We start from the raw sequence: 56,579 nt of genomic DNA, 5'->3' as shown, positions 1-56,579 counted from the left end.
ATCACGGACGTCACCGTCTGACCCTGGTACCTCGAACCCGAGGTTCGTCGGACAGCTCGCGCGAGCCGCCCGACGAACCTCGGGTTCGGCCCGTCTCAGGACCCCGACGTGTGCGCGTCGGCCGCGTGCATCGCACGGCGGCCCGAGGGCACCAGCACCGCGATCGCGATCACGAGGAACATGAGCGCGCCGGACACGACCAGGAGCGACTCGACCGAGAAGCGGTCCGCGAGCGGGCCGAAGATCAGCATCCCGAGCGGCATCGCGAGCGCCATCACGATGCCGACGAACCCGAAGACCCTCCCCTGCCGGTCGGGTTCGACCGTCTCCTGCAGGATCGTCATCGAGGTCGTCGAGAAGAACGGCACCGCGAGGCCGACCAGGAACATGAAGGCGAAGAAGACCCACATGTTGGTCGAGAGCCCCAGGCCGATCGACAGACCGCCGAACACGAACGTGGACCCGATGATCATCGCGACCCGGTTCTTGAGGCCACCCCACGTCGCGAGCAGGACACCACCCAGGATCATGCCGACCGAGAACGCCAGCTCGTTGGCCGTGAGCTTCCAGACCTCCTCGCCGAACGTGCGCACGACCATGAGCGGCGTGAGGTAGGACGGTGCCACGATGAGCAGGAACACGACCGCGTACAGCCCCAGGACCCATCGGACGAACGCGTGGCCGCGCAGGTAGCGCAGGCCGCCCACGAGGTCGTCGAAGTACCCGACCTTCTCGCCCTCGACCACGTCGGTGCGGAGCACCTTGGTCACGGGGATCAGGGCCAGGAGCCCGATCCCGATCACGGCTGTGACGACGTCGACGAAGAAGATCGCGACGATCGAGGCACTCGCGTAGACGGCTGCCGCGACCGCCGGCGCCAGCAGCGTCATGGCCGACTGGATCGACCCGTTGATCCCGTTGACCCGCATGAGCTTGCTGACCGGGACGAGCTGGGGCAGGAGCGAGGACACCGCGGGCATCTGGATCCCGGCACCGACCGAACGGATCGCCAGCGCGGCGTAGATGAGCCACAGGTCGTCCGTGCCCGAGAGCATGAGCAGCGCGAGGGCGAGCGTCGTCACGGCGATCGAGGCGTCGGCCGCGATGATCAGGACCTTGCGGTTGAGCCGGTCGGCCCACACGCCGCCGAAGATCGACACGAGCGCCTGCGGCAGGAAGCCGAAGACCGAGGCGAGCGCCAGCACCGACCCGGACTTCGTCTCGAGGGTCAGGTGCCACATGATGGCGTACTGCACGAGCATCGACCCGAACAGCGAGACCGTCTGGCCGCCCAGGAAGATCGTCGCGTCGCGCCGCCAGCGCGGCTTGTCGGCGGTGTCGTCGAAGGTGTCGCCGGGGGTGGCATCCTCTGCGGTCGGGTCGGACACGGTGTGCTGCTCGGGATGACTCACCTGACAATGGTGCGGGCCGGGACGGCGCACGTCCAGGAGATTCGTGCGCCCTGTCGCACCTGCCCAGGCATCGGATCGCCATCGCCCCGCAGGTCAGCGATCCGTTGCGCCCGCACGGTCCACCCGATATGTTCTCCCACGCCGACCGTCGCTGCTTGGCGATGGTCCCGAGGGGGGACGCACGATGAAGAAGATTCTCAGGATGCTGGTCGCGGTCGCCGTAGCGGTGGGAGGGTTGCAGGTCGTCGCCCCTCCGGCCGGTGCCGTCTGGATGAGCATGAGCTACTGCGGGTTCGAAGCGAGCTACCCGTACCCACGCGCCAAGACCTCCTCCGTCCACTGCGACAAGGCGCAGCCGCGCATCGTGTACCGGACAGCAGGGGGCAGCATCGGCTACGCCGCAGGCACCCTCAAGTCCGGGGTCTCGACGTCACCGTCGGTGTCGTCTCCCCTCACCGTCGTCCGCGTGGAGGCTCGGGGATACTACGACGTACCCGGCTTCACCGAGACGAGCGGCTGGATGCGGTTCGCGTGAGCAGGCACGGCGACCGTCACGGCGTCGGCGTCCTCGTCTCGAGCGGGCTCTCCGCGCTGGTCCTCGTGCTCACGGGATGCGCTGCCGGCGAGGACGCGCCACGGAGCCCCTTCCAGGCCGACTTCGATCAGGCGATGACGAGGACGACCGAGTTTCAGCGCAGCGTCCTCGAGGACTACGAGATCACCGACGCCGAGTACTCCGAGGCTCGCACCAGGTTCAAGGCGTGCGTCGAGAACGAGGGATACACGCTCTTCCTCGAGGCCGACGGTACGCGGATGGAGGGCATCCAGGACGGGCAGGAGGCTGCGGCCGACGATGTCTTCCTGCGTTGCCAGGACGAGAACCTGGGCTACGTCGAGCCATTCTACCACGAGCTGCGGGAGAACCCGCAGAACGAGGACCGCATGGTTCTGCTGGTCGACTGTCTCCAGCGGGCCGACCTGCTCGACGAGAGCGTCGACGCGGACGACTTCCTCGCCGACCCCGGCGTCGTTCCTGCGGAGGATCCACGAGTCGCCGAGTGCGACGCGGATCCGAAGAACGCGTTCCGCGGATGAGCCGTCGATCGTCCCACCGGCCCGGTCCCGACGACGTCAGCGACGACGGCACCGGCCCGCTCTGCGTGGCGCGAGCAGGACGGAGGCGCTGTCCCGAGACTCCCCCGGATGGCAGGGTGGGACCGTGACGATCCCGACCGAGCCCACACCTCCCCACGACGTGACCGACACCCCGCGCGCGGCGCGCCACCTCCAGCCCGGGGACGGCTGGGTCGAGTGCACGTGCGGCAGGCGGCACTGGGGGCTGGCGGGCGCCGCAGGGCTGCTCGTCGCCCGGCGGGGCCAGGACGGCCGGGTGAGCCACGTGCTGCTCCAGCACCGCGCTCCCTGGAGCGACCAGGGCGGCACGTGGGGCGTGCCGGGCGGCGCGATCCATCCCGACGAGTCGCCCGAGCAGGGCGCGCTGCGCGAGGCGCACGAGGAGGCGGGCGTCGATCCCGCGCTCGTGACGATCGTGGGCGACCGGGTCCTGGACCACGGGCCGTGGCGGTACACGACCGTCCTCGCGGAGGTCCTGCCCGGTGCGCACCTCGAAGCCCGTGCGACCGATGCGGAGAGCCTGGAGATCGCGTGGGTCCCGGTCGTCAACGTCCTCTCGCTCCCGTTGCTGGACGCGTTCCGGGACGCGTGGCCCGAGCTCGTGGGGCGCTTCGCCGAGCGTGCCTGAGAGCCGCCCCTAGGGTGCCGTGGGGTCCTTGGGGGTGCTGTGCGGGACGAGCTTGAGCCCCACGACCGCGGCGATGATGCCCGCGATGAAGACGACCTTGCCGGCCGAGGCGGACTCGTCGCCGGTGAGGATCGCGTAGGACACGGTCAGGGCTGCGCCGACGCCGACCCACACCGCGTAGGCGGTGCCGATCGGGATGTGCTTGACGGCCCAGCCGAGCCCGCCCATGGAGACGGCGAGCGCGACGACGAAGACGATCGACGGGACGAGCTGTGAGAACCCGTCGGACTGGCCGAGGGCCGTGGCCCAGACGGCCTCGAAGACGGCGCTGACGAGCAGGACGATCCACGGCATGTCAGCTCACCACCTTGAGGCCGACCACGGATCCGACGAGGAGGACCAGGAGCAGCCCGCGCAGCCAGGTGAAGGTCTCGGAACCGGTGATGAAGCCCCAGACGACCGTGAGCGTGGCCCCGATGCCGACCCACACCGCGTACGCGGTACCGGTGGGCAGGGAGGTCATCGCCCAGGCGAGACCGACCATGCTCAGCGTCAGGGAGAGGACGAAGACGGCCGTCGGCCGCTTGCGCGTGAAGTTCTCCGAGGCGGACAGAGCCGTCGCCCAGACGGCTTCCAGCATCCCGGAGAGGACGAGGACGACCCAAGCCATGACAAGTAACCCCTCTGAGTCAGTCTTGTCCGTGCGGGTACTGCTCCCTCGTCCGCGCGTCCCTCGTCGGAGGAACTTGGTACGAGCGTACCAACATCACGGCGCACCGGCCAGGGGTCGCTACGTCGACGACCCAGTCTTCACACGATCCACCCCGCCGCTCCCGACCGACACCACCCTCGGGCGCGACGACCCCGCCAGGATCGTCGGATGCCGGAACTCTTCGAGCTCTCCCGTCCCGACGACTACCTGGTGCGCCTGGCGGCCTCCGATCTGGGCAGGGGCTACAAGACCCTCGCCACGACCGAGCTCGACCTGCACGAGGGCCACGCCGTGCTCGACCTGGGCTGCGGCCCTGGTGCCGACCTGCCCGCGTACGCCGCAGCCGTCGGGCCGTCCGGGAGCGTCCTCGGGCTCGACCACGACGCCGGGGCCGTGACCCGGGCCCGCGCGCTGGTGCACGACCTGGCCACCGTCCGGGTCGAGGAGGCGGACGTCCACCGACTGGACCTCTCCGACGGCAGCGTCGACCGCGCACACACGGACCGGGTGCTCCAGCACGTGGCCGACCCCGCGCTGGTCCTCGCGGAGACGTTCCGGGTCCTGCGTCCCGGAGGTCGGGCGGTGCTCGCGGAACCGGACTGGGGGACGCTCGTCGTCGACGGCCCCGACGCCGCGACGAGCGACGCCTACGGGCGCTTCGTCGTCGAGCAGGTCGTCCGCAACGGCAGGATCGGGCGCGGGCTCACCAGGCTCGCCGAATGGACCGGCTTCGTGGTCGAGCGCGTCATCCCCGTGACCGCCGTCTTCCGCGACGTCCGCGAGGCGGACCAGGTCCTGGGCCTGGCCCGAGTCGCCCGCCGAGCCGTCGAGGCGGGCTACCTGCGCGAGCGCGCGGAGGCACGCTGGACCGAGCACCTCGCGACGCAGCCGTTCTTCGCGTCTGTGACCCTCTTCCTCGTGGTGGCCGACCGGCCGCTGCCCTAGCAGCCACGCCGCGCGGCCCGTTCACTCGCGGACACGGCCGGCCTCCTGCACCGCCGGGCGGACCAGCTCGCCGTACGCCTGGAGCGTCTCGTCGTTCGCGTCGTGCTGGAGGTAGAGCGCGAACTGGTCGACGCCGAGCGCCTTGAGCTCGAGCAGCCGCTCGACGTGCCGCGCGGGCGGCCCGATCAGGCAGAACCGGTCCAGGATCTCGTCGCTCACGAACGCGGTGTGCGTGTTCCCCGCGCGCCCGTGCTCGTTGTAGTCGTAGTCGACGCGACCTGCGACGAAGTCGGTCAGGGCCCGGGGGATGCTCGGTCCCCCGTCGCCGTCCGTCCCCGTGCTGTCCCCCGCCCCGTAGCGCGCGACGATCTCCGCGACGTGGTTGCCGACCATGCCGCCGAACCAGCGGCACTGGTCGTAGGCGTGGGCGAGGGTACGCCCGCCCGTGCCCGACGACGCCTCGTCCGTCACGTACGCGGGCGCGGCCACGCAGATGGTCACCTCGGCCGGGTCGCGCCCCACGCGCTCGGCGGCACGGCGTACCGCGTCGATCGACCAGGCCACGATGTCGGGGTCGGCGAGCTGGAGGATGAAGCCGTCCCCGACCTCGCCCGCGAGCGCCAGCGCCCGCGGGCCGTAGGCCGCGACCCACACGGGGGTGCGGCTGTCGGGGGCCCAGGGCAGGTGGAGCGTCGAGCCGTGGTGCTCGACCGCCTGCCCGCCGGCGAGCCCTCGGATGGTCGTGACGGCCGTGCGCAGCTCGGCGAGGGTCACGGGCTTGCCGTTGGTCACCCGGACGGCGGAGTCTCCGCGACCGATCCCGCAGACCGTGCGGTTGCCGAACATGTCGTTGAGGGTCGCGAAGGTGGACGCGGTCACGGTGACGTCGCGTGTCGCGGGGTTGGTGACCATGGGCCCGACGGTCACGCGGTGGGTCGCGGACAGGATCTGGGAGTGGATGACGTACGGCTCCTGCCACAGCAGGTGCGAGTCGAACGTCCACACGTGGCTGAACCCGTGGAGCTCGGCGCGTCGTGCGAGGTCGACGACGCGCCACGCGGGCGGGTCGGTCTGCAGGACGACGCCGAGGTCGAGTCGCTCGGCCGTGCCGGTCGCGGTCATGGCCGGTCCCCTTCATCTCAGGTATGCCGAGTGGCTGCGGCGCAGGTAGCGGCCGTGCCCGGGGTGCCCGTGGTACTCGCCGCCGGAGACCAGGACCTTCCCGCGCGAGATCACGACGTCGACGTGCCCGTCGATCTCGAACCCCTCCCACGCGGAGTGGTCCATGTTCATGTGGTGGGTCTTGCCGTTGCCGTCGGTGGGGTAGCCGATCGAGGTGTGCCCGGCGGGGTCGTAGACCACGACGTCGGCGTCGGCGCCCGGGGTGAGCACGCCCTTGCGGTCGCCGAGGCCGAACATGCGCGCCGGCGTCGTGCAGCACAGCTCGACCCAGCGTTCGAGCGAGATCCGTCCGTCGACGACGCCCTGGTAGACGAGGTCGAGGCGGTGCTCGACGCCGCCGATCCCGTTGGGGATCTTGGAGAAGTCGCCGAGCCCCAGCTCCTTCTGCTCCTTGAAGCAGAACGGGCAGTGGTCGGTGCTCACGACCGACAGGTCGCCCGTGCGCAGGTAGCGCCACAGCTCGTCCTGGTGCTTCTCGGCCCGCGAGCGCAGCGGGGTCGAGCAGACCCACTTGGCGCCCTCGAAGCCGGGCGCACCGAGCTGTTCCTCGAGCGAGAGGTACAGGTACTGGGGGCAGGTCTCGCCGAACACGTTCCAGCCGTCGTCGCGGGCCCGGGCGAGCGTGGCCACGGCCTGCTTGGCCGACATGTGCACCACGTAGAGCGGTGCGCCCGCGAGTCGCGCGAGCATGATCGCGCGGTGCGTGGCCTCCTCCTCGGTCTCCCAGGGGCGCGTGGTGCCGTGGAAGGACGGGGCGGTCTCGCCGCGGTCGAGGGCCTGGCGCACGAGGACGTCGATCGCGATGCCGTTCTCGGCGTGCATCATGACGAGCGACCCGTTGGTCGCGGCCTTCTGCATGGCCCGCAGGATCTGCCCGTCGTCGCTGTAGAACACCCCGGGGTAGGCCATGAAGAGCTTGAAGCTCGTGATGCCCTCGGCCACGAGCTCGTCCATCGCTCTGAGCGAGTCGTCGTCGACCCCGCCGAGGATCTGGTGGAACCCGTAGTCCACGGCGCAGTTCCCCTCGGCCTTGGCGAACCAGGCGGCGAGCGAGTCCTGGACGCGCTCGCCGGTGCGCTGGACCGCGAAGTCGACGATCGTCGTCGTGCCTCCCCAGGCCGCGGCACGCGTCCCGGTCTCGAACGTGTCCGACGCGGCCGTGCCGCCGAACGGCAGCTCCATGTGGGTGTGGGGGTCCACGCCGCCCGGGATGACGTACTTGCCGGTCGCGTCGATCACGGTCTGCGCGACCGAGGCGAGGTCCACGCCGAGCGACGTGTCGCCCGGGCGCAGCAGCGCGGCGACCTGCTCGCCGTCGAGCAGGACGTCGGCGCGCGAGCGCCCGGTGGGCCCGACGACGGTGCCACCCGTGATGAGGGTCAGTGCCATGGTGTGCGTCCTCTCGTCTCGTCGGTCTCAGGGCGCGGTCAGCGGGCCGTACGCGTCAGGTCGGCGGTCGCGGTAGAACTGCCACCGGGTGCGGACCTCGGTCAGCAGGTCGAGGTCGAGGTCGCGCACCACGAGCTCCTCCTCGTAGGCGTCGGCCGTCTCGCCGACGAACGCACCCTCGGGGTTCACGAAGTAGCTCGTGCCGTAGAAGTCGTTCGAGCCCAGCTCCTCGAACCCGACCCGGTTGATGGCACCGACGTAGTACTCGTTGGCCACGGCCGCTGCGGGCTGCTCGAGCCGCCACAGGTAGTTGGACAGGCCGCGGCTCGTGGCGCTCGGGTTGAAGACGATGGTCGCTCCGGCGAGACCCAGGGCCCGCCACCCCTCGGGGAAGTGCCGGTCGTAGCAGATGTAGACCCCGATGCGCCCGACCGCGGTGTCGAAGACCGGGTAGCCCAGGTTGCCGGGGCGGAAGTAGAACTTCTCCCAGAACCCGGGCAGGTGCGGGATGTGGGTCTTGCGGTACTTGCCGAGGTAGCTGCCGTCGGCGTCGATCACGGCCGCGGTGTTGTAGAGGATCCCGGGCTGCTCGAGCTCGTACACGGGCAGCACGACCACGATGCCCAGCTCCCGGGCGAGGGCCGCGAAGCGCTCGGTCGTCGGTCCCGGGACGGACTCGGCGTAGGAGTAGAACGCGGCGTCCTCGACCTGGGGGAAGTAGGGCGCGTTGAACACCTCCTGGAAGCAGATGACCCGGGCCCCCTGGTCGGCGGCCTGGCGGGTGTACCGCTCGTGGGCCGCGACCATGGACTCCTGGTCGCCGGTCCAGCGGACCTGGGTGAGGGCGGCGCGCACGATCATGGGGTCTCCTCGGGTGGTGCGGTGGGACGGGGGCGGTGGCCGTTGTGCTCGGCCGACGGCGGGTGCACCGACGGCGCCGAGGGTCCCGACGGCGGCCCCGGTGCTGCGCCTCGCCCGTGAGGAGCGGGCTCGACGACGTACCGGTCGGCGACGTCGAGGGCCGCGTCGACGACGTCGAGGCCGTGCTCGAGGTCCTCGACCGACGTGACGAGCGGCGGGGCGAGGTGCAGCCGGTTGACCTGCGGGAAGGGCCAGACGCCGCCCGCGGTGACCGCCGCGACGACCTCGGCCATGGGGGCGTTCTGCTCGGGCGTGCCCTGGAACGGCACGAGGCGTTCGCGCGTGAGGGGGTCGCGGACGAGCTCGATCGCCCAGAGGAAACCGAGCCCGCGGACCTCGCCCACGCTGGGGTGCCGGGCGGCCATGTCGCGCAGTCGTTCGCCGAGGACCCGCTCGCCCAGCGACCGGACCCGGTCGAGGATGCCCTGCTCCTCGAGCACGTGGATGCTCGCGACGCCGGGCGCGCACGCGAGCGGGTGACCCGAGTAGGTGAGCCCGCCGGGGAACGGGGTGCGGTCGAAGCTCGCGGCGACACGCTCGGACACGATCACCCCGCCGAGCGGGACGTATCCCGAGTTGACGCCCTTGGCGAAGACCACGAGGTCCGGCACGACGCCCCAGTGGTCGACGGCGAACCACTCGCCGACGCGACCGAAGCCGACCATGACCTCGTCCGCGACGTACAGGATGCCGTGCTCGTCGCACAGCTCGCGCACCCCTGCGAGGTAGCCGTCGGGGGGCACGAGCACGCCGTTGGTCCCGACCACGGTCTCGAGCAGGATCGCGGCGATCGTCGCGGGCCCTTCGAGCTCGACGACCTCGCGCAGGTGGCGCAGCGCCGCGACGCACTCGTCGGCGTCGGTCCTGGCCCCGAACGACGACCGGTAGGTGTAGGGCCCGAAGAAGTGCCGCACGCCCGGGTCCACCTCGTTGGGCCAGCGCCGCGGGTCGCCCGTGGCCGTCACGGCCGTGCCCGTGTTGCCGTGGTAGGACCGGTAGGCGGCCAGGACCTTCTGCCGGCCCGTGTGGCGCCGGGCGAGCCGCACGGCGTTCTCCACGGCGTCGGCGCCCCCGTTGGTGAAGAACACACGGTTCAGCCCGCCGTCGGCTCCGCCGGGCGCGCGCTCGACGATCAGGCGCGCAAGCTCGCTGCGCACCGGGTTCGCGAACGACGGCGCCACGGTCGCGAGGCGTCCGGCCTGCGCCTGGATCGCGCCCACGAGCGCGGGGTGCTGGTGCCCCAGGTTGAGGTTGATGAGCTGCGAGGCGAAGTCCAGGTAGCGCGTGCCCTTCTCGTCCCAGAACCAGGCGCCCTGCCCGCCCGCGATCGTCACGGGCCGGATCAGCTCCTGCGCCGACCACGAGTAGAAGACGTGGGCGTCGTCGCGCCCGGCCCGGGCCGTGCCCTGCACTGCGTCCGTCATCGGATCGCCGTCCCTTCGTCCGTCGGCTCGTCCGCCTCGTCACCGGGTCCGGGGGAACCCCAGGTCGATGCTGCTGGTCGCGGGGTCCGGCCACCGCGACGTCACGACCTTGGTCCGGGTCGCGAAGTGGATGCCCTCGGGGCCGTACATGTGCGAGTCCCCGAACAGCGACCCCTTCCACCCGCCGAACGAGTAGTAGCCGACGGGCACCGGGATGGGGACGTTGACGCCGACCATGCCTGCCTGCACCTCGACCTCGAAGCGTCGGGCCGCTCCCCCGTCGCGCGTGAAGATCGCGGCGCCGTTGCCGTACGGGTTCTCGTCGACGAGCCGCAGGGCGTCGTCGAACGTCTCGACCCGCACGACCGAGAGCACGGGCCCGAAGATCTCCTCGCGGTACACCGTGTGCTCGGGCCGCACGTGGTCCACGAGGCTCGGTCGCAGGAAGAACCCGCCGCTCGTGTCCTGCCCGTCCGCCCCTGGCCCGACGGGCGGCCCGTCGCGCCCGTCCAGGACCAGGACCGCTCCCTCGTCGACGGCGCTGCCCACGCGCGCCGCGACCCGGTCGCGGTGCTCGGCCGTGATGAGCGGCCCCATCTGGGAGGCGGGGTCGTTCCCCGGCCCGACGACGAGCCCCGCCACGCGGGTGCGGATCGCCTCGACGAGGGCGTCGGCGACGTCGCCCACCGCGACCACGACCGAGATCGCCATGCACCGCTCCCCCGCGGACCCGTACCCCGCCGAGACCGCCGCGTCCGCCGCGGCGTCGAGCTCGGCGTCGGGCAGGACGACCAGATGGTTCTTCGCCCCGCCCAGCGCCTGGACCCGCTTGCCGTGGCGCGTGCCCGTCTCGTAGACATGACGGGCGACGGGGGTCGAGCCGACGAAGCTGATCGCGGCGACGTCGGGGTGCTCCAGGAGCCGGTCGACCGCGACCCGGTCGCCCTGCACCACGTTGACGACGCCGTCGGGCAGCCCGGCCTCGGCCAGGAGCCGGGCGACCAGCAACGACGCCGACGGGTCGCGCTCGCTCGGCTTGAGGACGAACGTGTTGCCGCACGCGATCGCCGTCGGGATCATCCACAGCGGCACCATGGCCGGGAAGTTGAAGGGCGTGATGCCGACCATGACGCCCAGCGGCTGCTTGACCTCGTGGACGTCCACCCCGGTCGAGACCTGCTGGCTGAAGCCCCCCTTGAGCAGGTGCGGGATCCCGGTCGCGAACTCGACGTTCTCGAGGGCCCGCGCGACCTCCCCCTCGGCGTCGGACACGACCTTGCCGTGCTCGGCCGAGACGAGACGGGCGATCTCGTCCCGGTGCCCGCGCAGCAGCTCGTGGAACGCGAAGAGGATCTCGACGCGCCGCGACAGGCCCGTCCGGGACCATCCCGGGAAGGCCGCGAGCGCCGCCGCGACGGCCGCGTCCACGTCGGCCGCGGAGGCGAGGGCCACTCGGCCCGTGACCCGTCCGGTGGCCGGGTCGTGGACGGCTCCGTAGCGTTGCGCCTCCTCCACGCGGCGACCACCGACGACGTGTCCGATCACCCGTGGGGTCCGCTCGGGGGTGCTGCTCGTCATGCTGGCCTCCCTCCCGGGCGCGGCACGCGGGGCGGCGGCCGGGGTCGTCGACGACTGAGTCTCAGTGTGGCACGAGGACGCCCGTCATGTGATGTCGATCACACCGACCGGAGCTTGCAGGGGTGAAGCGAGGTCGAGCGCCCGCCCACCGTGCGTGCCGCTGTCGTCGCGCCACCGGGCCCGGGTACGGTCGGGCCGTGACCGACGAGCACCGCACGAGCAGCCACGCCCCGGGCGACCGGCGCACCCCGGCAGGCCCACCTCCTCCCGGACCGGACCCCGCTCCCGCACGGCCGATGACCCGCGCCGAGCGACGTGCCGCCGAGCAGGCCGCCCTGGAGCGCCAGGCGGACACCGCGTGGCACTCGTCCCCCGCCACCGGCGCGCTGCCGACCGCACGCCCCCGGACCTCCGCCCTGCCCACCACGGCAGGCGGCCCGACGGCGCCGCACCCCTCGCCCGCACCGGTGGCACCGGTCGGGGACCCGGCAGCAGGACCCTCCACGACCGCGGCCCGCGACACGTCGGCCGCAGCATCGGGACCGACCACCTTCGGCGCCTCCGCCTGGGAGCGCGTCGCGGTCTCGGCCGAGACCCCGCCGGCACCGACGGCACCGACGGCACCGACGGCATGGCGCGAGCGCGCAGCCCGCTTCGCCCCGCACCTCTCCCAGGCGCCCGGCGCACCCGGCGCACCCGGCGCACCCACCACGGTCGAGCCGGCCACTGCCGACGCTGCCGACACCACCGACGCTGCCGAGGATCACCTCGGCCGCGACGGCTCCGACACTGCCGACGCTGCCGACACCCTGGTCGTCGACCCCCGGGACTCGTCCGGTTCGTCGACCCCGTTCCCGACCCGTCGACAGCTCTCCCACGCGGCCCGGCACGTGACACGGCTCGGCCGCGGCAACGCCGCCCGCCTGCTCCTGCTGACCGTCGTCACGGCGCTCGCAGTCGAGATGATCCGGGCGAGCGGACCCCTGCTCGACCGTGCCTTCGCCGCGAGCGTGACCGTCGCCGCCGGCACGGCCCTGATCACGTACGCGGCTCCCGCGCTGGCCGTGACCATCATCGCCGCGCGGCTGCCGATCTCGGGGCGGGTCACGCTCGGTGCGGTGCTCGCCCTCGTCGCGTGGCGACTCGGTCTGCAGGGCCTCGGGATCGCCGCCGGCTCGGACGGCGCGCTCGGGTCGGCCCGCTACGGGCTGGGGCTCGGGGGTGCCGCGCTCGCGGTGGCCACGCTCGTCATCGTGGTCGCGTTCGTGAGCGGTGTCCGGCCGTCACCCGCTGACGACTCCCCTGAGCGGGTAGGAGACACCTGGACGCCTCTCGCGAACGGGCGCATGGTCGCGCTCGGCATCTCCCTGGGTGTCCTGGGTGCCGCGGGCGTGAGCCTGCTCCACGGGACGTGGGACGCGTACTGGCGCACCGGCCTGCTCTCCTGGGTGGCTCCGCTCGTGCTCGGCGGGCTGGCCGCGGTCTCGGCCTGGCTGCTGCGCGGTGACCCCGCCGCCCCCGGCGCCCGCGGGCTCTGGGTGCTCGGCCCGTACCTCGCGCTGGGCGTCATGGTCTTCGGCAACCCGGCCTTCATCGCGTCGCAGACGGGCCTCCCGTTGACCGCCGCGGCGGGAGCCGTCGCGTTCATGGCCCTGATGGTCGGGCTCACGACCGTCCGGGGCACCGCACGGTCGAGCCGTCCCGGGGGCAACGTCGTCCTGTCGGTCCTGGGTCGGTGGGCCGACCTCGTGGCGCTCGTCGCTCTCGCCCTGGTCGTCTTCGTGGTGCCCGGCCGGACCGAGGTGCTCGACGACCTCCTCGCCTGGGCCCTCCTCGTCTGCGTCGTCGGCCTCGCCGTCGCCTCGACCGACGCCGTCGTGCACGCCCTGACCCGGCCTGCCCGTGAGATCGGCTGGCTGCGCCTGGCCGGGGCGAGCACCGCCGTCGGACTGGGGCTCATCCTGCCGCTCCTGGTCTACCAGCTCGACTACGACGTGCCCCTGCCCGTGCCCAACGCGTCCGTGCCGGTCCTGGTCGCCCTCGTGATCGGGGTCGCGGGACTGCGTCGCACCCGCCCCCTGCCGCAGGCCGCCGCGGGCACCGCGGCAGCCGCCCGCGTCGCCCCGCCGAGCGTGCGCGTCGCGCTGCCCGTCGTGGCCGCGGTCGCCGCCCTGGCTGCAGGCGGCGCCGCAGTGCAGCTCGTCGACCTGCCGGCCGGGGACCGGACGGCGAGCGGTGCGGCGACCGCCGACGAGCAGGGCCTCGTCGTCCTCGACTGGAACCTGCACTACGGGGTCAGCGCGACGCCGTCGGTCGAGCTCGACGACGTCGCCGCGACGATCCGCGACGCGGGCGCCCAGGTCGTGACGCTCCAGGAGGTCTCGCGCGGCTGGGTGCTGGGCGGTGGCATCGACATGGCGAGCTACCTCGCACGCGCCACCGACATGGAGGTCGCGTTCGTCGGGGCGGCCGACCGCCAGTTCGGGAACGCGATCCTCTGGGACCCGGACACCGTCACGGTCTCCGACGTGTCGCGGACGTCGCTGCCCTTCGGAGCGGGCCCGCAGCACCGGTCCGCGATCTCCGCGACCGTCACGCCTGCGGACGGGGCCGACCTGCGCGCCGCCTGGGCCGACGGGCTGCGCGTCACCTCCGTGCACCTGCAGCACCGCCGCGAGAACACCCCGACCCGTCTCGACCAGCTCGACACGCTCTTCACGGCCGAGCCGGTCGAGGGGACCTACCTGCTCGCGGGTGACTTCAACGCCGAGCCCGACTGGGACGAGATCACCCTCGTCGAGTCCCAGGGGCTCGTGAGCGGGCAGGACCAGGCGGGGGACGCGGACGACCTCACGTCCCCCGCGGACGCACCACGCCACCGCATCGACTGGATGTTCGGCGCGGGCCTCGGCTTCGAGCGCTTCCGGGTCCTGGACGACGTCTCGTCCGACCACCGTCCGCTCGTGACCGTGGTGCGCCCCGCGCAGGAGCAGGAGCCCGCACCGGCCGGGTAGGCGCGGGCCCGCCTGCGCCTCAGTCCTCGCGGTGGTGGAGCATGCGCGCGACCTCGGCGATCGACCCGGACAGCGACGGGTAGACCGTGAAGGCCTCCGCGACGTCGTCGACCGTGAGGCGGTGCGCGACCGCGAGCGTGATGGGGAAGATGAGCTCGCTCGCGCGCGGGGCCACGACGACACCGCCCAGGACGACGCTCGCCTCGGGGTGCGCGAACAGCTTCACGAACCCGTCGCGCATGCCGAGCATCTTGGCGCGCGGGTTGCGGGCCAGCGGGAGCGTCGTGGTCACGTACTTGGAGCCCTGCTCCTTGAGCTTCTCCTCGCTGTACCCGACGGTCGCGATCTCGGGGGCCGTGAAGATGTTCGCGGCGACCGTGCGCAGCTTGATGGGGCTCACGGCGTCGCCCAGGGCGTGCGACATGGCCACGCGGCCCTGCATCGCCGCGACCGAGGCGAGCGGCAGGATGCCCGTGCAGTCGCCGGCCGCGTAGATGCCGCGCACCGAGGTGCGCGAGACCTTGTCGACCTGCACGTGACCGCTCGCCGTCAGGCGCACACCGGCCTCCTCGAGGCCGATGCCCGCGGTCGAGGGGATGGACCCGACGGCCAGCAGCACGTGCGAGCCCTTGACCACACGCCCGTCGGCGAGCGTGACCTCGACGCCCTCGTCGGTGCGCACGGCCGCCTCGGCGCGCGTGCGGGACATGACCGTCATGCCGCGCGAGCGGAAGACCCCCTCGATGAGCTCGGCGGCGTCGGCGTCCTCGCCGGGCAGCACGCGGTCGCGGCTCGAGACGAGCACGACGTCCGAGCCCAGCGCGTTGTAGGCCCCCGCGAACTCGGCTCCCGTGACGCCCGAGCCCACGACGATCAGGCGCTCGGGGAGCTCCTTGAGGTTGTAGAGCTGGGTCCAGGTGAGGATGCGCTCGCCATCGGGGATCGCGGTCGGCAGGACGCGGGGCGTCGCACCGAGCGCGAGGAGGATCACGTCGGCGTCGACCGTGACCTCGGCCGCGTCCTCCTGGAGCGTGACGTGCACGCGCGACGGGCCGTCGAGGCGTCCCTCGCCGATCAGGACGCGCACGCCCTCGCGCTCGAGACGTGCGTGGATGTCGGCGGACTGCGCGGCCGCGAGCGCCATGACACGGGTGTTGACGGCGTCGAGGTCGACCATGTGACGGCGCATCGCGGGGTGCGCGGCCTTGGCCGTGTCGACGGGCAGGCGGATGCCGAGGTCGGCGGCGCGGTCGGCGATGGTCATCCAGTCGGCCGTCGCGATGAGGGTCTTGGACGGCACCACGTCGGTGAGGACGGCGGCTCCGCCGAGCCCCTGGCGTTCGACGACGGTCACGTCGGCGCCGAGCCGACGGGCGACGAGAGCCGCCTCGTAGCCTCCGGGTCCACCGCCCAGGATCACGATGCGGCTGGCCTGCAGGTCGGGGTTCTCGTTCGTCACAGGTGCCATTCTGTCAGCATCCGAGGGGCATTCGTGTCAGCATGCGGACAGGACGACGCGCTGGGGCGACGACGGGCGTTCCGCGGGGCGCGTGGCGTGAGAACGGATAGCCTCGTCCTATGACGACGACCTTGTCTCTCGACGACCCCACGACCGACCCGTTCCTCGTGGCCCGCGCCGCTGCGGACCACATCGCCGAAGCCACCGGAATCGAGGGGCACGACGTCGCCCTCGTGCTCGGGTCGGGCTGGGGCGGGGCGGCCGAGCTCCTGGGCGACGTCGTCGCGGAGATCCCCACGAACGAGATCCCCGGGTTCTCGAAGCCCGCCGTCGCCGGCCACGTCGCCACGACGCGCTCGATCCGGATCGAGCGCGTCGACGGCTCGGTCCGTCACGCGCTCGTGCTCGGCTCGCGCACCCACCTGTACGAGGGCAAGGGCGTGCGCCACGTCGTGCACGGCGTGCGGACCGCGGCGGCGACGGGCGCGCAGACCGTGATCCTCACCAACGGGTGCGGCGGGTTGAACCTCGACCACGGACCGGGGACCCCGGTGCTCATCAGCGACCACATCAACCTCACCGCCACCTCGCCCCTGGAGGGTGCGACGTTCGTCGACCTCACGGACCTGTACTCCTCGCGCCTGCGGGACCTGGCCCGGTCGGTCGACGGCTCGCTCGGCGAGGGTGTGTACGCCCAGTTCCCCGGGCCGCACTACGAGACCCCTGCCGAGGTGCGCATGGCGGGCGTCCTGGGTGCGGACCTCGTCGGCATGTCGACCACCCTCGAGGCCATCGCCGCGCGGCATGCGGGTCTCGAGGTGCTGGGCATCTCGTTGGTCACGAACCTCGCCGCGGGCATCAGCCCCACGCCGCTCTCGCACGGCGAGGTCATCGAGGCCGGCCAGGCGGCCGGCCCCCGGATCAGCTCTCTGCTCGCCGAGATCGCGAAGCTGGTGTGACATGACGGACCCACAGGACCACCTCGACGTGGACGACCCCGGCTACGAGGCCGGGCGCAGCCACGCGTCCTTCCTGGCGGAGGTCGAGGCCTGGATCGCGGCGGACCCCGAGCCCGCCGACCAGGCCGAGCTGCGCACGCTCCTCGCGGAGGCCGACTCGCCCGACCCGCGCGACCACGCGGTGCGCGCCCGGGCTCGGGCCGAGCTGCGCGACCGCTTCGTCGGCACGCTCCAGTTCGGCACCGCGGGCCTGCGCGGCGCGATGGCGGCGGGCCCCCACCGCATGAACCGGGCGGTCGTGATCCGGGCCGCGGCGGGCCTCGCGTCGTTCCTGCGCGACGCCCTGCCGGGGCGCACGCCGCGCGTCGTCATCGGGTACGACGCCCGGCACCGTTCGCACACGTTCGCGCTCGACAGCGCCGCGGTGTTCACGGCTGCGGGCGTCGAGGCGTCGATCCTGCCGTCCGCGCTCCCGACGCCCGTGCTCGCCTACGCGGTGCGCCACCTGGGTGCCGACGCGGGCGTCATGGTCACCGCGAGCCACAACCCCCCGGCGGACAACGGCTACAAGGTGTACCTCGGCGGCCGTGTGGTCACGGACTCGGGCCAGGGGGCGCAGATCGTGCCGCCGTACGACGCCGAGATCGCGGCCGCGATCGACCGCTCGCCCGTGGCTGCGCAGGTCCCGCGCGCGACCGACGGCTGGACGGTCCTGGGTCGCGACGTCGCGCTCGGTTACGTCGAGTCCGTGGGCCGGCTGTCCGACGGCGCCGCGCGCGACCTGCGCATCGTCGCCACCCCGCTGCACGGCGTGGGAGGTGAGGTGCTCGCCCGGGTCCTGGCGGACGCGGGCTTCACCGACGTCATCAGCGTCGCCGAGCAGTTCGAGGCGGACCCGCTGTTCCCGACCGTGGCGTTCCCCAACCCGGAGGAGCCCGGCGCGATCGACCTCGCGCTCGCGTACGCGCAGGACGCCACGGCGGACCTGGTGATCGCGAACGACCCCGACGCGGACCGGTGCGCCCTCGCCGTGTACGACCCGCGCGTCGGGACGTACCAGGGGGCCGAGACGGCCCGGTCGAACGGGTGGCGCATGCTGCACGGGGACGAGGTGGGCTCGCTGCTCGGCGAGGAGATCGGCCGACGTGCGGACGCGACGGGACGCGCGGACGGGACCCCGTTCTTCGCGAGCTCGATCGTGTCCTCGCGGCTGCTGCGCAAGATCGCCGACAGCCACGGGCTGGGCTACTCCGCGACGCTCACGGGTTTCAAGTGGATCTCGCGTGTCGACGGGTTGGTGTACGGCTACGAGGAGGCGCTCGGCTACTGCGTCGACCCGCAGGTCGTGCGCGACAAGGACGGCATCAGTGCGGCCCTGCTCCTGGCGCAGCTCGCGAACCGGCTCAAGGCCGAGGGGCGGACTCTCGTCGATGCGCTCGACGACCTTGCCCGTGCTCACGGCCTGCACGTGACCGACCAGCTCTCGGCCCGGTTCACCGACCTCGACCAGATCCCGGCGGCCATGTCCCGGCTGCGGGCGGCGCCCCCGCGCACGCTCGCAGGCTCGGGGGTGAGCGACGTCGTCGACCTGTCCGAGGGGCTCGACGGGCTGCCGCCGACCGACGGCGTGCGGCTGCTGTCTGCGGACGGCACCCGGGTCATCGTGCGTCCGAGCGGCACCGAGCCCAAGGTCAAGTGCTACCTCGAGGTGATCGTCCCGGTCGCGCCCGACGCGAGCCACGACGACCTCACCGCGGCCCGTGCCTTCGCCCGGACCCGCCTCGACCACGTGCGCCAGGACGTCGCGGCCGCGCTCGGTATCTGAGGGCGGGCGGACCAGCTGGCCGGTCCGGCGCCACACGACGAAGGCCGTCGCCTGCTCCACCTGGAGCGGGCGACGGCCTTCGTCGTCCGTACGGCACGCGCTCCCGGCTGCATCACCACACCCTGGATCGAGACGCCGGGGTCGAGCGCGTCTCCGCGCCCGCTGAGCAGGCCCACCGAGGGGCCCGGGCCCGTCAGGATCGCAGCGCAGGCTCCTCGTCGCGCGCGACGGCGGCCTTCCAGTCGGACTTCTCGGCGCGCCAGCCCTCCTCGGTCCGCCCGCGGCGCCAGTAGCCGGACGCGGAGAGCGCGGTCACGGGCACGTTCCGGTCGAGGCGCACGTGGCGGCGCAGCGTGCGCACGAACCCGGCGTCGCCGTGCAGGAACACCTGGGGCTGCCCGGGCAGGAACGTGAGCGCCTCGACGGCCTCGACGAGGACGTCGCCGGGCGCCCGGCCGGGGTAGGCGTCGCGGTGGACCCAGCGCAGGTCGAGCGCCCCCGGCGACGTGAGGGCCTGCTCCTCCGCCGCGGAGGCGACCTCGACGACCGCGAGGACGGGCGCGCCGTCGGGCACTGCCTCAAGGGCTGCCGCGATGGCGGGCAGGGCGCTCTCGTCACCCACGAGCAGGTGCCAGTCATAGGCACCTGACGGCGCGTAGTCGCCGCCGGGGCCGAAGAAGGACATCGCGTCACCGGGCCGGGCGGCGGCCGCCCAGGGGCCCGCGAGGCCCTCGTCGCCGTGCGCCACGAAGTCGATCGCGAGCTCACGGGCGACGGGGTCCCACGAGCGGATCGTGTAGGTGCGCATCGGCACGCGTCCCTCGGGGCCGGCCGCGGCCGGGAAGAGCAGCTTGACGTAGCGGTCGGTGTACGGGCCGGCGTCGAAGCCCTCGAGCCCCTCTCCCCCGAGGACCACACGGATCATGTGCGGCGTGAGGTGCTCGGTGCGCACGACGACTGCGTGGGTCGCGACGCGCTCGGGCTTGCGGGGGGCAGGGTCGGTCATACGGTCCTCCAAGGTGCGCTCCGCCCGCGATGGCGAAGTGAGGCTAGCCTAACCCCGGATGCACCGAGGGGTGACCGCCCGTCCGGGCACGGCCACCCCTCGGTCCGTCGGGTGCGGGTCAGTAGCCCCCTGCGCCCCCCTCGGCCGGCTCGACGCCGTCGAAGCCCGCGAGCACCGCAGCGGTGCCGGACAGGCCCAGGCGCGTCGCGCCGTGCTCGATCATCGCGAGCGCGTCGGCGAGCGTTCGCACGCCCCCCGAGGCCTTGACCCCGAGGCGTCCGCCGACCGTCTCGGCCATGATCGACACCGCGTGCGTCGAGGCTCCGCCGGCCGGGTGGAAGCCCGTGGAGGTCTTGACGAAGTCGGCGCCCGCCGCCTCCGAGGCGCGGCACGCCTCGACGATCTCGTGGTCCGTCAGCGCGGCGGACTCGATGATGACCTTGAGGACCTTGGGCGCCGGGACCGCGGCACGGACGGCCGCGATGTCCGCCCGGACGTACTCCCAGTCCCCCGCCTTGGCGGCACCCAGGTCGATGACCATGTCGACCTCGTCGGCACCGTCGGCGACCGACCGCGCGGCCTCGGCGGCCTTGACGTCGCTGTGGTGCGTCCCGGACGGGAAGCCGCACACGGTCGCGATCTTCAGACCCTTGCCGTCGAGCGGCAGGACCGAAGGCGAGACGCACACCGAGTAGACGCCGAGCGCGACGCCCTCGTCGACGAGCGCCTCGAAGTCCGCACGGGTCGCCTCGGGCTTGAGCAGGGTGTGGTCGACGAACTGCGCGAGGGCCGCGCGGTCGAGCGAGGACGTGCCGGGGGTGCTCACAGCTGTGCTCCTTGGATCTCCTGGTAACCGGGAAGGATGACGTCGTCGACCAGCGCGCGGCGCTCGTCGTGGTGGATGAAGGCGCTCCACGCGGCCGTGGCCGTGACGTCGTAGAGGTCCTCGAGCGTCCAGCCGGCCTGCTCGACGAGCAGCGTCATCTCGCGGGTCATGGACGTGCCCGACATGAGGCGGTTGTCCGTGTTGAGCGTGACCGCGAAGTCGAGCTCCTTGAGGCGCGTGATGGGGTGCGCCGCGATCGAGGTCGCCGCCGCGCCGGTCTGCAGGTTGGAGACGGGGCACAGCTCGAGCGGGATCTGGTGGTCACGGACCCAGTGCGCGAGCCGGCCGAGCGCCGCGGTGCCGTGGTGCTCGTCGAACGAGATGTCCTCGATGAGACGCACGCCGTGCCCGACGCGCGAGGCCTGGCCCAGGTGGACGGCCTCCGCGATCGACGAGACGCCCGACGCCTCGCCCGCGTGGATCGTCACGGGGAAGTTCTGGTCGGCGAGGTACTGCCACACACCTGGGAAGCGCGAGGGCGGGAAGCCGTCCTCGGCGCCCGCGATGTCGAACCCGACGACGCCGTTGCCCCGGTTGGCCACGGCGAGCTCGGCGATCTCCTGCCAGCGGTCGGCGTGCCGCATCGCGGTCACGAGCTGGCCCACGCGGATCGTGCGCCCCTGCGCGGCGGCGAGGGCCACGCCCTCCTCCAGGCCCGCCTGGACGGCGTCCACGGTGTCCTGCAGGCTCAGCCCGCCGCGCAGGTGCTGCTCGGGGGCCCACCGCTGCTCGGCGTACACGACACCGTCGGCTGCGAGGTCCAGCACCGACTCGCGCGCGACGCGCACGAGCGCCTCGCGCGTCTGCATCACGGCGATCGTGTGGTCGAAGGTCTCGAGGTAACGGACGAGCGATCCCGAGTCGGCCGACTCGACGAACCAGGCGCCCAGCGCGTCGGGGTCGGTCGCGGGCAGGTCGTGCCCGATCTCGGCGGCGAGCTCGATGATCGTCCGAGGCCGTAGCCCACCGTCGAGGTGGTCGTGGAGGACGACCTTGGGGAGCGCGGCGATCGCCGCGACGGTCTCGCTCACGGAGGAGGGTGTGGAGGTCATGGGCTCACGCTACCGGGCGCGGGGCGGGCGCACGCGACGGCGGTGCGGGTCCCAGGTCACGGGAGCGTCACGGGTGCGCGACGCCCGCCACCGCCCGGCTCAGTCCCCGTCGGCGTCGGCGCCCTCGTCGAGCGGCACGACGGACGCCTGCTCGACGACGTCGGCCTCGTCCGCCTCGCCGTCGAGGTCGGGGCGCGGCGTCCGCGGGCTGTACTCCTCCACGTCGTCGGCGTCGGAGGGGACGTCCGGGGGCGCCAGCCCCTCCTCGACCAGGTTCTTCGGGGCGTCGTCGTCGGGCGCGACCAGGCCTGCGTCGCGCCAGGAGTCGGTGCCGGGGACCGTGCTCATGGTGAGCTCCTCTCGTCTCTCCCCATCGTCACCCGACGCGGCGCGACCCGCCAGCCCGTCCCGCGGGCAGGACCGCCCAGGTGACGTGCGGCCACCCGCCGAGCGCGCGCCGCACGCCCCTGCCGGGCTCGCCGTCGTCGCCGGTCCCGGCGAGGAGGTCGGCGACGCGCAGCCGGTGCATCGTCCCGGTCGACGGCTCGTACACCGAGCACCACCGGCCGCCGAACGGCACGGCGGCCTCCTTCTGCGGCTCCGCAGGAGCGCTCACGCCCGCGAGCAGCACGACGTGGCGCGGCACGGCCGTCGACCACCCCGTCCCGAGGTCCCCGCCCGCGTACAGCGGGACGGGGACGCCCGCGGCGGCCGAGCGCAGCGCGCTCGCGAGCACGCGGTCCGCGGTGCCGTGGCCCGCCACGATGCGGTGGGTGTACCGCACGTCGGCGTAGCGGGCGTCACGTGCGGCTGTCCAGGGCGGCGTGCCGAGCCCGGTGGGCCACGGAAGAGGGCCCAGCGCGGCGTGCGCCGTGCGCGCCTGGAGGAGGCGCTGGAGCGCCGCGAACCTGCCCGACGACGTCTCGAGCTCTCGGGCGGTCGCCTCGGCCTCTCCCGCGGTCACCACGTGCGCGCTCTCCCCCCGGGACACGTCGGTGCCCGCGACGAGCCACAGCCCGACCACGGGGTCGCCCGCCGCGGCGAGGACCGCGAGCACTGCCGAGCCGCACGTCGTGCCGTCGAGCTGGACCGCCCGGGCGCTGCCGAGCACGAGCGGCTCGCCGAAGCGCGCGTCAGGGCCCGCAGGGAACGAGACGTGTCCCGGCGCACCGTCCCCCTGCGACGGGCCGGACGCGGCCCGGTGCAGCGGGTCGAGCACGTGCGCCCGCTCCCACGGCCGGAGCGTCGCGAGGGCGTCGACCAGGCGGTCGGCGACCTGCTCGGGGTGCCCCGCGCGGCGGACGAGCCGACGAACCAGGGACGCGGCGCCGTCGGGCCCCGGGACGACGTAGCGGCCCGACGGCGGCACGGGCGGCAACGGCCCCCGCCCCGCTCCCACCGCACGCAGGACCCGGGTCAGCTGGAGGTCGGCGAGGATCATCCCGACAGCCTGCCATCCCCTCCCCCCGGACGACGACCCGCCCTCACAGCAGGCTCACGACCGCGCTCGCCGCACCGAGGAACCCGAGGGCTCCCACGAGCGACGCGACCCGCACGAGGAAGCCCCAGGAGTGCAGCCGGCCGTCGCGCGGGAGACCACCCGACGGCGGCCGCAGGACCGCCGGCACGAGGGTCGCGACCGCGAGCACCCCCGCGAGCACGCACAGGACGGGCTGCCCCACCCGCAGGTTCACGGCAGCGAGCAGGACCGACCCGATCACGACCCCCAGGACCGTGCGCTGCCACGCGAGCGCGGTGCGCTCGGGCTGCAGGCCAGGGTCGCGGGCCGGACGCGTCACGCCCGCCAGACCTCCGTGACCGCGTACCCGGCCACGAGCAGCGCGAGGACGAGCACGCCCGCGACGAGCACCGGCAGGCCCGTCGGTGCGGGCAACGGCTCGCCCCGCCGCATGGCCCGCTCGTTGCGCTGCCACGCGAGCAGTGCGTAGGCCGCGAAGCCCGCCCCCGCGAGGCACGCGACCGCGGCGATCACGTCGACGAAGCCGGACATGCTCGCGAGCGACGCGAACGACGTGAGGGCGACACCACCCGCCACCAGACCGAGCCCCGTCCGCACCCAGGCCAGCGCGGTGCGCTCGTTGGCCAGGCTGAAGCGGATGTCGGGCTCCTCGCCCACGCCGTACACCGAGCGCGGACGACGGTCGTCGGCCGGTGGCGCCCCGTGGCTGCGCGTCGCCGCGTCGTCCGAGGGCTCCCCCGCCTGCGCCGACATCTCAGCTCAGGCGGTCGAGGATCAGGGCCGGGGTCTCGACGACCGTGCCCGGGTCCGCGACGCCCCACGCCCCGTCGAGAGCCTCGACCGCGCGGTCGAAACGCTCGGGGGTGTCCGTGTGGAGGGTCAGCAGGTGCTGGCCCTTGGTCACGACGTCACCGGGCTTGGCGTGGATCTCGACGCCCGCGCCCGCCTGCACCGGGTCCTCCTTGCGGGCGCGGCCCGCCCCGAGGCGCCAGGCCGCGACGCCCACGCCGAACGCGTCGAGGTGCGAGAGCACGCCGTCGCGGTCCGCGACCACGTGCTCCTTCTCGCGCGCGACGGGCAGCGGCGCGCGGGCGTCGCCGCCCTGCTCCGCGATCATCTCGCGCCACTTGTCCATGGCCCGGCCGTTGGACAGCGCGTGCCGCACCTCGTCCTCGGGAACGGGCTTCCCCGCAGCGGAGAGCATCTCGACCGCGAGCGCGACCGTGAGGTCCACGACGTCGCGCGGGCCACCGCCCGAGAGCACCTCGAGGGTCTCGCGGACCTCGAGCGCGTTGCCCGCCGTGAGACCGAGCGGCGTCGACATGTCGGTCAGCAGCGCGACCGTGCGCACGCCCGCGTCGGTACCCAGGTCCACCATGGTGCGCGCGAGCTCGCGCGCCTGGTCGAGGTCCTTCATGAACGCCCCGGAGCCGACCTTGACGTCCAGGACCAGGGCACCCGTGCCCTCGGCGATCTTCTTGCTCATGATCGACGACGCGATGAGCGGGATCGCCTCGACCGTCGCCGTGACGTCGCGCAGCGCGTAGAGCTTGCGGTCCGCGGGCGCCAGGCCCGAGCCCGCCTGGCAGATGACCGCGCCCACGTGCTCGAGCTGGCGCATCATCTGCTCGTTGGTCAGCGCCGCACGCCAGCCCGGGATCGACTCGAGCTTGTCGAGCGTGCCGCCCGTGTGCCCCAGACCGCGCCCCGAGAGCTGCGGCACGGCCACGCCGAAGACCGCGACGAGCGGTGCGAGCGGCAGCGTGATCTTGTCGCCCACGCCACCGGTCGAGTGCTTGTCCGCGGTGGGCCGCGAGAGTGCCGAGAAGTTCATGCGCTCGCCCGACGCGATCATCGCGGCCGTCCAGCGGCCGATCTCCGTGCGGTCCATGCCGTTGAGCAGGATCGCCATGTTGAGCGCGGCCATCTGCTCCTCGGCCACGACGCCACGGGTGTAGGCGTCGATGACCCAGTCGATCTGCTCGGCCGACAACCGGCCCTTGTCCCGCTTGGTGCGGATGACGTCGACCGCGTCGAACGACTCGGTCGCCTTGTCGGGCAGCGCGCCCGAGGCGCCCGCCGGGATGCTCTTCGTGCTCATGCTCGCTCCACCAGATCCTCGGGCCCGAAAGCGTCGGGCAGCACTTCGCTCATGGGCTTGATGCCACGGGTCGTCTCGACGAGCAGCGTGGGACCGCCGTGCTCCCACAAGAGCTGGCGGCACCGACCGCACGGCATGAGCCTGTTGCCGTGACCGTCGACGCACGCGAACGCCACGAGGCGACCGCCCCCGCTCCCGATCAGGTCGCTCACGAGCGAGCACTCGGCGCACAGCGTGACGCCGTACGCCGCGTTCTCGATGTTCGCGCCCGTGACCAGGCGGCCGTCGTCGACGAACGCGGCCGCACCGACCTTGAAGGACGAGTACGGCGCGTAGGCCTTCTCCATGGCAGCCCGAGCGGCGACGCGCAGGGTCTCCCAGTCGAAGCGGTCCCCTGCGTCGACGTCCGTGGCGCTGTTCTCGCTCACGTCGTCATCCCTTCACGTACGGCTGGCCCGCGGCCGCAGGACCACGGACGCGGCCGACGAGTCCCGCCACCGCGAAGATCGTGACGACGTACGGCAGCATCAGCATGAACTGGTTGGGGATCGGCGTCTCGAGGACCCCGAGCACCTGCTGGAGCTTGTCGGCGAAGCCGAAGAGCAGCGCGGCACCGAGAGCGCCCCAGGGGCTCCATCGACCCAGGATCATCGCGGCGAGCGCGATGTACCCCTTGCCGGCCGTCATCTCCTGACCGAAGGCACCGACCGAGCCGATCGTGAAGAACGCGCCTCCCAGGCCCGCGACCATCGACCCGAGCAGGACGTTCCCCCAGCGCGTGCGGTTCACGTCGATGCCGACCGTGTCCGCGGCCTGCGGGTACTCGCCCACGGAACGGACCCGCAGGCCCCACCGGGTGCGGAACAGCGCGATGCTGATGACGATCACCGCGACGTACAGCAGGTAGACGATGATCGACTGGCGGAACAGCACCGGCCCGATGACCGGGATCTCGGACAGCAGCGGGATCGGGATCGTCGGCAGGCGCGGCGGGGAGTTGAGCGTGGCCGCGTCGTTCTTGAGCACCGAGCTGAACAGGAAGCTCGTCAGACCGACCGCGAACACGTTGAGCACCACACCGACGATGATCTGGTTCACGTGGTACTTCACGGTGAACAGCGCGAGCATCGCACCGATCAGCAGACCGGCGAGCGGGGCGGCCACGAGCCCGACGTAGGCGTTGCCCACGACCGAGGCGAGCACCGCTGCGCCGAAGGCGCCCGTCAGGAGCTGCCCCTCGATCGCGATGTTCACGACACCGGCCCGCTCGTTGAGCAGACCGCCGAGAGCACCGAACGCGAGCGGGACCGCGAGGAGCAGGGACCCCTGGAGGAGGCTCACGATCGACGTGCTCTTGTCCGCGACGGCCCAGACCAGGAACGTCAGGACCCACAGCACGCCGAAGACCGCGAGCACCCAGCGACCGACCGGGCGGTCCGCGCGGACCCGGACGTAGGCGTAGCCCGCGAGCAGGAGGCACAGGACCGAGAGCACGATCGCGGTCGCCCGGGTCGGCACGGCCACCGGGTCGAACTGGAGCAGGTCGGCGCCCGTCGAGACACCGAACGTCGTGACCGAACCCGCCGGCCCCAGGAGGCCGAAGAGGACGAACGAGAGGAGCCCGAAGACGCCCAGCGTGATGGGGAGCTTCCAGCTGCGGGCCGCGGTGACGGCGGCGACCTGGGTAGCGGGTGCAGCGACGGCGCTCATGCGCTGACTCCCTTCATGACGACGGGGTTCGGGGCGGGCAGACGGAAGATCGCCCGCACGAGCGGCGGCGCCGCGATGAAGAGCACGACGAGCGACTGGATGACCAGGACGATGTTGATCGAGGTCCCGGTCGAGGCCTCCATCGCACGCCCACCCACGTTGAGCCCTGCGTACAGCAGACCGGCGAAGAAGATGCCGAGCGGCTTGGACCGCCCCAGGAGCGCGACCGTGATCGCGTCGAACCCGATCGATCCCGCGATACCACCCGTGAGGGCCTTCTCGGTACCGAGGATCTGCACGGCACCCGCCAGCCCGGCCAGGGCACCGGAGACGACCATGACGAGGACGAACGACGACGCGACGCCCATGCCCGCGGTCCGCGCGGCCTGCTGGTTCGAGCCGACGGCACGGAAGCGGAAGCCCCAGGTCGAGCGCGTCATGAGCCACCACACGAAGACAGCGGCGAGGATAGCGACAAGGAAGCCCGCGTTGAGGCGGAACTGGTCACCGAGGAGCAGCGGGAGCTGCGCGGTGTCCTTGACCCCGGGGCTCTTGGGCTGGTTGGAACCAGGCCGCGTGAAGGCGTTGGTCGTGAGGAACCACGCCACGAGGTAGAGCGCGACGTAGTTCAGCATGATCGTCACGATCACCTCGTGCGCGCCGGTGCGCGCCTTGAGGAAGCCCGCGATGCCTGCCCAGAAGCCACCGGCGAGGACGCCGCCCAGGAGGGCGAGGAGCAGGTGCAGCACGGGCGGGAGGTTCCACGCGAAGCCGACGTAGCCGCCGATCGCGGCCCCCATGAGGACCTGGCCCTGGGCACCGATGTTGAACAGCCCGGCGCGGAACCCGACGGCCACGCCGAGCGCAGCGATGATGAGCGGGGTCGAGACCGTCATGGTCTCGGTGAGCGACCGGATGCCGCGCGCGAACGTCGGGGCGTCGTAGTTGTACACCGCTCCGCGGAACATGGCCGCGTAGGCCTCGCTCACGGCGGTCCAGGCCGCACTGAAGAAGTCGGCCGGCCTGGCGAAGAAGTAGCTCGCGGCGGCGGTCACGTCGGGGTCCGTGACGATGATCAGGAGCCCGCCGATGACCAGTGCCAGGACGAACGCCAGGACGGTCACGCCGAACGGGCCGGTCGTGATCTCGCGGAAGGTCGCGGCCCAGCGAGCGGAGTCGGAGCCCGCGGGCTGAGGCTTCGCCGCGCCGGCCTGCTCCGGCGCCGGCTCTCCCGTCGGTGGCGGGGCGGGCTGCTGGTCGGTCACTGGGTTGCTCCCGTCGTGTCGGTCTGGTCGTGCACCTGTGCGATGGCCTCGTCGTGCGGGACGCCGGCCATCATGAGTCCGAGCACCTCTCGCGACGTCGTCGGCGGCACCACGCCGACGATCCCTCCCCGGTACATCACGGCGATGCGGTCGGCGAGCTCGACGACCTCGTCGAGCTCGGTCGACACGATGATCACGGGCGTGCCGTTGTCGCGCTCCTGCACGATGCGCCGGTGCAGGAACTCGATCGAGCCCACGTCGACGCCTCGCGTCGGCTGGCTCGCGATGAACAGCTTGAGCGGCCTCGACAGCTCGCGCGCCAGCACGACCTTCTGCTGGTTGCCGCCCGAGAGCCGACCGACCTCCTGGCCAGGGCCCTGGGTACGGATGTCGAACTCCGTGATGCGCTGCTCGGCGTTGCGGCGGATCGCCCCCAGGTCGAGCCCGATGCCCTTGGCGTAGGGCGGCTTGTCGTAGAGGTCGAGCACGAGGTTCTCGGCGACCGAGAAGTCGAGCACGAGCCCGTCGACCTTGCGGTCCTCGGGGACGAAGCCGATCCCGGCCTCGAGCGTCGCGTCAGGTGTCAGGCCGCGCAGCTCCCGCCCGTCCAGGGAGATCGACCCCTCCGCGGAGGGCAGCAGCCCGAGGATGGCCTCCGTGAGCTCGGTCTGCCCGTTGCCCTGCACGCCGGCGACGGCGAGGATCTCGCCCTGCGCGACGGTGAACGACACACGGTCCACGACGGCCTGGCCGTTCGGCGCGAGGACCGTGAGGTCGGTGACGACGAACGTCTCCTCGCCGCGCTGGGGCGGGGCCTTGTCGAGGCCGAGGGAGACGGCACGTCCCACCATGAGCGAGGCGAGCTCGCTCTCGGAGGCGGTCGGCTCCGCGCTGCCGACGACGGCTCCCCGGCGGATGACCGTGATGATGTCGGCGACGGCCTTGACCTCGCGCAGCTTGTGCGTGATGAACACGATCGAGGTGCCGGACTCGCGCAGCTGGCGCATGATCTCGATCAGCTCGTCGGTCTCCTGCGGCGTGAGCACCGCGGTGGGCTCGTCGAGGATGAGGACCTTCGCCTCGCGGGCGAGCGCCTTGACGATCTCGACGCGCTACTGCACGCCGACGGGGAGGTCCTCGACGACGGCGTCCGGGTCGAGCCCGAACCCGAACCGGGCGGACAGCTCGCGCACGCGCTTGCGGGCCGCCTCCAGGTCCAGGAACCCTCCGGCCCTGGTGTCCTCGTGGCCCAGCATGACGTTCTCGGCGACGGTGAAGACGGGCACCAGCATGAAGTGCTGGTGCACCATCCCGATCCCGGCTGCCAGGGCGTCGCCCGGACCGCGGAAGGTGCGCTCGACGTCGTCGAGCAGGATCTCGCCCGAGTCGGCCTGGTAGAGGCCGAACAGCACGTTCATCAACGTGCTCTTGCCCGCGCCGTTCTCCCCGAGCAGGGCGTGGATCTGCCCCGGTTCGATGACGAGGTCGATGTGGTCGTTGGCGACGAGCGGTCCGAACGACTTGGTGATTCCGCGGAGCTCCAGCTTCACGTACGGTCTCCTTCGATGCACAGGCAGCCTTGCCTGCGACGGTAGCCCAAGACTGGTCGAGCCGGCCCGGCGAGGTGCCGGGCCGGCTCGACCACGATGTACTGCGTCAGGTCACGGCGAGCTCGGGGACTCCACGACGATCGTGCCGTCGATGATGTCCTGGCGGAGCTGGTCGATCTCGTCCTTGAGCTCCTGAGGAACCTGCGACTCGAAGTCGTGGTACGGCGCGATGTCCACGCCACCGTTCTCGAGCGTGCCCACGTAGGGCTCGTTGGAGAACTCGTCCTCGGAGGCTGCGGTGATGACGTCCTCGACGCCGGCACCGATCTCCTTGAGCACGGAGGTCAGGATCAGGTCTCCGCTGTCGGGGTTGGTCTCGAAGCCGTCGGCGTCGACCCAGATGACCGACACGCCGGTCGCGTCCTTGGCGGCGGCGAGCGTGCCGACGCCGACCGGGCCGGCGACGGGCATGATGATGTCCGCGCCCTGGTCGATGAAGGTCTGGCTCAGCTGCTGCCCCTGGGACTGGTCCTCGAAGCCGCCCGCGAACGAGCCGTCCTGGGTCTCCTTGTTCCAGCCGAGCGTCTTGACGTCGGTGCCGTGCGTCTCGTTGTAGTTCGCGACGCCGTCGACGAAGCCGTCCATGAAGATCGTCACGGACGGGACCTCGAGGCCGCCGTAGGTCGCGACGGTGCCGGTCTTGCTCATGCCCGCGGCGAGGTAGCCCGCGAGGAACGAGGCCTGGGCGGTGTCGAAGCTGATGGGCTTGACGTTGTCGAGCTCGATCGGGTTGCCGTCAGCGTCCTGCGCCGTCGAGTCGACGATCGCGAAGTCGACGTCCGGGTTGGCCTGGGCGGCGTCGCCCGTGGCCGTCGCGAGGAGGAAGCCGACCGTCACGATGACGTTGCAGCTCTCCGAGATCAGGTTGTCGATGTTCGGAGCGAAGTTCGACTCCTCCTTCGACTCGGCCGTGGCGGTCTGGATGCCCAGGTTCTCCTCGGCAGCCATGAGGCCGCTGAAGCCCGACTCGTTGAAGGACTTGTCGTCGAAGCCGCCCGCGTCGGACACCATGCACGCCTTGAAGCTCGACTTCGAGCCCCCGGCCGTGCCCGAGTCGCCGCCCTCCTCGGGTGCGCTCCCACATGCAGCCAGCGCCAGCGCGGCGACGGCCGCGAGCGCTGTCATCTGCGTTGCTCTCTTCACCTTGAGCTCCTGTCGATCTCGTCGATGGCCCCCGGGAGAAAACCGGGACCTGCCCGCGCGTCGTTGCACGGGTAGGTCACGGGGTCCGTCGGCCTGTATGGATCGAACACTAGCCACGTCCGGGGACGTCGGACGTTACTTGCGGGTAACGCGGACGCTTCGTTATGGAAGCGTCATCTGACGTCTCAGCCGTGACCGCTACCGTTCCAGCGATCGGACACTTGGTTGCACAGGGCAACAGTTCGCGGGTCCAGCCCAGGCAGGCTCGTCAGCCCAGCGCGACGCGCGCGAGCAGGCGGACGCCCGCCCCGATCGCGGTCTCGTCGACCCGCAGGTCCCCTTGATGGATGTCGTACGACCGACCGCCCGGAGTCCGGGTACCCAGCCGAGCCATCGCACCGGGCACCTTGGTCAGGTACCAGGCGAAGTCCTCGCCGCCGAGCGACTGCTCCGTGAGCAGCACCGAGGCCGGCCCCAGCACGTCGCGCGCCGCGGCCTCGAGCGAGGCCGTGCAGTCCTCGGCGTTCTCGACCGGCGGCACCCCGCGGGTGTGGTTGACCGTGACCTCGACCTCGTAGGGCGCGACGACCTGCTCGACCGCGTCGTGCAGCACCTGCCCCGCGAACTCCCACGCACGCACGTCGAGGCAGCGCAGCGTCCCACGGACCGTCCCGGTGCTCGGGATCGCGTTGTGCGCCGACCCGGCGTGCACCGCGCCCCACGTCAGGTTGACCCCTGAGCGCGGGTCGAGACGCCGTCCGAGCACCGCGGGGACCTGCGTGATGACCTGCCCGAGCGCGTACACCACGTCGCCCGTCAGGTGCGGGCGAGACGTGTGACCGCCCGGCGAGGTGATGGTCACGGAGACCTCGTCGGACGCCGAGGTGATGGGACCGATGCGCGTCCCGATCTGCCCCGCGTCGACCTTGGGGTCGCAGTGGACCGCGTAGATCTCCTCGATCCCGTCGAGCCCACCCGCCGCGATCACGTCGAGCGAGCCGCCGGGCTGGACCTCCTCCGCGGGCTGGAAGACGAGCCGGACCGGACGGGACAGCTCGCCTCTCTCGGCGAGCGCGGCCAGGACGAGCCCGGCGCCCAGCACGACCGTGGCGTGCACGTCGTGCCCGCACGCGTGCGCCACCCCCGGGGTCGTCGAGGCCCAGGGAAGCTCGCACCGGTCCTGGACCGGGAGCGCGTCGATGTCGGCGCGCAGCGCGACCCGCCCGGCCGCACCGCCGTCGGGCCCGTCGGCGCCGCCGATGTCGCACACGAGGCCGGTGCCGGGCAGGAGCCTGGGCTCGAGACCCGCCGCGCGCAGCCGGTCGGCGATCAGTGCCGTGGTGCGGGTCTCGGCGCGCGAGACCTCGGGGTGGGCGTGGATGTCACGCCGGATCGCGACGAGCTCGTCCGCGAAGGCCGCCGCCAGGTCGACGACCGTGTCACCGAGCGCCGTGCGCACCGGCACGTGCGCCGACGCAGGAGACCTGGCCCCCGTCCGGGCGCGGTCCGACGGGGTGCTGCTCTCGGTGCTCTCCTCAGGACTGCTCACCAGCCGAGACTATCCCCGGCCCCGTCGACGCGGGCGCTCGTGCCACGCACCGGGACGGCGCGAGACCTGCGGGCGTGAGCGGCGCCGTCGGGCCGTTGCCCTGCCCGACGGCGTCGCGCGCCACGGGCCTCCGCGGCGCCCCCGCGCGTCGCGCTAGAGGAGCTCGTCCAGACCGCGTTCGCGCACGAGGTCGACCATGGCCTTGACCTGCTGCGCGCGGGCACGCGTGGTGACCAGGAGCGCGTCGGGCGTGTCGACGACCACGACGTCGTCGAGCCCGAGGATCGTCACGACGCGGTCGCTCGCCGGGACGACGACCGACCCGGCGCTCTCGCGGCGCACGACGCGGTCGGTGTCGCCGAGCACCTTGGAGCCCGACTCGTCGGCCGAGGGCAGCAGCACGGCCAGCGAGTTGAAGTCGCCGATGTCGTCCCACCCGAAGTTCCCCGGGACGACCGCGACCCCGCCCACGGCCGCGACCGGCTCGGCGACCGCATGGTCGATCGCGATCTTCTCCAGCCCGGGCCAGACCTCCGCCAGGACCCGGTCACGGTCCGGCGTGTCCCACGCCGCGGCCACGGTGCGCAGCCCGTCGTGCAGCTCGGGGCGCTGGTCCGCGAGATGCCCGAGCAGCACCGACGTGCGCGTGATGAACATGCCCGCGTTCCAGCGGTACTCCCCCGACCGGACGTAGCGCTGGGCCGTCACCGCGTCCGGCTTCTCCGTGAACCCCTGCGCGTGCAGCGCCGTGGGCGCACCGGCCAGGTCCAGGGAGGCGCCGCTGCGGACGTAGCCGAAGGCCGTCGACGGGCGCGACGCCGCGATCCCGACCGTGACGACGTGGCCCGCCCGGGCCGCTTCGACACCCTCGCGGACCGCCTGCTCGAACGCGGCCTGCCCCGTGATGACCTGGTCCGCCGCGAACGAGCCGATCACCACGTCGCCGTGGCGGTGCTCGAGCACCGCCGCGGCCAGCCCGATCGCCGCCATCGAGTCGCGGGGCGAGGGCTCGGCGAGCACGGCGTCGTCGCGCAGGCCCGGGAGCTGGGTGCGCGCCGAGGCGACGTGCTGACGACCGGTCACGAGGACGATGCCGTCCTGGCCGGCGAGGGGCGCGAGCCGGTCGACCGTGGCCTGCAGCAGCGACCGCCCGGCACCCGTCAGGTCGAGCAGGAACTTCGGGTTGCCACGGCGCGAGAGCGGCCAGAGCCGCGTCCCCGCACCCCCTGCGGGGATCACGGCGTAGAAGCCGGGGATCACCGGGGTCGCCGGGGCGGACCCGTCCGGCGACGAGTCAGGGCTGGGCGCAGGAACGGGGAGCGTCGACATCCTCGAAGCATAATGACCGCCGCGTGGCCGTGGGCCCGCGAACGCCCGGAGGACGCCCCGTGGATGGGGGTCCACGAGGCCCCGGGAACAGTGTGGAATGGGTCACAAACAGGGGTGCCCGGGCCGCTGGGAACGTGCCACGGTCCGCACCACGATGCCGGTATCACTATGGTGGAACCCCAGAGACGGATATCGGCGGACTCCGGCGAGCCCTGGATCTGCCGCTCCCACCGACTCGCCAGAGCCTCGGCGCGGAGCGGTCGTGAACGGCCACCGGCGGACGACGTCGTCCAGCTCGATATCTCACCCCTGAACTCGCCACAGGAGGCCCCTAAGTGCCCAGTGCACCTGCTGGCACGCTGTACCGCGGCCGTGAAGGCATGTGGTCGTGGGTCGCGCATCGCGTGACCGGCGTGCTCATCTTCTTCTTCCTCCTCGTGCACGTGCTGGACACAGCGCTTGTACGAGTCTCGCCCGAGGCGTACGACGCCGTGATCGGCACCTACAAGACCGTGATCATGGGACTCGGAGAGGCCGGCCTCGTGGCCGCCATCGTGTTCCACGCCTTCAACGGTGTCCGGATCATCCTCGTCGACTTCTGGGCCAAGGGGCCCAAGTACCAGCGCACCATGCTCTGGGTCGTCGTCGGCCTGTTCGCGGTGACGATGGCGGGCTTCCTGCCCCGCCACCTCATGAACGTCTTCGGAGGTGGGCACTGATGAGCACCACGAGCACCAGCTCTCCCCTCGCGGCCCCCCGCGACCCGTACAAGCGGCAGAAGTCCACGCGCTCGAACTACGAGCTGTACAGCTGGATCTTCATGCGAGCCTCGGGCGTCGTGCTGATCGTCCTGATCTTCGCGCACCTGTTCGTCAACCTCATGGTCGGCGAAGGCGTCCACGCGATCGACTTCGGCTTCGTCGCCGGCAAGTGGGCCTCACCGTTCTGGCAGATCTGGGACCTGCTGATGCTGTGGCTCGCGATGCTCCACGGGACCAACGGCGTACGCACGATCATCAACGACTACGCGCAGCGCGACGGCACGCGCCTCGTGCTCAAGCTCGCGCTGTACCTCGCGTTCGTGGTCGTCACCGTGCTCGGCACCCTCGTGATCTTCACGTTCGACCCGTGCCCGCCGAACGCCCTGGACTACCAGCTCCCGTCGTTCTGCACCGCCTGACGGACTCGCCCGGCGGCGTTCCCCCAGCCGTCGCCTGACGCCCCGTCCCCCCTTCCCACTCGTCACAGGAGGCATCGACACCGATGCAAACCCATCAGTACGACGTCGTCATCGTCGGAGCAGGCGGCGCCGGCATGCGCGCGGCACTGGAGTCGTCCGGCAAGGTCCGCACGGCGGTCATCTCGAAGCTCTACCCCACCCGGTCCCACACCGGCGCGGCGCAGGGCGGCATGTGCGCCGCCCTCGCGAACGTCGAGGAGGACAACTGGGAGTGGCACACGTTCGACACGGTCAAGGGTGGCGACTACCTCGTCGACCAGGACGCCGCGGAGATCATGGCCAAGGAGGCCATCGACGCGGTCCTCGACCTCGAGCGCATGGGTCTGCCGTTCAACCGCACGCCCGAGGGCAGGATCGACCAGCGCCGCTTCGGCGGGCACACGCGCAACCACGGCGAGGCCGCGGTCCGCCGCTCGTGCTACGCCGCGGACCGTACGGGTCACATGATCCTCCAGACGCTCTACCAGAACTGCGTCAAGCAGAACGTCGAGTTCTTCAACGAGTTCTACGTCCTGGACCTCATCACCGACCACGACCTCGCGGCCGAGGACGTGCCCGACGGCGAGCAGGTCAACGCGACGGGCGTCGTCGCCTACGACCTCGCCACGGGCGAGATCCACGTCTTCCAGGCCAAGGCGATCATCTTCGCCACAGGCGGCGCGGGCAAGATCTTCAAGACGACGTCGAACGCGCACACCCTCACCGGTGACGGCATGGCGCTCGCCTACCGCCGCGGCCTGCCGCTCGAGGACATGGAGTTCTTCCAGTTCCACCCGACAGGCCTCGCGGGGCTCGGCATCCTCCTGTCGGAGGCTGCCCGCGGCGAGGGCGGCATCCTGCGCAACGGCGAGGGAGAGCGCTTCATGGAGCGCTACGCCCCCACCATCAAGGACCTCGCGCCGCGTGACATCGTCGCCCGCTCGATGGCGAACGAGGTCCGCGAGGGGCGCGGCGCCGGGCCGAACAAGGACTACGTCCTGCTCGACCTCACCCACCTCGAGCCCGCGCACATCGACGCCAAGCTGCCGGACATCACGGAGTTCGCGCGCACCTACCTCGGCATCGAGCCCTACACCGAGCCGGTCCCGGTGTACCCCACGGCGCACTACGCCATGGGCGGCATCCCGACCAACGTCGGCGGCGAGGTGCTGCGCGACGGCCACAACGTCGTCCGCGGGCTCTACGCGGCCGGCGAGGTCGCGTGCGTCTCGGTCCACGGGTCCAACCGCCTGGGCACCAACTCGCTCCTCGACATCAACGTGTTCGGCAAGCGCGCCGGCCGCGAGGCCGCGAAGTACGCCGCGACCGCCGAGTACCGCGAGCTCCCCGAGAACCCCGCGGCCGCGGTGATCGCGCAGCTCGACGAGATGCGCAACCGCCCCGACGGCGAGCGTGTGGCCGACGTCCGCAAGGCTCTCCAGGAGACCATGGACGCCAACGCCCAGGTGTTCCGCACGGGCGAGTCGCTCGACCAGGCGCTCTCGGACATCCGCACCCTCCAGGACCGCTACCGCAACGTCTCGGTCCAGGACAAGGGGCGCCTGTTCAACACGGACCTCCTCGAGGCCATCGAGCTGGGCTTCCTGCTCGACATCGCCGAGGTCACGGTCATCGCCGCGATCAACCGCAAGGAGTCGCGCGGCGGTCACTACCGTGAGGACTACCCGGACCGCGACGACGCCAACTACATGCTCCACACGATGGCCTACCGTCGCCCCACCTCCGCCGGCGACACCGCCGACGGTCACGTCGACGGCTACTTCGACCACGTCGAGGAGTTCGATTCCTACAAGATCGTGCTGGGTTCCAAGCCCGTCACCCAGACCCGGTACGAGCCCATGGAGCGTAAGTACTGATGACTGCCACACTCGAAGCCCCCGCCGGTTCTGAGAAGACCGAGGTCGGCGCCGTGCCCTCCTTCGAGGTCACGATCAAGCTCCGCCGCTACAACCCCGAGTCCGAGCACGGGGACGACGCGTACTGGGAGGAGTACACGGTCCTGGCCCACGGCACGGACCGCGTGCTCGATGCCCTGCACAAGATCAAGTGGGAGCACGACGGCTCGCTGACCTTCCGTCGCTCGTGCGCGCACGGGATCTGCGGCTCGGACGCGATGCGGATCAACGGCCGCAACCGCCTGGCCTGCAAGACGCTGCTCAAGGACGTCAACCCGGACAAGCCGATCACCGTCGAGCCCATCAAGGGTCTGCCGGTCATCAAGGACCTGGTCGTCGACATGGAGCCGTTCTTCGCCTCCTACCGTGAGATCATGCCGTTCCTCATCACCTCGGGGAACGAGCCCAGCAAGGAGCGCCTGCAGTCGGCCGAGCAGCGCGAGCGGTTCGACGACACGACCAAGTGCATCCTGTGCGCCGCGTGCACCTCGTCGTGCCCCGTGTTCTGGACCGACGGGCAGTACTTCGGCCCCGCGGCGATCGTCAACGCGCACCGCTTCATCTTCGACTCGCGTGACGAGGGAGCGACGCAGCGTCTGGAGATCCTCAACGACAAGGAGGGTGTGTGGCGCTGCCGCACGACCTTCAACTGCACCGAGGCGTGCCCTCGTGGCATCGAGGTCACCAAGGCGATCCAGGAGGTCAAGCGCGCGATGATCACCCGCGCGTTCTGACCCCCTTCCCGCACTGCCCGACGGCGGTCCCCGGCCTCGGCCGGTGGGCCGCCGTCGGCGTCTCGTGGCTCAGATCTTGACGGACACCCTGGGCTCGCGGCCCCGGCGGACACCGCGCACCACGGGGCTCCAGGGGTAGCCGTACCCGGCGCCTCGGCGGACGCGGGCCTCGAGCCGTGCGTCCTGCTCCGCCTCGGCCTGCTCGCGCAGCTCGTCCGCGGTCGGCTGCGCGGGCGGGTCCGCGATCCACGCCGCGACGATGAGCAGGATCCGGGTGACGAAGTTCGCCAGCAGGAGGATCGTCACGAACGTCGCGAACGAGCCCAGCAACGCGTTGCGCGACGAGCTCCCGACGATGATGCTCGTCCCGAGGTAGCGCAGCACGCCGAAGGCCGTGGCGGCCACCACGGCGCCGATGTACAGGTCCTTGCGTGGTGGCTGTACGCCCGCGACGAAGCGGATGATGAGCAGCACCACGATCGCGTCGAAGACGAGCCCGACGAGGAGGCCGACCACCGGCACCATGACTCCCGCCAGGACACCGTCGCCGAAGATCGTCGCCCCGAGGGTCTGGACGACGACGGTCGCGGCCGCGGAGATCACCACGCTGATCCCGAGCACGGCGAACCCGCCCAGCTCCCGCAGCTTGGACAGCACCGGGTTCTGACCGACGTTCGTGAGCGAGAACATCGCTCGGGTCGAGGTGCGCAGGGCCGCCATGAAGGAGATCGCGCTGAAGAGCAGCACGAACACCGCGATGATGCTCGACAGGTCGAAGCCACGCTCGAGGATCAGCTGGTCGGGCGAGATGATCCCGCCGCTGCCGTCCCCGGTGTCGATGAGCCCCGGGATCGCCTTGTCGATCTGCGCGAAGATCTCGTCGCGCAGCTCCTCCCGGTTGCCCAGGAAGGCCATGAAGGCCGTGTAGAAGATCGTCAGCCCGGCGAACAGGGAGAACAGCGCCGAGTAGGCCATGCCACCGCACAGGAGCGCCCCGCGCTGGACCCCGTACTGCGCGAGCGCACGAGCCGGTCGGGTCGTCTTCCACCAGGCCTGGATCGCCCTGGCGCGGCCGGTCAGGCGGGCGAGCAGGGTGTCGTGCGTGTCAGGGGCGTCGGGGGCGTCCGGGCCCCTGCCGCCGGGCATGGAGCCGGTCGCGGTGCGGGGCGTGCGGACGTGCGACGTGCTGGTCTTCTGTGCGTCGGAGGAGGGGCCGTCACGGCCCGGACGTGCGGTCCCGGCCCTGCGGACGGGCGCCGGGGTGGTTGCCTGGGTCATCGCCCGAGCCTAGAAGAGGACGGCCCGGCTCACCCGTCCGACGACGCGGTGAGCTCGAACCTGCGGGCCGGTCGCCACACACCGTCGTCGCCGTGCTCGTAGAGGTGGATACCCGTGACGTCGAACGCCGCTTCGAACCCCGCCATCTCGTCGAACGCGAGGTCCAGCGCCTCGTCGTCGACCTCGTGAGCGACGGTGACGTGCGGGTGGTAGTTGAAGCGCAGCTCCTGGTCGAGGATGCCCGTCCGTACCGCCCCCTCGAGCCCCTCGCACTCCGCGATGCCCTGCGCCACGATCACGAACACCACGGGCGAGACGGGACGGAACGTCCCCGACCCCCGCAGGATGACCCGGAAGGGGGCCGCCTGCGCAGCGACCCCTTCCAGGTGCGCGTACACCTCGCCGAGGTCGGACTCGTCCACGACGGTCGGCCCGAGCAGCGTGATGTGCGGAGGGATGTCTCCCGCGAACGGGTCGCCGAACGCAGCCCGCGCCTCCTGGAGCGCGGTGCCGTAGGGCTCGGGGATCTCGATCGCGATACCGATCCGCACCTGGTGCGGACCCCGCTCCGGGAGGTTCATCAGCGCGTCCGACGAGCGGGCAGCAGACCGACCCGGTCGTAGATCCGGTCGAGGGTGTCCTGGGCCAGGCCACGAGCGCGCTCGGCGCCGCGTGCCAGGACCGCGTCGAGCTCTGCCGGGTCCGACAGGTACTCGTTCGCCCGCGCCTGGAACGGGGTCAGGAAGTCGACCACGACCTCGGCCAGGTCCACCTTGAGGTGCCCGTAGCCCTTGCCGTCGTAGTCCGCCGCGATCTCGTCCACGGGCCGCGACGTGAGCGCGGAGAAGATCGTCAGGAGGTTCGAGACGCCGGGCTTGGCCACCGGGTCGTAGCGGATCTCGTTCCCCGAGTCCGTCGCTGCGGACTTCACGCGCTTGGCAGCGACCTTGGGGTCCTCGAGGAGCCAGATGACCCCCTTGCCTCCCGAGGAGGACTTGCTCATCTTGGCCGTGGGTTCCTGCAGGTCGTAGATCTTCGCGACGGCCTTGACGATGTGCGGCTCGGGGACGACCGCGGTGTCCTCGCCGAAGCGCGAGTTCAGGCGCTCGGCGAGGTTGCGGGCGAGCTCCAGGTGCTGGCGCTGGTCCTCGCCGACGGGCACGAGCGCCGCGTCGTACAGCAGGATGTCGGCGGCCATGAGCACCGGGTAGGTGAAGAGTCCGACCGTGGTGCCGTCGGTCCCCTGCTTGGCGGACTTGTCCTTGAACTGGGTCATGCGGCCGGCCTCGCCGAAGCCCGTCTGGCACGAGAGCACCCAGGCGAGCTCCGCGTGCTCCGGGACGTGCGACTGCACGAACAGCGTCGACCCCTCGGGATCCACGCCACCAGCCAGGTACTGGGCCGCGGTGCGACGCGTGCGCTCCCGCAGCTTCTCCGGCTCCGGGTTGACCGTCAGGGCGTGCATGTCGACGACGCAGTAGATCGCGTCGTACGACTCCTGCAGGGCCACCCACTGGCTCAGAGCCCCGATGTAGTTGCCCAGCTGGAGCGAATCTTCCGTGGGCTGCATCCCCGAGAAGATGCGTGGACGCCGTACACCGGGAACCTCGTTGACCATTGCCCCATTCTGACAGGTCACCGTGCCATGGCCGAATCCGGTGCCACCGTCCGGGCCGGACGGTCCGGACTCAGGTGGCTTCGTCGTCGAACGGTGCATGTCGCTCGGGCACGGGCACCTCGGTGGCACGGCCTCCGGTGGGCGGCGGCGGGGGTGGGACGGGGCCACCAGCACGCGGACGCGCCGACGTACCGAGCACGTCGTCGTCGAGCAGCGCCTCGCGGACGATGCGTCGGGGATCGTACTGGCGCGGGTCCAGCTTGGACCAGTCCACGTCACCGACCTGGTCGCCGAGCTCGTCGTCGACCCGCTCCTTGGCGTCCTTCAGGAAGCCGCGAGCCGTGCGGACGAACGCACCGAGCTGTTCGGCGTACCGGGGCAGCCTCTCCGGACCGATGACGATCACGGCGACCACCAGAATGATCCCGAATTCCCAGCCGTTGATTCCGAACACGCGGTCAGACTACTCGCTCGTGGCTTCGTCGAGCACGACACGGACGTCGCGCTCCTCGTCCCCCGTGCGCACACGCAACGTCACGGTGTCTCCGGGCGCCTTGGCCCGGATCGCCACGATGAGCTCGTCGCTCAGGCTCACGGGCCGTCCGTCGATCGACAGGATCACGTCACCGGCCTGGATCCCTGCCACGGCGGCAGGGCCGTCCGCCGTCACGGGGGCCTGCCCGCCCTGCGGCTCGGTCGTGACCTGGACGCCCTCGCCCTGGTAGCGCGAGTCGAGCAGGACACCGATCACCGGGTACGTGGCCGTACCGCTCGCCATGAGCTCCTGCGCGGTGCGCCGGGCCTGGTTCGAGGGGATCGCGAAGCCGAGCCCGATGCTCCCCGTCGCCCCACCCGTACCGGGCGGCTGCGCGATCGCCGAGTTCACCCCGACGACCTCCCCCGCACCGTTGACGAGCGGCCCTCCCGAGTTGCCGGGGTTGATCGCGGCATCCGTCTGGATGGCGTCGATGAACGCCGTCTCCGCCGAGTCGCCCGCCGCGACCGGCCGGTGCAGCGCGCTCACGATCCCCGTCGTGACGGTGCCGTTGAGCCCGAGCGGTGCACCGATCGCGACCACGGGGTCCCCGACGACGACCGCGTCGCTGTCCCCCAGCACGAGAGGCGTCAGTCCCGTCTCGTCGACCTTCACGACCGCGAGGTCGTAGTCGGCGGTACGTCCGACGATCTCGGCCGGTCGCTCGCTGCCGTCGGCGAAGAGCACCGTGACCTCACCACCGGACGCTCCACCCGCGACGACGTGGTTGTTCGTGAGGATGAAGCCGTCCTCACGGATCACGAAGCCCGACCCGGTCGAGACACCGTCCGCCCCCACGACCTGGAGCGAGACCACGCTCGGCAGGACGCTCGCCGCGACGGCCGCGACCGAACCCGCGGGGCGTTCCTCACCGGGCGCCGTGCCCGCGGCGGGGAGCGAGACGTCCACGGGCCGACGGTCCGAGCCGTCCACGATCCTGTCCGCAGCGACCCCTCCGACCGCTCCGGCGACCAGGGCGAGGGCCGCGATGCCGGCGACGGTCCCCACGCCGAAACGGCGCCGTCGCGACGGGGTCCGCGGCGCCTGGTGCTCTCCCCAGGGCTCGACGGGGAGCGATGGCTGCCCGCCCTGCGACTGCTGCGCAGCGTGGCCTGGCTGCTGGGGGTGCGGTTCCGGCGGGTACGACCCGGGCCGGGCGACCTGGTACGAGGGCGGCGGCGGTACCGGTGACTGCGGGCCGCCGGGAGCCCCGTGGGCCCCGTAGCCCGCGAGACCAGGGCGTGCGGGCGGCAGCGGGCCGAGCGGCGCACCGTACGGCCGAGTGTCGTGCTGCCCGGGCGCAGGGACAGGAGGCACGGTGGCGCTCCGCTCGACCGGTGCCGTCGGTGCGCCAGGGGCCGGCCGGTACGACGACGGTGGCGCGAACGGGTTCCTGGGCTCCTGCGGCTCCGCGGGTCCGGGCGGTGAGTCGTGTGCGGTCATGGGGTGCCCAAGGCTCCTGTCATGGTCGTCCATCCCCGGGATATGCGGGCCGGGACCCCCGCGTCGAAGTCGTGCGCCGGGAACGTCGCCACGAACGCGGCGAGGACCTCCTTGCGAGCCTCGGCCACCACGTCGATCACCGTGTCCCCAGCCTGCCACACGACGTGCCACGGCTCGTCGGACAGCACGTAGACGGCGCGCCCGTCGAACCCCTCGGACCGCGTCAGCGACGTGGTGTCCAACCGACCCACCTGCTCACGCACCACGACCGTCCCCTCGGGCCCCGCGAGATCGACCTGCAGGACGTCCCTGTCGTCGCCGACGAGGTGGACGCCCGTCACGTCGAACCCGTCGAGGATCCCCGAGGGGCTCGTCCAGCCGTGGTCGGCCATCCACGCGAGCGCCGCGGAGTCGGTCAGGTCCATCGAGTCGGTGGAGGCTGCGCCCGAGGCGCTTGTCCCCGACCCGCCGACCACGGGACGCACCGGGACCAGACCGGGGTCGGCGGCGTCCTGCGCGCTGTCGCCGGCCTGCGCGAGGAGCGTCAGCGGGGCCGCGACGTGCCGGTCGGGCACCACGACCGGGCGGTCGCCGAGCGTGAACAGCGCGACCGCGAGGACCGCGAGCCCGCTCGACGCCGCGACGAGCGTCCGACGCGAGCGCCGTCGTCGGGCGTGCGCCACGAAGTCCCCCGTGAGGGCGCCCCGGAGCGCACCGACCTCGGGCGACGCGGCCCACGGGTCGCGCGCGGGCGGTCCCTGTCGCAGGGGGTCCCCCTGCGCTGCCGGGATCTCCGACGAGAGCGCCAGCAGGCGCGAGGTCAGGTCCGTGGTGGGCAGCACGTCGCGCGCGCACGACAACCGCTTGCGCACCGCGCGCGCCACCGCGAGCTCCGCGGCGCACTGGTCGCAGCCCGCGACGTGCGTCAGCGCTCGCTCGCGCGTGGCCGGTGAGAGCTGGTCGTCGGCAAGGGCGCTGACGAGGGTCCCGAGGTGCGTCATGGTCCCCCCGGTGCCGTGTGCGCCGCGAGCACGGCGAGCTCGTCGACGGCCGAGTCCACCGAGGGCACGGGACCAGCACCGCTCCCGGGGCGCTCGGACGGGTCGCGATGAGGCAGCGCCGCGCGGAGCTGGGTGCGGGCACGGTGGATGCGCGAGCGTACCGTGCCCAGCTTGATCCCGAGCGTGACCGCGATCTCCTCGTAGCTCAGCCCCTCGATGTCGCACAGCACGACCGCCGCCCGGTACTCCGGGGACAGGGCGTCGAGAGCCCGCTGCACGTCGTGGTCCAGGTGGGTGTGCTCGTACCCGCGCTCCGGGTGGGTCATCTCGCCCGTGGCCGGGTACTGCGCCGAGTCGTCACCCATCGCCTCCATGCGGATGCGCTGCTTGCGCCGCACCTGATCGAGGAACAGGTTGGTCGTGATGCGGTGGAGCCAACCCTCGAACGTCCCGGGCGTGTAGCTCGACAACGAACGGAACACCCGGATGAACGTCTCCTGGGTCAGGTCCTCGGCGTCGTGCTGGTTCCCCGTCAGGCGGTACGCCAGCCTGTACACGCGCGCGGAGTGCTCCCGCACGATCTGGTCCCACGAGGGGGGCGTCCAGGGCTGGGCACTCACGTCACTGCTCACACGGTCCATTGTCCCCTCTCAACGTCGCGGGACCCGCATCCGTTCCCGCTCGCACGGGGACGTCGACACGACGTGCACGAAACCTCCCCGCGAACGCGCTCCAGCCAGCGCTTCGAGGCCCGTCGACCGGTACGATCGCATCACCTGCACCGCGCACGGCCGCCGCACCACGCCAGTCCGTCCGGGTCACCGGAGACACGCGGTGCCCAAGACCAGGAGGGCCCTATCACCACCGACATCGGCCGGACCAACGCCAAGGCGTCGAGCTGGACCTACTGCGAGGAGTTCGTGCCGGAGGACGACGTCCTCCTGCGCGCTCGTGAGCGCGCCGCCGAGCTGGGTTGCCCCGCCGTCCTGCCCGGCGTGGGCGCCGTCCTCCAGGCCCTCGCCGCAGCCCTCGCCGCCCGCGCCGTCGTCGAGATCGGCACGGGCACGGGGGTCGCCTCCCTCTGGCTGCTCCGGGGGATGCCCGAGGACGGTGTCCTGACCACGATCGACGTCGAGGTCGAGCACCAGCGGGCCGCCAAGGACGCGTTCGCCGAGGCCGGGATCCGCGCGACGCGCACCCGGACCATCCCCGGTCGGGCGAGCGACGTGCTGCCCCGGCTCACCGACGGCGCCTACGACCTCGTGCTCGTCGGGGCCGACCGGCACAGCTACCCCGAGTACGTCGAGCAGGCGCTGCGGCTCCTGCGACCGGGCGGGATCGTGGCCGTCGACGGTGCGCTCGTGGGTGACCGCGTCGCTGACCCGGCGCGTCGCGACGAGGTCACGGCCATCGTCCGCGAGGTCGGCCGCTCCCTGCGGGCCGACGAGCGGGTCCTGCCTGCCCTGATCCCCAGCGGCGACGGGCTCCTGCTGGGCGTCCGGCGGTAGCCGCGCACACGTCCGGCGGTAGCCACGCACACGTCCGGCGGTAGCCACGCACACGAGGAGGGCCTCCCACCGGGAACGGTGAGAGGCCCTCCTCGGCATGTCGGGGTCAGTCGAGGTCGCGCAGGAACTGCAGCAGGAGGCGCGCCCCGTAGCCGGTCGCACCTTCCGTGACCTCGTGACGCGACGCCGTGGCGCGCGCCGGTCCGGCGATGTCGAGGTGGACCCACGGCAGGCCGTCCGTGAACTCGCGCAGGAACAGTGCGGCGGTGATCGCCCCACCACCCCGCGCCTCGAGCGGCACGTGGCGCAGGTCCGCGACGTCCGAGCGCAGCGCGCTCGTGTAGTCCTCCACGAGCGGCATGTGCCAGACCCTCTCCCCCGTGACCGCTGCCGCCGCCTCGAAGCCGCTCACGAGCCCTGGGTTCGTGGCGAACAGGGCCGCGTGCCCCCGCCCGAGGCCGACGCCGGCCGCACCCGTGAGGGTCGCGACGTCGACCAGCAGGTCCGGTGCGAGCGTGGCGACCGCGTACCCGAGAGCGTCGGCGAGCACCAGGCGCCCCTCGGCGTCCGTGTTCGCGATCTCGACGGTCGTGCCCGAGTAGGTCCGCAGGACGTCGCCCGGGCGGTAGGAGTCGGCGCCGACGTGGTTCTCGGCGAGGGGCAGGACGGCCGTGACCTTGTGCCGCACGCCGGACTCCGCCGCCCCGAGCACGGCGGCCAGGGCCACGGCGGCCCCCGCCATGTCCGTCTTCATGGGCACCATGGCCTCACGGGGCTTGATCGAGAGCCCGCCCGTGTCGTACGTGATGCCCTTGCCGACGAGCACGACGTGGCGCTCGGCTGCCTCGGGCTCGTACGTGACGGTCACGAGGCGGGGTGGGCTGGCCGACGCGGCACCGACGGCCAGGAGGGCACCGAAGCCCTGGGCCGCGAGCTCCTTGGGGCCGAGCACCTCGACGGTCAGGCCGGCGGCTCCGGCCAGGGCCGAGGCCTGCTCGGCGACCCACTCGGGGTCCTTGACGTTGGAGGGCGTGTTGGCCAGGTCTCGCACGAGCCACGTCGCGGTGGCCGCGACACGGGCGGCCTCGAGCTGCGTCTCGTGGCTCTCGCCCAGCAGCACGAGCTGCTCGGCCTGGGAGTCCTGCACGGGCCCCTCGCCCGACCGCGCCGCGGCCGGGCGGCCGAAGCGTGGGATGCGGTAGGCCGCGAGGAGGTAGCCCTCGACGAAGGCCCGCACGCCTGCCTCGGTCGCGTCGGCGGTCGCGGCACTGACGACACGTTCGAGGCCGCGGGTGGCCCCGGCGAGCGCGGCGCCGGCCCGACGCAGCTCGACGTCCGTGCCGCTGCCGATCCCGAGCAGCACGATCGTGGACGGCAGCCCGGCCCACGGCAGGCGGTACGTGGAGCCCGTGTGGGTGCGCGGCAGGTCAACGGTGGCGACCTGCCCTGCCACGCCGCGGAAGGACGTGCCGCCGGAGCGGTCCGCGAGCTCGGCCAGGTCGATGCCGTAGCGCGCGGTCGCGTCCACGGTCCCGGCACGCGGCTGCAGGCCGTCCTCCTCCTCGAGCGGAGGAGCGACGGCCACCACGAGCGCGGCGACCGCGTCGTCGGTGAGGAACGGACAGTCCAGGACCGTGCCCGGCTCCTCGACGACCTCGGGGAGGTGTCGAGGAGCACCGCCGACGGGCGGGAGATCCGGGACTGGCTGGGCTGCCTGGGCTGCGCGCGCGGTCAAGGCGTCTCAGCCCACGACGGCCTGGAGAGCCTCGCCCAGCTCGCTGGCCTCAGTCGCGTTGAGCTCCACCACGAGTCGACCGCCACCCTCGAGCGGGACGCGCATGACGATGCCGCGACCTTCCTTGGTGACCTCGAGCGGGCCATCCCCCGTACGCGGCTTCATCGCAGCCATTGTGGGCTCTCCATTCCGTAGTCCAGTACTGCTGTGGTCGACGTCCCGGCAGGTCGGTGGCACGTCTCCGCGCCGACCGTCCAGAGGACGTCCAGGTACCATTCTAGTTCACCGATACGACACGCCGTGGCCGCATATGCCCAGATCGTGACCTGGGCCGTGCGGGACGCACCAGGACGCGGCAGGACGAGCCCGCCCTCGACTGCCTGGGCACCCGGGTTCGCTAGGGCGGCCAACCGCTCGGTGGTGTGAGCCGCCACAACGCCCAGACCCACCAGACCTGACCGGCCACCCCGGCGGCCAGGCACCCCCAGAACCACCATCGTGACCGGGTCCACCCGAGCGTGACGGCCCCGAGGGGGAACGCGAGCAGCAGGAACCTCACGATGCTCGTCCAGGGCTCGATCACGGCGACCAGGTATCCCAGGTAGGCGAGCGGCCAGGCCTGGAGCTCCGGGCCCAGCCGCCGCGCGACCGGGCTCAGCCCGAGAGCCGCCACCACCGCCAGGACGGCCGCCAGGACCCACGGCCCGGCGCCGCCGAACAGCGCGTGCGAGACGTCGAGCCAGGGGACGAACGGCACCACGGGACCGGTCCCCCGCCATGCACCCTGCGTCAGGAAGTACGCGTCCGAGCGCCCCGTCGCGATCCCGCAGACGAGCTGCCAGAGCAGCCCGCTGAGCACGGAGACGACGAGCAGGGCGGCGATCCGCACGGCATCCGGCCACGGGAAGGGCGACCGGTCACGGGCCCTGGTGCGCGCGGTGCCGGTGGGCGCAGCGCCAGCGGGAGCTCCGGTGCCGGTGGGGGCAGTACCCGCCAGGTGCGCACGCCGCCACTCCCGGTACCGCACGACGGCGTGCCACGCCACGACGAGCGCGAGCGGCAGCGCGACCGCACGCGTGAACCCGAGGAGCACGATCACGACCCCGGCCCACTCGTAGCGTCGCGACCAGAGCAGGTACAGGGCCGCGGCGACCAGCAGCAGCGCGAGCGCCTCGGTGTAGGCGACCTGGAGGACGACCGAGGACGGGAAGGCGCTCACGAGCGCGACCGTCGCGAGCGGCAGGCCGGGTCGTCGCGCGACCGCCCGGTGCCCGGCCCGCTCGACGAGGCGGTGGATGACGAGCATGGCCCCGGCACCGCAGAGCAGGGAGATCGCAGGCGCCACGACGTCCCAGCCGAGCCCCGTGACCTGCTGGACCGCGCGCACCAGGAACGGGAACAGGGGGTAGAAGGCCCAGACGTTCTGCTGCACGGCCCCGTCGGGCCCCACGGGCAGCTCGGCGGGGTAGCCGTTCTCGGCGATCTGCTGGTACCACGAGGCGTCCCACATCCGCCCCGTCCACGCGCTGTACGACGGCGCGGCCTCGGTCCAGAGGTTGGCCTCCTGCCAGCGCGAGACGACCAGGAGGATCACGGTGGTCACGAGCCGCGCCGCGACGTAGACCGCGAGGACGCGGCACCACCAGGGCCATCGCCCGGGGGCAAGCACCATGGGCAGGTGCCGAGGACCGGAGGTCGCTGACGGAACGGGTGCGTCCGTGCCGCTCGCGCCGCTCGTGCCGCCCGTGGCCACGTCCCGGTTCACGCCAGACCGCGCAGCGCGCGTGCCGGCGGTGCGTCACCGCGGATCGCCGCGACCGTCTCCAGGACGCGACGGGTCGCGGCGACGTCGTGCGCACGGAACACGCGGGCGCCGAGCCACGCGGCGACCGCGGTCGCCGCGAGCGTCCCCTCGAGCCGCTCGTCGGCGGGCAGGTCGAGCGTCTCGCCCACGAAGTCCTTGCGCGAGAGCGCCATGAGCAGCGGGTACCCGAGGCCCGCGAGCGCCTGCGTCCTGCGCACGAGGTGGAGTGAGTGCCAGGTGTTCTTGCCGAAGTCGTGCGTCGGGTCGACGAGGACGGACGCGGGCGGGACGCCGCACGCGACCGCACGCGCTGCGGCGGCCGTCAGTGTCGCCACGACGTCCTGCACGACGGCGTCGCGAGGGTCGTGCGGCCGGGTCGCCCCGTCCTGCTCCGCGGGCGGGAACGCGACGCGGAACGGGTCGGTCCGCGGCACGGCCCCGCCCGTGTGCGAGCACACGACGCCCACGCCGAGCTCGCCGGCGACCTCGACCAGGGCCGGGTCGTGCCCCGCCCAGGTGTCGTTGATCAGGTCGGCCCCGGCCAGGGCCGCCTCGCGGGCGACCTCGGCCCGCCAGGTGTCGACGCTCACGAGCAGGTCGGGGAACTCCGCACGCACCCGTTCGACGAACGGGACGACACGTCGGATCTCCTCGGCCGGGGTGACCTCGGGCCCCGTGCCGGCACGCACTCCTCCGACGTCGACGATCGCGGCCCCCTCGGACCACGCCCGCCCGACGGCCTCGAGCGCGGCGCCGTCGTCGAGCTGGCGTGCCGGGGCGTAGAACGAGTCGGTCGTGCGGTTGACGATCGCCATGACCACGGGACGCCCGGGGCGCCCGGGAGCCGATTCGTCGACACCGACCTCCCGCCCCCGCAGGACGAGCGGCGCGCTCTGCGGCGGGACCCCGGGCGCACCGGCTCGCTCCTCCGGGCGGCGTGCGTGCGTCACCGGTCGCCGGACGCCCGCTGCTGGGCGGCCGCGGCCTCCTCGACGGACTCCCGTTCCTCGGCGCGGAGCTCCGCGCCGCGTTCGCACACGTACTCGACGGCCTCTGCCGGGTCGTCGCACAGGTACAGCAGGTCGAGGTCGTGCGCGCTGATCATGCCGCGTCCCGCGACGGTCGTCCGTGCCCAGTCGAGCAGGCCCTGCCAGTACTCGGTGTCCACGAGCGCGATGGGGAACTCGGTGACCTTGTGCGTCTGGACCAGGGTCAGCGCCTCGAAGAGCTCGTCGAACGTGCCGAACCCGCCCGGCAGGACGACGAAGCCCTGCGCGTACTTCACGAACATCGTCTTGCGGGCGAAGAAGTACCGGAAGTTCACGCCGAGGTTGACGTACCTGTTCATGCCTTGCTCGAACGGCAGCTCGATGCCGAGGCCGATCGACAGGCCTCCTGCCTCGTTGGCGCCCTTGTTCGCGGCCTCCATGATCCCCGGGCCGCCACCCGTGATGACCGCGAGGTCACGCTCGGCGAGGAGACGGCCGACCTGCTCTGCCACGGCGTAGTCCGGGTGGTCGGGACTCGTGCGAGCCGACCCGAAGACCGACACGGCCGGGCCGACCTCGGCAAGGGCTCCGAAGCCCTCGACGAACTCGCTCTGGATCCTCATGACCCGCCACGGGTCGCTGTGCACCCAGTCCGCACTGCCCGCGGTGTCGAGCAAGCGCTGGTCGGTCGTCTGCCGGGGGATCTGCTCGCCCCGCAGCAGCACCGGTCCCTTGCGGTACCCGGTGCCTGCCTGGGGAACTCCGTCGTCGCTCATGCCATCGAGCCTAAGCCGTCCTGGCACCCGCGACGGGGACGATCAGCGGGTGAGCCACGCACGCAGCGCGTCGTGGCACAGCGCGAGGTGACCGACCGGGCAGCGCTCGTCGTCCTTGTGCGCGAGCACCGGGTCGCCGGGGCCGAAGTTCACGGCCGGGATCCCCATCTCGGCGAAGCGGGCGACGTCGGTCCAGCCGTACTTGGGGGCGGGCGCCCCACCCGTGAGCTCGAGCACCGTGGCAGCGAAGTCGGCGGCGAGCGGGTCGTCGAGCCCCGGCCGCGCACCAGGAGCGGCATCGGTGACGACCACCTCGAAACCGGAGAAGAGGTCGCGGACGTGCGCCTCGGCGTCGGGCAGCGAGCGTGAGGGTGCGAAACGGTAGTTGACCGTGACCACGCACTCGTCCGGGATGACGTTCCCCGCGATGCCGCCACGGATGCCGACCGCGTTCATGCCCTCGCGGTAGACGAGCCCCTCGACCTCGATCGACGCGGGCTCGTAGGCCGCGAGGCGGTCGAGCACGACCGACGCCGAGTGGATCGCGTTGGACCCCATCCACGCGCGCGCCGAGTGCGCCGTGATCCCGGGGACCCTGACCTCGACCCGCAGCGTGCCGTTGCAGCCTCCCTCGATGCCCGCGGCCGTGGGCTCGCCGAGGATCGCGAAGTCACCCTGCAGGAGCTCGGGGTGGTTGCGCGCGAGGCGACCCAGGCCGTTGAGGTCGGCGGCGACCTCCTCGAGGTCGTAGAAGACCCAGGTGACGTCCTGGGTGGGGGCCGTGAGCGAGGCCGCGAGCGCGAGCTGGATCGCGACACCACCCAGCATGTCGACCGTCCCGCGCCCCCAGATCTCGGCCTGGGCGCCCTCGCCGACCAGGCGGGTGGGCAGGTTCGGCGGGTCGGTGAGCGGCACGGTGTCGATGTGTCCCGCGATGACCACGCGGCGCGAGCGCCCGAGGTGCGTGCGGGCGACGATCGCGTTGCCGTCGCGCACGACGTCGAGGTGCGCGAGCGGTCGCAGCGCGGTCTCGATCGCGTCGGCCAGGGCCTTCTCGTCGCCGCTCACGGACGGCACGTCGCACACCGCGCGGAAGAGCGCGACGAGGTCGCCGTCGAGGTCGAGCTGGATCGCCGGGGCCGAGGGCACTGACGGCACAGGTGGCGCAGTCTGGCCCGTGGTCTGGTCTGCGGTCTGGTCGGGAGTCTCGTCGCTGGTCACACGCAGACCCTACCCGGACGGTTCACCGTCCGGCCGGGAGCGACGGATAGGGTGAAGGCATGACTTCAGCGACTCCCACCGGCGCCGCACCCGGCCCCCGCACCGCCTGGGCCTTCGGCCTCGCCACCGTGACCGACGAGGGCACCGTCCTCGACGTCTGGTACCCGTCCCCCGCGCTCGGGCAGGCCCCGGCGGACGAGACCGCACCTGCCTCTCTCGACGCCCTCGCGGAGCGCGACGACGCGCGCCGCGTGGACGTCGTGGTCGTGCGCACCGAGATCGACCTCGACGCGGCCCCCGTTGGCGCGGCGGACGCCTACCTGCGCCTGCACCTCCTCTCGCACCGCCTCGTCACCCCGCACGGCCTCAACCTGGACGGCGTCTTCGGGGCGCTGACCAACGTCGTGTGGACCAACCACGGACCGTGCGCGGTCGAGGGCTTCGAGGAGACCCGCCTGCGCCTGCGCGCCGCGACGGGCCAGCCGGTCCAGGTCCTCGGCGTCGACAAGTTCCCCCGCATGGTCGACTACGTCGTCCCCTCGGGCGTCCGCATCGCCGACGCCGACCGGGTCCGCCTCGGCGCGCACCTCGCCGCGGGCACGACCGTCATGCACGAGGGCTTCGTCAACTTCAACGCCGGGACGCTCGGCACCTCGATGGTCGAGGGCCGCATCTCGGCCGGAGTCGTCGTCGGCGACGGGTCCGACATCGGCGGCGGCGCGTCCATCATGGGCACCCTGTCCGGCGGCGGCCGCGAGGTCATCTCGATCGGCCAGCGCTCGCTGCTCGGCGCCAACGCCGGGCTCGGCATCCCGCTCGGGGACGACTGCGTCGTCGAGTCCGGCCTCTACGTGACCGCCGGGACCAAGGTGACGCTCGTCGGCCGCAGCGGCCCCGACGGCGCCCCGGTCGTCGTCAAGGCGCGCGAGCTCTCGGGACAGGCCAACCTGCTCTTCCGTCGCAACTCGCTCACGGGCGGGGTCGAGGCGGTCTCGCGCACGGGCGTCGGGATCGAGCTCAACGCCGCGCTGCACGCCAACTGACGTGTCCGCCACCAGGGGTTCCTCCGGTCCGCAGGGCACCACGCCCCTCTTCGGACCGGAGGGCCCGGGGCCGCGCACACCACGCGTCCGAGGGCGACGACGCCCGCTCCGTCTCGCCGTCACGGTCGTCGCCGTGCTCGCGGTCGCCACGACGGGGGTCGTCCTGGCCCTCAACCGGCTCGACGACCACAGCCCGGTCGCCGAACGGTGCGCCGCCACGGCAGACGGGCAGGCCTGGCACCTGTCCCCCGCACAGTCCGACAACGCCGCACTCATCGCCGTGACGACCGTGCGGCGCGGGATGCCCGCACGCGCCGCCACGATCGGCCTCGCGACCGCCCTGCAGGAGTCGAGACTGCTCAACATCGACTACGGCGACCGTGACTCGATCGGCCTGTTCCAGCAGCGCCCCTCGCAGGGCTGGGGCACGATCGAGCAGATCATGGACCCGGTGTACTCGACGACGGCGTTCTACGACGGGCTCGACAAGGTCGACGGCTACACCGAGCTGCCCGTCACCGTGGCGGCCCAGGCCGTGCAGCGATCAGGGTTCCCCGACGCGTACGCCCAGCACGAGTCCCGTTCCCGTGCCTGGGCCTCGGCCCTCACGGGCAACTCCCAGGGCACGCTGACGTGCGACCTGGCCCCCGTCGACCCCGCGACGCTCGTGAGCACCGAGGAGTCGGTCTCCGGTCTCGGGGCGCGGGTGCAGCGTGATCTCGGCGACCTGCCGGTCATCGCCGACGGAGCAGCGGTCACGGTCGACGCCCTGCCCCTCGCGGGGAACCCTCCAGAGGCGGACCGGGCCGGGTGGGCCGTCGCACAGTGGGCCGTGGCGAGCGCCGACGCGACCGACGTCGTGCAGGTCGACGTCGGAGACCGGACGTGGTCCCGCGAGTCACCCGAGTGGGCCGCCGCCGAGGCCACCGACGGTTCGCCGCACCCCGGCCCGGGCCAGGTCCGGATCACGGTCGCGACGACCGACGCGCCCTGACCCGACCGCACAGCGTCCTCGTCGAGGACCGGCCGCACGAGCCGAGAGACGCCGACTGTGCCCCGCACCGTGAGGTGCGAGGCGCCGTCGGGCGGATGGGTGGTGAGGTCAGCGACCGTCGACCGGCACGTACGGGCGCTCGGTCGCCCCCGTGTACACCTGGCGCGGGCGCCCGATCTTGGTCTGCGGGTCCTTCATCATCTCGCGCCACTGCGCGATCCAGCCGGGCATGCGGCCCAGCGCGAACAACGGCGTGAACATGGCCGGCGAGAAGCCCATGGCCTTGTAGATCAGGCCCGTGTAGAAGTCGACGTTCGGGTAGAGCTTGCGCTCGATGAAGTAGTCGTCGTTGAGCGCGATCTCCTCGAGACGCAGCGCGATGTCGAGCAGCTCGTCCTTCTTGCCGAGGGTCGAGAGGACCGCGTCGGCCTTGGCCTTGACGATCGCGGCGCGCGGGTCGTAGTTCTTGTAGACCCGGTGCCCGAAGCCCATGAGCCGGACGCCGTCCTCCTTGTCCTTGACCTTCCTCATGAAGGTGTCGACGTCGAAGTCGCTGTGCTGGATCTTGTCCAGCATCGACAGGACGGCCTCGTTCGCGCCACCGTGCAGCGGGCCCGAGAGGGCGTTGACCCCGGCCGCGACCGAGGCGTAGAGGTTCGCGTGGCTCGAACCCACGACGCGGACGGTCGAGGTCGAGCAGTTCTGCTCGTGGTCCGCGTGCAGGATGAGGAGCTTGTCGAGCGCGTCGACCACGGTCGGGTCGGACTCGTACTTCTCGTAGGGCGTCGCGAAGGTCATGCGCAGGAAGTCGTCGACGTAGCCGCGCGAGTAGTCCGGGTACAGCAGCGGCTCACCCACGGCCCGACGGTGCAGGTAGGACGTGATGGTCCGCGTCTTGGCCAGGAGCAGGACCGTCGCGAGCTCGACCGTGTCGTCGTCGAACGGGTCGAGCGAGTCGGGGTAGAACGTCGACAGCGCGTTGATCGCCGAGGAGAGCACGGCCATGGGGTGCGCGTTGCGGGGGAACGTCCCCATGAACGTGCGGAAGTCCTCGTGCACCAGGGTGTGGCGGTTGACGCGCTCGACGAACGCGTCGAGCGTGGGAGCGTCGGGGAGCTCGCCGTGGATCAGGAGGTAGGCGACCTCGAGGAACGTCGACTTCTCGGCGAGCTGGTCGATCGGGTAGCCGCGGTAGCGCAGGATGCCCGCGTCGCCGTCGATGTACGTGATCTCCGACTCGCACGAGGCGGTGTTCATGAACCCGGGGTCCACGGTGACGAGCCCGGTCGACTTCAGCAACGAGGAGACGACGATGCCGTCGTTGCCCTCGGACGCTGCGACCACGGGCAGGTCCTGGCTCGTTTCGTTCACGACGAGCCGGACGGTCGCCTGCTGGGTGGTGGTCATGTCTTCCTTCCTTGCGCGCTGCCGTACCCCCTGCGGGTGGCTGCACGTGTCTTTCGTGGTGTCGCTGCGAGATCGTCACCAGTTCGGCCAGGTACGGGACGGCCGAGAACGTCGGACAGCATTGGCCTGGGTCGACGGTACTCGCTTCACCCACACGTGACCAATCTGGAACGGTCACAAAACCGTCACGCGGGTGTGATGCGAGTCACAGGCGAGAACGTGCAGGGATTGCACCAACAATCTCTCCGTAGCCACGGGGTCGCCGTGCATCGCCGTGCGACGAGCGCACGGTCGCCGCAACGGTCGCGGTGCCGCTACCGGCCGGAGAGCCGGGCCGCAGCCTCGTGCACCCGCTCGTCGCTCGCGGTGAGAGCGACCCGCACGTGCCCCGCGGCCGCCGGGCCGTAGAACGCCCCCGGGCCCACGAGGATCCCGAGGTCGGCGAGGTCCCCCACGACCGACCAGCAGTCCCCCTGCTCGTCCACCGCGCCCGCGGGGCGCGACCACAGGTAGAGCCCGGCCTGGGAGCCGTCGACCTGCAGCCCGACCTCACCGAGCGCGGGCAGCAGCACGTCCCGACGACGCCGGTAGACCTCGCGCTGCGCCGCGACGTGCGCGTCGTCCGTCAGAGCCGCGACCATGGCCGCCTGGACCGGCGCGGGCACGATCAAGCCCAGGTGCTTGCGCGTCGTCAGCAGGTCCGCGACGACCGCCGGGTCGCCCGCGACGAACGCGGCCCGGTACCCCGCGAGGTTCGACTGCTTCGACAACGAGTACGCCGCGAGCAGGCCGTGCGGCGATCCCCCGCTCACACGCGGGTCGAGGATGCTCGGCACCCCCTGGCTCGCGAACGGCTCCTCCCACGCGAGCTCGGCGTAGCACTCGTCGCTCACGACGAGCGCCCCGATCTCGCGGGCCGCCGCGACGATCCGCGCGAGCTCCGCGACCCCCAGGACCTCGCCCGTCGGGTTCCCGGGCGAGTTGACCCAGACGAGCCGCACGTCGCTGCGCCCGGCCCAGTCCTCGACCCGGTCCGTCGCGAGCGGGGTCGCCCCGGCGAGGCGCGCGCCGACGTCGTACGTCGGGTAGGCCGTGGCCGGGTGCACGACGACGTCCCCCGGCCCCAGCCTCAGCAGCGAGGGCAGCAGTCCGACGAGCTCCTTGGAGCCCACCGTCGGCAGGACGGCCTCCGGGTCGAGCCCCGGCACACCGCGACGGCGGTCGAACCAGCCGACGACGGCCTCGCGCAGCGCAGGGGTCCCGTGCGTCGTCGGGTAGCCGTGGGCGTCACCGGCTGCTGCGAGCGCGTCACGGACGACGGCAGGGGTCGGGTCGACCGGCGTGCCGATCGACAGGTCGACGATGCCCCGCGGGTGTGCGCGCGCACGCTCGGCGAACGGTGTAAGCGAGTCCCACGGGTAGGCGAGGCCACCCAGGTCGGCGAATCCCATGCTCCGCGGCCCGCGCTCAGGCCTGCGGGCCCAGGGCCGCGATCATCGGGTCGTCCTTGTCGATCATGCCCATCTTCGCCGCACCACCCGGCGATCCCAGATCATCGAAGAACTCCACGTTCGCCCGGTAGTAGTCACTCCACTCCGACGGCACGTCGTCCTCGTAGTAGATCGCCTCCACCGGACACACCGGC

General features: G+C 72.2%; 53 protein-coding genes, 2 pseudogenes and 1 riboswitch (1 of these 56 running past the window's edge). Of the genes and pseudogenes, 15 read left to right on the top strand and 40 right to left on the bottom strand.

From position 1 onward, the window contains the following. Positions 1–21, top strand: partial view of an acetyl/propionyl/methylcrotonyl-CoA carboxylase subunit alpha gene (locus tag IE95_RS0110105; protein ID WP_240666161.1) — the 3' end only. Its footprint begins 1,806 nt before the window's first position; 21 of the gene's 1,827 nt are visible here — the last part of the coding sequence; its start codon lies off the left edge, out of view; it ends in the stop codon at positions 19–21. A gap of 74 nt (positions 22–95) precedes the next feature. On the opposite strand, the gene IE95_RS0110100 is transcribed toward IE95_RS0110105, so the two are convergent. Continuing rightward, positions 96–1,412, bottom strand: coding sequence for an MFS transporter (locus IE95_RS0110100; RefSeq protein ID WP_240666162.1), 1,317 nt, complete (start codon positions 1,410–1,412; stop codon positions 96–98). 184 nt (positions 1,413–1,596) lie between these two features. Between IE95_RS0110100 and IE95_RS0110095 the strand changes: the two genes are divergently transcribed. The 3 genes from IE95_RS0110095 (at position 1,597) to IE95_RS20855 (ending at position 3,174) form a co-directional block, all read left to right on the top strand. After that, positions 1,597–1,947, top strand: a complete 351-nt coding sequence (locus IE95_RS0110095) for a hypothetical protein (protein WP_129429479.1) — start codon at positions 1,597–1,599, stop codon at positions 1,945–1,947. After that, the gene (locus IE95_RS20860) at positions 1,944–2,507 is read left to right on the top strand and encodes a hypothetical protein (protein ID WP_030151504.1); all 564 of its coding nucleotides are present in this window, start codon (positions 1,944–1,946) and stop codon (positions 2,505–2,507) included. The genes IE95_RS0110095 and IE95_RS20860 overlap by 4 nt, the downstream gene beginning before the upstream one ends. Before the next feature lie 124 nt (positions 2,508–2,631). Beyond that, complete coding sequence (locus tag IE95_RS20855; RefSeq protein WP_420819381.1) at positions 2,632–3,174, top strand: NUDIX hydrolase; 543 nt, start codon at positions 2,632–2,634, stop codon at positions 3,172–3,174. Between the two features lie 9 nt (positions 3,175–3,183). Here the strand turns inward: IE95_RS20855 and IE95_RS0110080 are convergent, their stop codons facing one another. Both IE95_RS0110080 and IE95_RS0110075 read right to left on the bottom strand, forming a co-directional pair. Further along, positions 3,184–3,528, bottom strand: coding sequence for a DMT family transporter (locus IE95_RS0110080; protein ID WP_030151502.1), 345 nt, complete (start codon positions 3,526–3,528; stop codon positions 3,184–3,186). A 1-nt stretch (position 3,529) separates the two neighbouring features. Further along, complete coding sequence (locus IE95_RS0110075) at positions 3,530–3,844, bottom strand: DMT family transporter (protein WP_030151501.1); 315 nt, start codon at positions 3,842–3,844, stop codon at positions 3,530–3,532. 13 nt (positions 3,845–3,857) lie between these two features. Next, positions 3,858–3,925, bottom strand: a riboswitch (guanidine-III (ykkC-III) riboswitch). Between the two features lie 129 nt (positions 3,926–4,054). On the opposite strand from IE95_RS0110075, the gene IE95_RS0110070 reads away from it, so the two are divergent. Beyond that, a complete protein-coding gene (locus IE95_RS0110070) occupies positions 4,055–4,831 on the top strand; it encodes a methyltransferase domain-containing protein (protein ID WP_036571791.1) in 777 nt (258 codons plus the stop codon). A gap of 21 nt (positions 4,832–4,852) precedes the next feature. Here IE95_RS0110070 and IE95_RS0110065 read toward each other — a convergent pair whose 3' ends face one another. The 5 genes from IE95_RS0110065 to IE95_RS0110045 are packed head-to-tail and all read right to left on the bottom strand — an operon-like array spanning position 4,853 to position 11,325. Then, positions 4,853–5,953 (bottom strand): TIGR03842 family LLM class F420-dependent oxidoreductase, encoded by a 1,101-nt coding sequence (locus tag IE95_RS0110065; protein WP_030151499.1) that lies wholly within the window; start codon positions 5,951–5,953, stop codon positions 4,853–4,855. A 12-nt stretch (positions 5,954–5,965) separates the two neighbouring features. After that, positions 5,966–7,402, bottom strand: a complete 1,437-nt coding sequence (hydA, locus tag IE95_RS0110060; protein WP_030151498.1) for a dihydropyrimidinase — start codon at positions 7,400–7,402, stop codon at positions 5,966–5,968. A 27-nt stretch (positions 7,403–7,429) separates the two neighbouring features. Then, positions 7,430–8,263 carry a nitrilase-related carbon-nitrogen hydrolase gene (locus IE95_RS0110055; RefSeq protein ID WP_030151497.1) on the bottom strand — a complete coding sequence of 278 codons (834 nt, stop codon included), beginning with the start codon at positions 8,261–8,263 and terminating at the stop codon, positions 7,430–7,432. Continuing rightward, the gene (locus tag IE95_RS0110050; protein ID WP_084690090.1) at positions 8,260–9,747 is read right to left on the bottom strand and encodes an aspartate aminotransferase family protein; all 1,488 of its coding nucleotides are present in this window, start codon (positions 9,745–9,747) and stop codon (positions 8,260–8,262) included. Before IE95_RS0110050 ends, IE95_RS0110055 begins: the two co-directional genes overlap by 4 nt. 39 nt (positions 9,748–9,786) lie before the next feature. Continuing rightward, positions 9,787–11,325, bottom strand: a complete 1,539-nt coding sequence (locus tag IE95_RS0110045) for a CoA-acylating methylmalonate-semialdehyde dehydrogenase (RefSeq protein ID WP_030151495.1) — start codon at positions 11,323–11,325, stop codon at positions 9,787–9,789. Positions 11,326–11,522: 197 nt separating this feature from the next. On the opposite strand from IE95_RS0110045, the gene IE95_RS0110040 reads away from it, so the two are divergent. Further along, positions 11,523–14,339: an endonuclease/exonuclease/phosphatase family protein gene (locus tag IE95_RS0110040; RefSeq protein ID WP_129429480.1), complete on the top strand. Its 2,817-nt coding sequence runs from the start codon at positions 11,523–11,525 to the stop codon at positions 14,337–14,339. Between the two features lie 19 nt (positions 14,340–14,358). On the opposite strand, the gene IE95_RS0110035 is transcribed toward IE95_RS0110040, so the two are convergent. After that, entirely contained in the window at positions 14,359–15,798 is a 1,440-nt protein-coding gene (locus tag IE95_RS0110035; RefSeq protein WP_420819382.1) for an NAD(P)H-quinone dehydrogenase, read from the bottom strand. A gap of 119 nt (positions 15,799–15,917) precedes the next feature. Here IE95_RS0110035 and IE95_RS0110030 point away from each other — a divergent pair, with 119 nt between their 5' ends. Then, positions 15,918–16,757 carry a purine-nucleoside phosphorylase gene (locus tag IE95_RS0110030; protein ID WP_030151492.1) on the top strand — a complete coding sequence of 280 codons (840 nt, stop codon included), beginning with the start codon at positions 15,918–15,920 and terminating at the stop codon, positions 16,755–16,757. Between the two features lies 1 nt (position 16,758). Then, positions 16,759–18,582, top strand: coding sequence for a phospho-sugar mutase (locus IE95_RS0110025; protein WP_084690088.1), 1,824 nt, complete (start codon positions 16,759–16,761; stop codon positions 18,580–18,582). Between the two features lie 193 nt (positions 18,583–18,775). Here IE95_RS0110025 and IE95_RS0110020 read toward each other — a convergent pair whose 3' ends face one another. The 15 genes and pseudogenes from IE95_RS0110020 to IE95_RS0109950 all read right to left on the bottom strand — a co-directional run bounded on the left by IE95_RS0110020 (position 18,776) and on the right by IE95_RS0109950 (position 33,713). After that, positions 18,776–19,588, bottom strand: coding sequence for a siderophore-interacting protein (locus IE95_RS0110020; protein WP_030151490.1), 813 nt, complete (start codon positions 19,586–19,588; stop codon positions 18,776–18,778). A 118-nt stretch (positions 19,589–19,706) separates the two neighbouring features. Continuing rightward, positions 19,707–20,414, bottom strand: a complete 708-nt coding sequence (gene deoC, locus IE95_RS0110015; RefSeq protein ID WP_030151489.1) for a deoxyribose-phosphate aldolase — start codon at positions 20,412–20,414, stop codon at positions 19,707–19,709. Further along, complete coding sequence (locus IE95_RS0110010; protein ID WP_030151488.1) at positions 20,411–21,526, bottom strand: adenosine deaminase; 1,116 nt, start codon at positions 21,524–21,526, stop codon at positions 20,411–20,413. Before IE95_RS0110010 ends, deoC begins: the two co-directional genes overlap by 4 nt. Before the next feature lie 99 nt (positions 21,527–21,625). After that, the gene (locus tag IE95_RS0110005; protein WP_030151487.1) at positions 21,626–21,874 is read right to left on the bottom strand and encodes a hypothetical protein; all 249 of its coding nucleotides are present in this window, start codon (positions 21,872–21,874) and stop codon (positions 21,626–21,628) included. A gap of 28 nt (positions 21,875–21,902) precedes the next feature. After that, positions 21,903–22,967, bottom strand: coding sequence for a hypothetical protein (locus IE95_RS0110000; RefSeq protein ID WP_030151486.1), 1,065 nt, complete (start codon positions 22,965–22,967; stop codon positions 21,903–21,905). A gap of 43 nt (positions 22,968–23,010) precedes the next feature. Further along, the gene (locus IE95_RS20410; RefSeq protein ID WP_051702977.1) at positions 23,011–23,325 is read right to left on the bottom strand and encodes a DUF202 domain-containing protein; all 315 of its coding nucleotides are present in this window, start codon (positions 23,323–23,325) and stop codon (positions 23,011–23,013) included. Then, positions 23,322–23,759: a YidH family protein gene (locus tag IE95_RS18885; RefSeq protein WP_030151485.1), complete on the bottom strand. Its 438-nt coding sequence runs from the start codon at positions 23,757–23,759 to the stop codon at positions 23,322–23,324. The genes IE95_RS20410 and IE95_RS18885 overlap by 4 nt, the downstream gene beginning before the upstream one ends. Before the next feature lies 1 nt (position 23,760). Continuing rightward, positions 23,761–25,107, bottom strand: coding sequence for a thymidine phosphorylase (locus IE95_RS0109985; protein WP_051702976.1), 1,347 nt, complete (start codon positions 25,105–25,107; stop codon positions 23,761–23,763). Further along, the gene (locus tag IE95_RS0109980) at positions 25,104–25,535 is read right to left on the bottom strand and encodes a cytidine deaminase (protein ID WP_030151483.1); all 432 of its coding nucleotides are present in this window, start codon (positions 25,533–25,535) and stop codon (positions 25,104–25,106) included. The genes IE95_RS0109985 and IE95_RS0109980 overlap by 4 nt, the downstream gene beginning before the upstream one ends. 4 nt (positions 25,536–25,539) lie before the next feature. Continuing rightward, a complete protein-coding gene (locus IE95_RS0109975; RefSeq protein WP_030151482.1) occupies positions 25,540–26,817 on the bottom strand; it encodes an ABC transporter permease in 1,278 nt (425 codons plus the stop codon). Beyond that, positions 26,814–28,082 carry an ABC transporter permease gene (locus IE95_RS0109970; protein WP_084690086.1) on the bottom strand — a complete coding sequence of 423 codons (1,269 nt, stop codon included), beginning with the start codon at positions 28,080–28,082 and terminating at the stop codon, positions 26,814–26,816. The genes IE95_RS0109975 and IE95_RS0109970 overlap by 4 nt, the downstream gene beginning before the upstream one ends. After that, positions 28,079–29,632, bottom strand: a pseudogene (locus IE95_RS18880) (ABC transporter ATP-binding protein). The gene IE95_RS0109970 and the pseudogene IE95_RS18880 overlap by 4 nt, the downstream one beginning before the upstream one ends. A 111-nt stretch (positions 29,633–29,743) precedes the next feature. Beyond that, positions 29,744–30,835: a BMP family lipoprotein gene (locus tag IE95_RS0109960; protein WP_030151480.1), complete on the bottom strand. Its 1,092-nt coding sequence runs from the start codon at positions 30,833–30,835 to the stop codon at positions 29,744–29,746. Positions 30,836–31,103: 268 nt separating this feature from the next. Further along, positions 31,104–32,294: an amidohydrolase gene (locus IE95_RS0109955; RefSeq protein WP_030151479.1), complete on the bottom strand. Its 1,191-nt coding sequence runs from the start codon at positions 32,292–32,294 to the stop codon at positions 31,104–31,106. A gap of 243 nt (positions 32,295–32,537) precedes the next feature. After that, positions 32,538–33,713 carry a mannose-1-phosphate guanylyltransferase gene (locus tag IE95_RS0109950; RefSeq protein ID WP_051702974.1) on the bottom strand — a complete coding sequence of 392 codons (1,176 nt, stop codon included), beginning with the start codon at positions 33,711–33,713 and terminating at the stop codon, positions 32,538–32,540. 335 nt (positions 33,714–34,048) lie between these two features. On the opposite strand from IE95_RS0109950, the gene sdhC reads away from it, so the two are divergent. From sdhC to IE95_RS0109930, 4 genes are all read left to right on the top strand, one after another. Further along, a complete protein-coding gene (sdhC, locus tag IE95_RS0109945) occupies positions 34,049–34,432 on the top strand; it encodes a succinate dehydrogenase, cytochrome b556 subunit (protein WP_082608862.1) in 384 nt (127 codons plus the stop codon). Further along, complete coding sequence (sdhD, locus tag IE95_RS0109940) at positions 34,432–34,893, top strand: succinate dehydrogenase, hydrophobic membrane anchor protein (RefSeq protein ID WP_030151476.1); 462 nt, start codon at positions 34,432–34,434, stop codon at positions 34,891–34,893. The genes sdhC and sdhD overlap by 1 nt, the downstream gene beginning before the upstream one ends. A gap of 83 nt (positions 34,894–34,976) precedes the next feature. Further along, entirely contained in the window at positions 34,977–36,809 is a 1,833-nt protein-coding gene (gene sdhA, locus IE95_RS0109935) for a succinate dehydrogenase flavoprotein subunit (protein ID WP_030151475.1), read from the top strand. After that, the gene (locus IE95_RS0109930; protein ID WP_030151474.1) at positions 36,809–37,582 is read left to right on the top strand and encodes a succinate dehydrogenase iron-sulfur subunit; all 774 of its coding nucleotides are present in this window, start codon (positions 36,809–36,811) and stop codon (positions 37,580–37,582) included. The genes sdhA and IE95_RS0109930 overlap by 1 nt, the downstream gene beginning before the upstream one ends. A gap of 69 nt (positions 37,583–37,651) precedes the next feature. Here IE95_RS0109930 and IE95_RS0109925 read toward each other — a convergent pair whose 3' ends face one another. The 7 genes from IE95_RS0109925 to sigE all read right to left on the bottom strand — a co-directional run bounded on the left by IE95_RS0109925 (position 37,652) and on the right by sigE (position 44,098). Next, the gene (locus IE95_RS0109925; RefSeq protein WP_051702973.1) at positions 37,652–38,860 is read right to left on the bottom strand and encodes a YihY/virulence factor BrkB family protein; all 1,209 of its coding nucleotides are present in this window, start codon (positions 38,858–38,860) and stop codon (positions 37,652–37,654) included. A gap of 29 nt (positions 38,861–38,889) precedes the next feature. Continuing rightward, positions 38,890–39,441 carry a 2'-5' RNA ligase family protein gene (locus IE95_RS0109920; RefSeq protein WP_030151472.1) on the bottom strand — a complete coding sequence of 184 codons (552 nt, stop codon included), beginning with the start codon at positions 39,439–39,441 and terminating at the stop codon, positions 38,890–38,892. After that, positions 39,441–40,478: a tryptophan--tRNA ligase gene (trpS, locus tag IE95_RS0109915; protein ID WP_030151471.1), complete on the bottom strand. Its 1,038-nt coding sequence runs from the start codon at positions 40,476–40,478 to the stop codon at positions 39,441–39,443. Before trpS ends, IE95_RS0109920 begins: the two co-directional genes overlap by 1 nt. Positions 40,479–40,548: 70 nt before the next feature. Then, positions 40,549–40,932 carry a twin-arginine translocase TatA/TatE family subunit gene (locus tag IE95_RS0109910; RefSeq protein ID WP_030151470.1) on the bottom strand — a complete coding sequence of 128 codons (384 nt, stop codon included), beginning with the start codon at positions 40,930–40,932 and terminating at the stop codon, positions 40,549–40,551. Between the two features lie 9 nt (positions 40,933–40,941). Then, positions 40,942–42,021: a S1C family serine protease gene (locus IE95_RS18875; RefSeq protein WP_240666163.1), complete on the bottom strand. Its 1,080-nt coding sequence runs from the start codon at positions 42,019–42,021 to the stop codon at positions 40,942–40,944. 431 nt (positions 42,022–42,452) lie between these two features. Further along, the gene (locus IE95_RS0109900; protein WP_030151468.1) at positions 42,453–43,457 is read right to left on the bottom strand and encodes a zf-HC2 domain-containing protein; all 1,005 of its coding nucleotides are present in this window, start codon (positions 43,455–43,457) and stop codon (positions 42,453–42,455) included. Continuing rightward, positions 43,454–44,098 carry an RNA polymerase sigma factor SigE gene (gene sigE / locus IE95_RS0109895; protein ID WP_051702971.1) on the bottom strand — a complete coding sequence of 215 codons (645 nt, stop codon included), beginning with the start codon at positions 44,096–44,098 and terminating at the stop codon, positions 43,454–43,456. Before sigE ends, IE95_RS0109900 begins: the two co-directional genes overlap by 4 nt. 216 nt (positions 44,099–44,314) lie before the next feature. Here sigE and IE95_RS0109890 point away from each other — a divergent pair, with 216 nt between their 5' ends. Then, positions 44,315–44,965 carry an O-methyltransferase gene (locus IE95_RS0109890; protein WP_420819383.1) on the top strand — a complete coding sequence of 217 codons (651 nt, stop codon included), beginning with the start codon at positions 44,315–44,317 and terminating at the stop codon, positions 44,963–44,965. Between the two features lie 106 nt (positions 44,966–45,071). On the opposite strand, the gene IE95_RS0109885 is transcribed toward IE95_RS0109890, so the two are convergent. The 6 genes from IE95_RS0109885 to dapE all read right to left on the bottom strand — a co-directional run bounded on the left by IE95_RS0109885 (position 45,072) and on the right by dapE (position 51,400). Next, positions 45,072–46,700 (bottom strand): leucyl aminopeptidase family protein, encoded by a 1,629-nt coding sequence (locus IE95_RS0109885; RefSeq protein ID WP_030151465.1) that lies wholly within the window; start codon positions 46,698–46,700, stop codon positions 45,072–45,074. A 6-nt stretch (positions 46,701–46,706) separates the two neighbouring features. Beyond that, positions 46,707–46,874 (bottom strand): DUF3117 domain-containing protein, encoded by a 168-nt coding sequence (locus IE95_RS20125; RefSeq protein ID WP_064506638.1) that lies wholly within the window; start codon positions 46,872–46,874, stop codon positions 46,707–46,709. A 223-nt stretch (positions 46,875–47,097) separates the two neighbouring features. Next, complete coding sequence (locus tag IE95_RS0109875; protein WP_240666165.1) at positions 47,098–48,372, bottom strand: hypothetical protein; 1,275 nt, start codon at positions 48,370–48,372, stop codon at positions 47,098–47,100. Between the two features lie 89 nt (positions 48,373–48,461). After that, on the bottom strand, positions 48,462–49,319 hold the full coding sequence (gene folP / locus IE95_RS0109870) for a dihydropteroate synthase (RefSeq protein WP_051703008.1): 858 nt from the start codon (positions 49,317–49,319) through the stop codon (positions 48,462–48,464). 131 nt (positions 49,320–49,450) lie between these two features. After that, positions 49,451–50,269: an LOG family protein gene (locus IE95_RS0109865; protein ID WP_030151462.1), complete on the bottom strand. Its 819-nt coding sequence runs from the start codon at positions 50,267–50,269 to the stop codon at positions 49,451–49,453. Positions 50,270–50,311: 42 nt separating this feature from the next. Continuing rightward, a complete protein-coding gene (dapE, locus tag IE95_RS0109860) occupies positions 50,312–51,400 on the bottom strand; it encodes a succinyl-diaminopimelate desuccinylase (RefSeq protein ID WP_420819384.1) in 1,089 nt (362 codons plus the stop codon). Between the two features lie 149 nt (positions 51,401–51,549). On the opposite strand from dapE, the gene dapD reads away from it, so the two are divergent. Then, positions 51,550–52,533, top strand: coding sequence for a 2,3,4,5-tetrahydropyridine-2,6-dicarboxylate N-succinyltransferase (gene dapD, locus IE95_RS0109855; RefSeq protein ID WP_030151460.1), 984 nt, complete (start codon positions 51,550–51,552; stop codon positions 52,531–52,533). 133 nt (positions 52,534–52,666) lie between these two features. Then, positions 52,667–53,527, top strand: a complete 861-nt coding sequence (locus IE95_RS0109850) for a hypothetical protein (protein WP_036571815.1) — start codon at positions 52,667–52,669, stop codon at positions 53,525–53,527. Between the two features lie 108 nt (positions 53,528–53,635). Here the strand turns inward: IE95_RS0109850 and IE95_RS0109845 are convergent, their stop codons facing one another. The 3 genes and pseudogenes from IE95_RS0109845 to IE95_RS0109835 form a co-directional block, all read right to left on the bottom strand. Then, positions 53,636–54,934 carry a citrate synthase gene (locus IE95_RS0109845; RefSeq protein WP_051702969.1) on the bottom strand — a complete coding sequence of 433 codons (1,299 nt, stop codon included), beginning with the start codon at positions 54,932–54,934 and terminating at the stop codon, positions 53,636–53,638. Positions 54,935–55,248: 314 nt separating this feature from the next. Further along, positions 55,249–56,385: a succinyldiaminopimelate transaminase gene (dapC, locus tag IE95_RS0109840; protein WP_030151457.1), complete on the bottom strand. Its 1,137-nt coding sequence runs from the start codon at positions 56,383–56,385 to the stop codon at positions 55,249–55,251. 16 nt (positions 56,386–56,401) lie between these two features. Next, positions 56,402–56,579: pseudogene (locus tag IE95_RS0109835) on the bottom strand (ferredoxin); the annotation flags it as partial.

The organism is Oerskovia turbata (genome assembly GCF_000718325.1).
Taxonomy (GTDB): Bacteria; Actinomycetota; Actinomycetes; order Actinomycetales; family Cellulomonadaceae; genus Oerskovia; species Oerskovia turbata.
Note: the sequence above shows the minus strand (reverse complement) of the source record. Positions and strands in the feature narration are given on the sequence as shown.

What these genes read in the sequence shown, in the direction of transcription:
- IE95_RS0110095 (WP_129429479.1), top strand. Translation starts at nt 1,597, where the DNA reads ATGAAGAAGATTCTCAGGATGCTGGTCGCGGTCGCCGTAGCGGTGGGA.
- IE95_RS0110080 (WP_030151502.1), bottom strand. Translation starts at nt 3,528, where the DNA reads ATGCCGTGGATCGTCCTGCTCGTCAGCGCCGTCTTCGAGGCCGTCTGG.
- IE95_RS0110075 (WP_030151501.1), bottom strand. Translation starts at nt 3,844, where the DNA reads ATGGCTTGGGTCGTCCTCGTCCTCTCCGGGATGCTGGAAGCCGTCTGG.
- IE95_RS0110070 (WP_036571791.1), top strand. Translation starts at nt 4,055, where the DNA reads ATGCCGGAACTCTTCGAGCTCTCCCGTCCCGACGACTACCTGGTGCGC.
- IE95_RS0110065 (WP_030151499.1), bottom strand. Translation starts at nt 5,953, where the DNA reads ATGACCGCGACCGGCACGGCCGAGCGACTCGACCTCGGCGTCGTCCTG.
- hydA (WP_030151498.1), bottom strand. Translation starts at nt 7,402, where the DNA reads ATGGCACTGACCCTCATCACGGGTGGCACCGTCGTCGGGCCCACCGGG.
- IE95_RS0110055 (WP_030151497.1), bottom strand. Translation starts at nt 8,263, where the DNA reads ATGATCGTGCGCGCCGCCCTCACCCAGGTCCGCTGGACCGGCGACCAG.
- IE95_RS0110050 (WP_084690090.1), bottom strand. Translation starts at nt 9,747, where the DNA reads ATGACGGACGCAGTGCAGGGCACGGCCCGGGCCGGGCGCGACGACGCC.
- IE95_RS0110045 (WP_030151495.1), bottom strand. Translation starts at nt 11,325, where the DNA reads ATGACGAGCAGCACCCCCGAGCGGACCCCACGGGTGATCGGACACGTC.
- IE95_RS0110030 (WP_030151492.1), top strand. Translation starts at nt 15,918, where the DNA reads ATGACGACGACCTTGTCTCTCGACGACCCCACGACCGACCCGTTCCTC.
- IE95_RS0110025 (WP_084690088.1), top strand. Translation starts at nt 16,759, where the DNA reads ATGACGGACCCACAGGACCACCTCGACGTGGACGACCCCGGCTACGAG.
- IE95_RS0110020 (WP_030151490.1), bottom strand. Translation starts at nt 19,588, where the DNA reads ATGACCGACCCTGCCCCCCGCAAGCCCGAGCGCGTCGCGACCCACGCA.
- IE95_RS0110010 (WP_030151488.1), bottom strand. Translation starts at nt 21,526, where the DNA reads ATGACCTCCACACCCTCCTCCGTGAGCGAGACCGTCGCGGCGATCGCC.
- IE95_RS0110005 (WP_030151487.1), bottom strand. Translation starts at nt 21,874, where the DNA reads ATGAGCACGGTCCCCGGCACCGACTCCTGGCGCGACGCAGGCCTGGTC.
- IE95_RS0110000 (WP_030151486.1), bottom strand. Translation starts at nt 22,967, where the DNA reads ATGATCCTCGCCGACCTCCAGCTGACCCGGGTCCTGCGTGCGGTGGGA.
- IE95_RS18885 (WP_030151485.1), bottom strand. Translation starts at nt 23,759, where the DNA reads ATGTCGGCGCAGGCGGGGGAGCCCTCGGACGACGCGGCGACGCGCAGC.
- IE95_RS0109985 (WP_051702976.1), bottom strand. Translation starts at nt 25,107, where the DNA reads ATGAGCACGAAGAGCATCCCGGCGGGCGCCTCGGGCGCGCTGCCCGAC.
- IE95_RS0109975 (WP_030151482.1), bottom strand. Translation starts at nt 26,817, where the DNA reads ATGAGCGCCGTCGCTGCACCCGCTACCCAGGTCGCCGCCGTCACCGCG.
- IE95_RS0109950 (WP_051702974.1), bottom strand. Translation starts at nt 33,713, where the DNA reads ATGTCGACGCTCCCCGTTCCTGCGCCCAGCCCTGACTCGTCGCCGGAC.
- sdhD (WP_030151476.1), top strand. Translation starts at nt 34,432, where the DNA reads ATGAGCACCACGAGCACCAGCTCTCCCCTCGCGGCCCCCCGCGACCCG.
- sdhA (WP_030151475.1), top strand. Translation starts at nt 34,977, where the DNA reads ATGCAAACCCATCAGTACGACGTCGTCATCGTCGGAGCAGGCGGCGCC.
- IE95_RS0109930 (WP_030151474.1), top strand. Translation starts at nt 36,809, where the DNA reads ATGACTGCCACACTCGAAGCCCCCGCCGGTTCTGAGAAGACCGAGGTC.
- IE95_RS0109925 (WP_051702973.1), bottom strand. Translation starts at nt 38,860, where the DNA reads ATGACCCAGGCAACCACCCCGGCGCCCGTCCGCAGGGCCGGGACCGCA.
- IE95_RS0109920 (WP_030151472.1), bottom strand. Translation starts at nt 39,441, where the DNA reads ATGAACCTCCCGGAGCGGGGTCCGCACCAGGTGCGGATCGGTATCGCG.
- trpS (WP_030151471.1), bottom strand. Translation starts at nt 40,478, where the DNA reads ATGGTCAACGAGGTTCCCGGTGTACGGCGTCCACGCATCTTCTCGGGG.
- IE95_RS0109900 (WP_030151468.1), bottom strand. Translation starts at nt 43,457, where the DNA reads ATGACGCACCTCGGGACCCTCGTCAGCGCCCTTGCCGACGACCAGCTC.
- sigE (WP_051702971.1), bottom strand. Translation starts at nt 44,098, where the DNA reads ATGGACCGTGTGAGCAGTGACGTGAGTGCCCAGCCCTGGACGCCCCCC.
- IE95_RS20125 (WP_064506638.1), bottom strand. Translation starts at nt 46,874, where the DNA reads ATGGCTGCGATGAAGCCGCGTACGGGGGATGGCCCGCTCGAGGTCACC.
- IE95_RS0109875 (WP_240666165.1), bottom strand. Translation starts at nt 48,372, where the DNA reads ATGGTGCTTGCCCCCGGGCGATGGCCCTGGTGGTGCCGCGTCCTCGCG.
- folP (WP_051703008.1), bottom strand. Translation starts at nt 49,319, where the DNA reads ATGGCGATCGTCAACCGCACGACCGACTCGTTCTACGCCCCGGCACGC.
- IE95_RS0109865 (WP_030151462.1), bottom strand. Translation starts at nt 50,269, where the DNA reads ATGAGCGACGACGGAGTTCCCCAGGCAGGCACCGGGTACCGCAAGGGA.
- dapD (WP_030151460.1), top strand. Translation starts at nt 51,550, where the DNA reads ATGACTTCAGCGACTCCCACCGGCGCCGCACCCGGCCCCCGCACCGCC.
- IE95_RS0109845 (WP_051702969.1), bottom strand. Translation starts at nt 54,934, where the DNA reads ATGACCACCACCCAGCAGGCGACCGTCCGGCTCGTCGTGAACGAAACG.
- dapC (WP_030151457.1), bottom strand. Translation starts at nt 56,385, where the DNA reads ATGGGATTCGCCGACCTGGGTGGCCTCGCCTACCCGTGGGACTCGCTT.